This window comes from Niallia sp. FSL R7-0271, from assembly GCF_038005785.1.
GTDB lineage: Bacteria > Bacillota > Bacilli > Bacillales > Cytobacillaceae > Niallia.
The window spans coordinates 3816654-3874324 of the sequence record NZ_JBBOTZ010000001.1; the positions used below are offsets into that span (position 1 = coordinate 3816654).

Sequence of the window (57671 nt, forward strand, 5' to 3'; positions counted from 1 at the left end):
TGTTGATATTCTGACATATGTAACATGGAAAGAATCTGGTTTGCCTAAAGAGAGGGTAATCGGTTCTGGAACAACTTTAGATACAGCTAGATTCCGCTATATGCTTGGTGAATACTTTAATGTTGATACTAGAAACGTCCATGCTGCTATCATTGGGGAACATGGTGATACAGAACTGCCAGTCTGGAGCCGCACAACAATAGGATTGGAAGAAATCGAGACACTTATCGCTAAAAACAGCAAGTACAGCCAAAAGGACCTTGATGATATCTTCGTCAATGTCCGAGATGCGGCATACCATATTATTGAGAGAAAAGGCGCAACCTATTATGGAATCGGAATGTCTCTTGTTCGCATCACAAAAGCTATATTAGGAAATGAAAATTCTATCCTGCCTGTATCTGTTTACTTAGATGGACAATACGGTCATAAAGATGTTTATATCGGTGTTCCTGCTGTAATTAATGTGAATGGAATTCGTGAGGTGCTTGAAATTCCGTTAAACACAGAGGAACAAAAACAATTCGACCATTCTGTAAAAGTTTTGAAAGAAACAATGTCTACGGTAATCTAACAAACAGAGTCCCTGATGCTAATTTGCATCAGGGTTCTAGTTTTGTTTAATAGTTTTCCAAATATTTGACCATGCTAGTGCTATAGATAGATTCAAGCATCCTTTTTTGTGAAAAGTTGGAAAAATTATTGTTTGTTTCCAGTTAATCTGCTAATGTCTAGAAGAAAGCATTACTATAAAATGAAGACTAACACGGAGGTACAGCCAGTGATAAAATTTATTTTCATAAAAGCATTGGTCATGTTCCTCCTTCTTATAACCATCCTTTTTATCTGCAGGAGAATTCTCGCAAATAATATGCTTAAGAAGCATAGAATTCAATCACAAAATGGGATTGATCAGGAACTGACAATTAATATTGGCGGAATAGAACAATACTTATATATAAGAGGACAGCATACTGGCAATCCAGTTATTCTTTTTCTTCATGGTGGACCAGGCATTTCGATGACTCCTGTGCTGCATACGTATCAATATGAATGGGAGCAGGATTATACCATTGTAAATTGGGATCAGCGAAATACAGGCAGGACGTATTTTCTGAACAAAAAGAATGCAGCTGATGTCCTTGCTACATTATCCGCCGACCGGCTTGTTGAGGATATTCATGAAATCACCCTCTATTTGGCAAAGCGCTTTAACCAGCAAAGCATCATAATAATGGGACACTCATGGGGTACGATTATCGGCAGCATGTTTGTCCAACGCTACCCTGAACTGACAAAAGCTTATATCAGCATCTCTCAAATCGTTCATTTAAATGAAGGTGCTGCACTTATGGCAGCTGAAATACGAAAGAAAGCTCTTGTACAAGGGGAATCAAAGGATGCTGAGATTTTGGACCGTTTGCAAAAAGGATTGCATGACAGTCTTAAAGCAACCGAAGCTGCAGTTCTAAAAATGTATAAGGTTGCAAAGAAGTATATTTCTTACGTAGAGGATTCTTTTATTTTCATAAAGGCTGGAATAGTTTCGCCTTACTTTTCTCTTAGGCATTTAACCTATTTTCTCAAGATGGAAAAGCTTCAAGCTCCCTTATCGAAATATGCAATGAGATACGATTTGCGGAAGCTTCCTTCGAACTACCATGTACCTGTCATTTACATGGTTGGTGAATATGATCTTCATTTTAATTACTTATTGGAGAAATATTATCCTCTCATGGAGGCACCATACAAAAAACTCATCACCATTCCAAATGCAGGACATAATGTCATGATGGATAATCCCGACCACTTTAACAGCGCTTTTCAGCAATCTTTACAGGAACTAAAACAAAAAACTTCGCTGAGCCATTAACCCTTCGAACCCTAAAGGCGGTTTTGAAGGGTTTTTTAGATGCAGTAAAAGTGATTGTGACTGTTATTTCTGTCTGTCTTATTCATCAAAATAATCTCTTTCCCACTCCTCTAAAGGAATGTGCTGATATCGTTTCAATTCAAGCTTGTTCGCACTTATAAACTCTACACCCTCACTTTCCAAAAGCTGCTTTTGCATAGCACTTCCTTCCTCCTGTTTTATCACTATCTCACCTTTCGCGTTGACGACCCGGTGCCAAGGAAGATTGTGCTTTCTGCTAGAAGTGTGCAGAATTCTTACGACCTGTCTTGCACCTCTCGGGCTCCCTGCTGCTTTTGCTATTTGGCCATATGTCATGATCTTTCCATATGGAATAGCTTGAATGATTTCAATTACCTTCTCTGTAAATGGTGTCATAATTTTAGCCTTTACCTTTATTTTTTTACATTAACACTTCCATTCTAAGTAAAAACTCTGAAATCAGGAAATGCTATGCAGGAATTAACCTTTATATGATTAGATTAAATGAAGAGAGGGGAAAAACGCAATGAAACTGCAAGCTGGAAACTATTATTGGCCGACTACATTTCCAGAAGCACCTGTCTATCCTTCATTAGAGGAGGACATTAACTGTGATGTGCTGATTGTTGGCGGCGGTAGCTCTGGTGCCCAATGTGCCCACTACTTAAAGGATACAGGCTTGAATGTTGCTGTAGTGGACAAAAGGAGGATTGGAGAAGGCAGCACTTCAACAAACACGGCTCTGATTCAATACCTTGGCGATAAAATGCTGTTTGAGCTTGTAAACAGCTTTGGTGAGGAGCTGGCAATCAGACATTTAAAGCTATGTGAAGAAGCAATCAATGATATTGAAAAGGCAGCAGCCACACTTGATATTGCCTCTGATTTCAAGCGGCGAGACAGCCTTTATTATGCGAGCTACCCAGAGGATGTTGTCAAGCTTGATAAAGAGTATGCTTATCTTACAAAGCACGGTTTTCAGGCTGATTTGCTTTCAGAAGAGGAGATAAAAGAGAAATATGGATTCAGCAAGTACAAAGCCCTTTATACATATAACGACGGCGAGCTGAACCCTTTCAAGTTCAATCACGCCCTCTTAGACGGTGCTGCCAAAAAGAAAGTCTCTATTTACGAAAACACAAGAATAAATGGCAAGAAGCTAGAAAAGGACCAAGCCGTTCTGTATACAGATAAAGGTCACTCGATTACAGCTAAACATGTAATTTTTGCTGCAGGCTACGAAAACCTAGAATTTAAACAAGAAAAAAACAGTGTACTGTCAAGCTCCTATGCTGTCATTACTAATCCGGTTGAAGATTTCTCCAGCTGGCATAAACGCACATTGATATGGGAGACTGCCCGTCCTTACATTTATATGCGCACAACTTCAGATAACCGCATTATTATTGGCGGTTTGGATGAAAACACTGCTATTGCCGAAGAGCGGGATGCAAAAATTATCGGCCGAAAAGACAAGCTTATAAAGGAATGCAATAAATTATTCCCTGATCTAGCTCTTCAAGCAGATTACTATTTAGGTGCCTTTTATGGAGGGACACATGATGGCCTTCCGCTAATAGGGGAATACGAGGAATTTCCTAACTGCTACTTTTTAATGGCTTATGGAGATAACGGTCTTGTTTACAGCATGGCCTTAGCGAAAATTCTTCGTGAAGTTATCACTACAGGCAGTCATCCAGACCTTGCAATATACATGAGGTAAAAATGAATAAAAGGCACATTAAAGAATAAGTGACTCCCTTTAGTGCGCCTTTACCCCTGATTATGTTATGTTCCTTGCTTGCCTTTTAAAGGGCCCCACCATGATTCATTAGCAAAATACCAATCAACTGTTTCTTTAATGCCGGTCTCAAAAGAATACATTGGTTTCCAGCCTAATTCTTTCTCCAGCTTTTCCGGATTGACAGCATATCGATAATCATGACCAGGCCGATCCTTTACATATAGCAGCCTTTTTTCTGGCAGCTTTAATTCTTTCATGATTAACTGCGCTATTTCATTATTGGTCTTTTCTGTTCTTGCGCCGATATTATAAACTTCCCCTTTTTTTCCTTTGCGCAGAACAAGGTCAATTGCAGCACAATGGTCTTTAACATGAATCCAATCGCGGATATTTTTTCCATCCCCATAAACAGGAAGCCTCTCCCCATTCACACCATTTGTAATCAAAAGCGGAATGAGCTTTTCAGGAAACTGATATGGCCCATAATTATTAGAGCATCTTGTTATATTTACATCTAAACCATACGTTTTATAATAGGAGCGAACAAGCATATCGCTTGCTGCTTTACTTGCCGCATATGGACTGTTTGGAGCAATGGAGCTGCCTTCTGTAAAATAGCCAGATTCGCCAAGACTTCCATAAACCTCATCTGTAGAAATATGCACAAACCGGCCAACTCCCTTTATCTTTGCTGCCTCCAGCAAAACTAGCGTCCCTTGCACATTTGTTTCCACGAAAGCACCCGGATTAATAATGCTTCTGTCTACATGCGATTCTGCAGCAAAATGGACAATTCCATCAATACTATAAACATCAAGCAAATGATAAACAAGCTCTCGATTCGTAATGCTGCCATGAACAAACTTATGGCGAGGATTTCCCTTTAAATCCGCCAAGCTGTTTAAATTACCTGCATACGTCAGCAAGTCGAGATTAACAATAATCATATTTGGATATGTATCAAGCATATGACGGACAAAATTACTGCCAATAAAGCCGGCTCCGCCTGTTACAAGCAAATTCACAATGATTCCTCCCATCGGAAATTGTTATACTTCCATTGAGTCATCTATAGAAACTCTTATATTATTGAAATCAAGCATTCCCTAACAACTTTTAATTCTGAGGGTTCTCATTTATATAATACATGGTGATTGGCTGTTTTGATAAAAATTTAGTGATTTTTTAAGCCTGTATTATGCTGTACATTCTGGCTAGAAAATTACTGCCACATAAAAAAAGCCGCCTTACTAAAGGCAGCTTACCGAAACCATCAATGTCCGCCAAGATAGGCTTGCTTTAAATCATCACTTTCTAACAGCTCGGCGGCTGTCCCTGACAGCACAACCTTGCCTGTTTCGATGACATAGCCTCTGTTTGCAATGGACAGAGCCATATTGGCGTTTTGTTCGACTAATAATATGGTAGTTCCTGTTGCATTTATTTCCTGAATAACTTTAAATATTGTTTTTACAAACAGCGGCGCTAAGCCCATGGAAGGTTCATCAAGCAAAAGCAGCTTTGGCCTTGCCATGATAGCTCTTCCCATTGCTAGCATCTGCTGTTCTCCGCCGGAAAGTGTTCCTGACAGCTGTTTCTTCCGTTCCAGTAATCTCGGAAACACTTCATATACTTTTTCCAAATCTTTTTTTATCTCATTTTTATCATTGCGCAAGTAAGCACCTAATTCAAGATTTTCTTCCACTGTCATGTTGGAGAAAACTCTGCGTCCTTCTGGTACGTGGGAAATACCGGCTTTAACAATCGTTTGAGCTGCTTTTCCTGAAATAGACTTGCCTAAGTACTCAATGCTTCCTTTCTTTGGCTTAAGCAGCCCTGACAATGTTTTTAGGAGCGTGCTTTTTCCTGCACCATTCGCACCAATAAGTGTGACGATTTCTCCTTCATTCACCTCGAGGCTGACTCCCTTTAATGCTTGTATATTGCCATAATAGACATTAATGTCTTCTACTTTCAGCATTATTCTGCAACCTCCTCGCCTAAATATGCTTCAATTACCTTTGGATGATTGCGGATTACATCAGGAGTACCCTCTGCTATCAGCTGTCCATGATCCAAAACATAGATGCGCTCACAGATTCCCATGACTAGAGGCATATCATGCTCAATCAACAGAATCGTCAAATCGAATTGTTTTCTAATAAATGCAATCAACTCCATGAGCTCATGTGTTTCTTGCGGGTTCATCCCTGCTGCAGGCTCATCAAGCAATAGCAGCTTAGGACCTGCTGCAAGCGCTCTGGCAATTTCGAGCCGGCGCTGCTGGCCGTATGGCAGGTTTTTTGCTTTTTCGTCTTTATAGCGGTCAAGCTGAAAAATCTTTAAAAATTCAATCGATTTTTCTTCCATTTCCTTTTCACCTGCAAAGTGGGAAGGCAGGCGGAGTATGCTGCTCAACATCGAATGCTTAGCTAAAGAATGATAGGCTACCTTTACATTGTCCAGAACAGTTAATTCATTAAACAAACGGATATTCTGGAAGGTTCTGCTGATACCGCGCCGTGTTACCTGGTATGGCTTCAAGCCCTTCAGCTTTTTTCCGTCAAAGAAAATCTCTCCTTCTGTAGGTGCATAGACACCTGTCAGCATATTGAATGTTGTAGTTTTCCCTGCACCATTCGGACCGATAAGACCAATCAATTCACCGCGGTTAAGCTCTATATTAATTTCTGAAACGGCCTTTAATCCGCCGAATTGAATGCCTGCACCCTTCACTTGCAAAAGCACATCATTGTTTGCCATTCGAACCGCCTCCTTTCCGCTTAAATAAATCAGTGATCTCCAATGTGCCCATTAAACCTTTAGGACGATATAGCATAACAATAACGAGAACTAAGCTGTAGATAATCATCCGTGTTGATGGATAATCCTGCAGATAGGTGGAGATGATGGTCAAGAAAACAGCTGCAATCACAGAACCAGACAAGCTTCCCAATCCACCTAAAACAACATAAATTAAGATGTCAAAAGACTTCAAGAAACCGAAGTTAGTAGGGTTAATAATATAGAAATTATGTGCCTGCAGTGCGCCTGCAACCCCAGCAAACAAGGAGCCAATTGCAAATGCTGCGACTTTATAATAAGTTGTGTTGATTCCCATTGCGTCTGCAGCAATTTCATTTTCTCTAATAGAAATGGCTGCACGTCCATGCCGAGAGTTCGTAAAGTTAACAATAACTAACACTGTAATAAACAAGCAGATGAATGCAGATGTCCAAGTGGTCATATGGGAAACCTGCATCCCTGCAGCTCCGCCAACATAATCAATGTTCAAGAAAAAGATACGAATAATTTCTGCAAAGCCTAATGTAGCAATTGCTAAATAGTCTCCCCTTAGTCTTAATGTCGGGATTCCGACCAATAAGCCAGCCAGAGCTGCGACTACACCGCCTGCGATAATTGCGACAGGAAAAGGAAGCTGTAATTTCATCGTTACAATCGCAGATACATAAGCACCGACAGCAAGGAAACCTGCATGTCCAATTGAAAACTGGCCTGTTATCCCAATAACTAAATGCAAGCTGACTGCCAGCATAATATTGATCGCAATCAAGATAATCATGTTGCTGTATAAAGAATCAATTATTCCATAAGTTATTAAATATTGGATAACACTGTAGGCAATAATGGAAAGCACCAAAAACACCCAGAAACTTTTTGATTTTTTCATTGTCTTCACCTACACTTTCTCTTTCGTATTCTTACCTAAAATACCAGCTGGTCTAAAGATAAGTATCAGAATTAAGATGATGAATGCAGCAGCATCTCTCCAAAGTGAGAAGCCGAGTGCACTTACTATTGTCTCAACAAGACCTAAAATAAGTCCGCCCACCATTGCTCCAGGAATAATGCCAATACCCCCAAGTACGGCAGCAACAAAAGCCTTCAACCCTGGAATTACACCCATTAATGGCTCGATTTTTGTATAATAAGCACCGAAAATAACACCTGCAGCCCCAGCGAGAGCCGATCCGATAGCAAATGTAGCTGAGATTGTTCTATCTACATTAATCCCCATTAACCTCGCAGCATCCATGTCATGAGAAACTGCGCGCATTGCTTTTCCTGTTTTCGTCTTATGGACAATGAATTGCAGAATAAGCATCAACGTTACAGAAGTTCCTAGAATTAATAGCGACTTGCTGCTGATTTGCGCACCGAAAATTTCAAATGTTTTTGTTGGCAGTACATTCGGGTAGGCAACTAAGCCTGCTCCTCTAAAGTAAATAAATACATATTCAATTAATAACGAAACCCCGATAGCAGTAATAAGGGCCGCTATCCTAGTAGCATTTCGCAGTCTTTTATAAGCAATTCTTTCAATAATTACACCAAAAATAGCACATGCTACCATGGAAACAATCAATGCAGGGAAGAACCCCAATCCCCAGCCTGTAATGGAATAAAAGCCTATAAAGGCGCCGACCATAAAGACATCCCCGTGGGCAAAGTTGATAAGTTTAATAATTCCGTAAACCATTGTATAACCTAATGCGATAAGTGCGTAAATGCTGCCAAGGGAGATGCCGTTGACAAGCTGCTGTATCCATTCCATTTTTTCTCACTCCTTCTTCCAAAACTAACCTTTTTTTCTCCTAAAATATAAAATAGGGAGGATGCTCCCCCCCATTTTTTGAACTATTAAGGATTAACCTTTGAGTTAAAGACTTGTTTTCCATCCTTATATTCAAGCACTGTTGCAGATTTGATTGGGTTATGATTCTCATCAATGGAGACTACACCAGTGATTAAGGATAAATCTTTTGTTTCAGCTAATGCGTCTTTCACTTTCTCTGAATCTGTGCTTCCAGCCCTTTCAATTGCATCTTTCAACAAGTATACAGAGTCATAGCCAAGTGCATTGAACGCGTCAGGGCTCTTGCTGTATTTATCATTAAATGCTTGAACGAATTTTTGAATGTTTTCATCTGGATCTTCAGAAGAATAATGGTTTGTGATATACGTATTGTTCAAGTTTTCTGCACCAGCAAGTTCGATAAGCTTTGGTGAATCCCAGCCGTCTGCTCCCATAAATGGTACAGTGATACCCATTTCACGAGCTTGCTTGATGATAAGTCCAACTTCCTCGTAATAGCCTGGAATAAATACGAATTCTGGATTTTCTGACTTAATTCTTGTCAATGTAGAGCTAAAGTCAGTATCTTTTGCTACATAAGCTTCTTCAGACACAATCTTTCCACCATTTGCTTCAAATGTTTCTTTAAATGCTGCCGCTAAACCTTTCGCATAATCACTGGCACTGTCAGCAAAAATTGCTGCATTTTTAATATTCAGTTTTTCTGTTGCGAAGTTTGCCGCAACATTTCCTTGGAAAGGATCGATGAAGGATGTTCTAAAAGCATATTCGTTTACAGAGCCATCATCATTTACTGTAACGTTTGGTGCTGTTCCTGATGGAGTCAGCAATACCGTTTGTTTATCATTGGCAATCTGAACTTGTGCTACTGTATCACCGCTTGTTGCTGCACCGATGATTGCCGATACTTTATCTTGTTCAATTAATTTAAGGGCTCCGTTTGTTGCTTCTGTAAGATCTGATTTATTATCAACCTTTACAGGGACAATTTTTTTGCCGTCAATTCCGCCGTCTGCATTGATTTCTTCAATTGCTAAATCAATTCCACTTTCTAATGATTGTCCATATGATGCAACCTGACCTGATAATTCTAAATTGATTCCGAATTTTATTTCATCACTGCTTGCACCGCTGTCACCTTTTGGACTGCATCCAGCCAAGATTCCTGCCGCTAAAGCAGACGTTGCTAACAAATAACTAAGCTTCTTCTTCATGTTTGAATTCCCCTTTTGTTTAAGTATTCCGAAAATAATATCTCCAAAGCTATTTCTTTATCTCTTTGAAACATAATTGCTATTCTAGTACGCCGCTGTCTTTATTTTTAATATAATTATTAATTAGTTTAATAACTCTGAAAATTTAAGACAGTTTTGTTTAGAATTAGCGCTGCTTTCCTATTTATCGGCACTCTCTCGTTATTTATTAGAACCAAATTATTCATATTCACTAATAGTTTTTTGAAAAATGGAACTAATGTGATTATTATATTAACCTCAAATTATTGTAGAAAGCAATACCTTGATTTTGCCATTTTGATGTTATATCTTTTCACAAAACAAGTTATTTACAACCTAATTCCCTTCTACCAAAGTAGATATTTGCATATAGTTTTATTATTAAATTAAAATTTGTCACATAATCTAACACTTATATTTATTAGTATAATTACATTGATATTTAAAATAACTGCATATTTCCCTATTATTAAGCATTCAGTCTATTCTATTGCTTTTAACAGCTAAAAAAGACTATTCTTCGCAAACCTTAATTTGTCATTTAACATGACATATTTTATGAACAACGGTGTTCAAAATTTTCGTAAATTTTTAAAAAAAATTTTCAAAAAAACTCATTTTTAATGAAAGATAGGGAAAAGAAGAAGTAAGAATGCGGTAGAAAGGAGAATACCAATGAAAGTATTTCCCATTATGCTGACTGCCAGCTGCCTTTTACTCACAGGCTGCAGTACAAAGGAACAAGCAAATAGTACGGAGAATACGAAGGTTTCTGCTAGCAGCAATCAAGTGCAAGCAGAACAAACTGCTAACAACACAGATGCCGCCACGGAGCTTACTAATAGAGAAGTATTAACAGATATCAGAAACGAGTTGAAAATAAAAGATGCTTTGCTGCCAGAAAGCTTTCCTGTTGAGGATGGCAATTATCTTGGAGCACATATTGAGGAAAACACACAGGTTGGCTACAGCATCCGCTTTTACGAGTCTGTAGCCGAAGATTCAAATCAAGCTGGTGAGCCATTAGCAGAGTTCACAGCAACTACAGATGAGGATGCTCCTGCGTTCCCCGCTTTTGATGAAGAGAATATCCCTGAGGATATGTCTGTCGATTTAGGCTACGGCATCAACGGTATACTCGAAGGAGCAGCAGGAAGTACTTATCTTCAATGGAAGGAAGGCAGATGGGTTCTACAGATTAAAGCGGTGTCTGCTGATAATCGCGATTTACAGGTAGACGGCAAAAAGATGGTAAAATACTTAGAGGAACACGCTCTGCCTGCTCCTCATGATGAAGGCATGGTAGAGGTAAGCTATCCAAAAGGTGAAAATAATGCTGAGATTCGGATAATATGGGAGGATGACTCCACTTTATACACTCTTGCAACAACAGGGGATCCTGTTGATGCATTGAAGATGGCTGTTTCGGTTAAATAGCAAAAAAATCCGCTGCTAGTACAGCGGATTTTTTTATATCTTCACTTTCATTTGTGTGCAATCGTCACATTGCATCATATTTTTGACGATGTCTTTGTTTCGTTCTTTAAAGACTTCATTATGAGAAGAAACCATCGCACTAGTGTTGGCGTCTGGCTGAATGAACAGCTTTGCCTTATTTACCGCATTGGCTGCATCTTGAAAAGCACCTGCAATCAGGTGAACCTTTCCATCATGCTTCAGAATGTCTCCGGCAGCATACAATCCTTCAACAGATGTTTCACTGTTGGCATTGCCGGCAATATAAAAATCATCCAACATTTTGATTTCCAGATCACTGTTCTTTAATAATGAGGAATCCATTTCATAGCCATGGTTAATGACAACCTCGTCAACATCAAGCAAACCGACTTCGTCTGTCTGATTATTTGTGACTTCTACCGAATCAATCGTATCATGACCATCCTTTGCGATAAGCTTTGTAATCGATGTGTGGAAAAGACATTCTACCTTACTTTCCATAAGCTGTGTAGCTTTAGCTTCATGTCCTTTAAAGCTGTCTTTTCTGCAAGTTATATATACCTTTTTAGCGATTGGCTCTAATTCAAGGGCCCAATCTATTGCTGAATTGCCTCCGCCTGAAATAATGACTGTTTTATCTCTGAATTGCATGAGAGATTTAACTGTATAATTCAAGTTGGAAACCTCAAATCTTTCAGCACCTTCAATTTTTATTTTTTGTGGAGTAAGTATTCCGCTGCCGACAGCAACAATAACCGTTTTTGAATAATGCTGCTCACCATTAGCTGACTCTAATATAAAACATCCCTTAGCATTTTTGCTTATAGATGTAATTTTTGTATTTAATGCGACTTCCGGATTAAACGTAAGCCCTTGTTGTACTAGCTGTTCTCTTAGCTTTTCTCCTGGAAGCGGTGTAACGCCGCCTACATCCCAGATCATCTTTTCAGGATAAAGATGAAGCTTGCCTCCAAGATGGGGCAAAAATTCAATAATTTTTGTCTTCATTTCTCTTAAACCACTATAAAAAGCAGAGTAAAGTCCTGCTGGTCCACCACCAATAATCGTCACATCGAATATTTCCGTATTTTCCATATTACTTCACTCCTATGGTTTGGAATTAAATTGATTCTCATTCTCATTTAGTATCATAACCCGTTTTTAAAATTTTTACAATGGATTATTGACAGAAATATGAAACGATAATAAGATTTACTTGTTCAAAATGATTATCATTCTCATTTATTTAATAATAGAAAATCATAGGAGGATAATGATGGGGCGACTATATACCGAGGATATAAGCATCAGCTATGGCGAACGGCTAATAGTTAAAAACCTTGATGTTGTTATACCAGATGGAAAAATCACGACAATTATTGGATCTAATGGCTGTGGAAAATCAACATTATTAAAAGCAATGACGCGGATTATCCCGCACCAGTCTGGTTCTGTCCTGTTGGATGGCAAGCACATAAGCAAAATACATACGAAACAGCTTGCAAAGGAAATGGCTATACTTCCTCAAACACCGGAAAGTGTTGCAGGATTAACAGTAGGGGAGCTAGTGTCATACGGGCGTTTCCCTCATCAGAAAGGATTCGGAAAACTATCACAGCATGATATCGAGGCCATTGATTGGGCGTTAGAGTCGACCAATACAAAGGAATTCAAGGACAGATCTGTAGATGCCTTGTCAGGCGGTCAAAGACAGCGTGCATGGATTGCAATGGCACTTGCCCAAGAAACAGATATTATCTTTCTTGATGAACCGACAACTTATTTAGATATGGCACATCAATTAGAAGTGCTCGAATTGCTCCAGAAGCTTAATGAAGAACAAGGCAGAACAATCGTGATGGTTCTTCATGACTTAAACCAAGCCGCGAGATTTGCTGACTATATTATAGCAATGAAAGACGGTGAGGTAGTTAAAGCTGGCAGCCCGCAGGAAATCCTTACAAAAGATATTTTACGAAAAGTTTTTCAAATTGATGCGGAAATAGGGGAAGACCCTCGCACGAAAAAGCCGATATGCTTAACATACCACCTCATAAAAGGAGACAAGAAACATGAAGAAGTCGTTATTGCCAATGATTCTAATCTTATTGCTAGTTATTAGTGCCTGTGGAAATAAGGCATCAGAAACGAACGGCAATACAGAAGATACAGACAAAAAATCTGGAACTATTACTTACCAGTCTGAAAATGGACCTGTTGAAGTACCTGCAGATCCACAGCGCGTTGTCGTATTATCCACCTTCACTGGTAACGTTATGGCACTTGGAGTAAACGTAGTCGGTGTTGATTCCTGGTCAAAGCAAAACCCAAGATTTGATTCAGAGTTGAAAGACGTAGAAGAAGTAACAGATGAAAATCTCGAGAAAATAATTGAATTAAAGCCAGATTTAATCATCGGATTATCAACTATTAAAAATGTAGACAAGTTAAATGAAATCGCTCCAACTGTCACATTTACTTATGGCAAGGCAGACTATTTAACACAGCATCTTGAAATTGGAAAGCTTCTTAATAAAGAAAAAGAAGCACAAGTTTGGGTTGATGACTTTAAACAGCGTGCAGATGCAGCTGGTAAAGAAATCAAAGCAAAAATAGGGGAAGATGCAACAGTAACTGTCATCGAAAACTTTAATAAGCAAATGTATGTATTCGGCAACAACTGGGGTCGCGGAACTGAAATACTCTATCAAGCAATGAAGCTGAACATGCCCGAAAAGGTGAAAGAAATGGCACTTGCAGACGGATACTATGCATTATCTTCAGAAGTGCTGCCTGAGTATGTGGGAGATTACTTGATTATCAGTGAATATGCAGATCAAGATAACTCTTATCAAGAAACAGAAGCATACAAAAATATACCAGCAGTAAAAAATAACCATGTATTTAAAGCAAATGCAAATGAATTCTACTTTAATGATCCTGTGACGCTTGATTATCAACTGGAATTCTTTAAAGAGCATTTTCTAGGCAACTAACTACTAGGATTGCATGCTGTGCACGTTTGTGCGCAGCATGTTTTTATACAAATCTAAACAGAAAAGATGATATAAAATGACTAATTCTATTTCGTTTGTATGGAAATTATTAATAGGTATCTCTCTTTTGATTGCTGCATTTATCATCTCCATGATCTTCGGAGCTGCCGATACATCATTAAAGGACTTATGGCTCGCCATCACTTCTGAACACCAAAATCAAAACAGCAATATACTGCGGGAAATCCGTCTTCCTAGAGAGGTTGCTGCAATTGCAGTGGGATCTGCTTTAGCCGTTTCTGGTGCTATCATGCAAGGCATAACAAAAAACCCGCTTGCTGATCCTGGTTTGCTAGGATTGACTGCAGGTGCAAATTTCGCCTTAGCTTTATCTTTAGCACTTATCCCGTCATTAAACTATTTTAGTATAATGTTAATCTGTTTTGTTGGTGCCGCTATTGGCATGGTTTTAGTAGTTGGAATCGGGATGATGCGAAAAGTAGGAAACTCTCCGCTTAAGCTTGTGTTGGCAGGATCAGCTGTAACAGCATTCCTTACTGCCATCGCTGAAGGAATCAGCCTGTTTTTTCACATCAATAAAAATGTGTCGATGTGGACTTCTGGTGGTCTGATTGGCACATCATGGGGACAGCTTAAGATTATTCTTCCTGCCATCCTTATTGGCATCGCTGTTGCCTTCTTTTTATCCAGGCAGCTTACTATCTTAAGCTTAAGTGAAGATGTAGCAGTCGGGCTTGGGCAAAAGACAGCCTTGGTTAAGGGACTGCTTTTTATTGTTATTATTATTCTGGCAGGAGCCGCTGTCGCACTTGTTGGAAATATGGCGTTTATTGGGCTGATGGTTCCACATATGGTCCGCTGGGCTGCAGGAACAGATTATCGCTTTCTTCTCCCGATTACAGCCATTGCAGGTGGAATATTTATGCTGATGGCTGACACTGTTGCAAGGACAATGAATGCTCCATATGAAACACCTGTAGCAGCAATAATCAGTATTTTAGGTTTGCCTTTCTTTTTATTCATTGTTAAAAAAGGAGGAAGTAAATTCGCATGATATCCTCTGCATTGCTGAAAAAACAAAAACTAGTTATCACCGTGCTTGCAGCACTCATATTTTTGACTATTGGAATCTCCTTAAGTATCGGGTACGCCTCCTTCGGTCTGTCACGGCTTCTGCCGACACTGTTTGGAAATGGCACATTCTCAGAGGAATTTATTTTATATTCTGTTCGCTTGCCAAGAATTATTGTTACCTTGCTTGCAGGGGTTGCCCTCTCTCTTTCTGGAGCAATTCTGCAGGGCATCACAAGAAATGATTTAGCAGATCCAGGCATTATTGGCATTAACGCAGGCGCCGGTGTTGCTGTTGCAATCTTTTTCCTGTTTTTCCCGATTGACGCTGGATCATTTGTTTATATGATTCCAGTTTGTGCATTTGCCGGTGCTGTTGCGTCCGCCCTGCTTATCTATTTCTTTTCATACGATAAAGGCCTCGGTTTCCAGCCAACTCGCCTTGTACTAGTTGGGGTAGGCTTTTCTATGGCTTTATCAGGAATCATGGTTGTGCTGATTTCTTCTGCTGAAAGAGAAAAAGTAGAGTTCATTTCAAAATGGCTGGCAGGCAATGTTTGGGGAACAGACTGGCCGTATATTTTGGCTATGCTTCCTTGGCTGATTGTATTTATTCCTTTTACTTTATACAAAGCGAATAAGCTCGATGTTCTGACCTTCAGCGAGCCTGTTGCTGTCGGTATTGGCGCATCGGTTCAGAAGGAGAGAATAGTTCTGGCAATAGCTGCGGTCGCTCTGGCTGCTGCTGCTGTTTCCGCAACAGGAAGCATCTCCTTTATAGGATTAATGGGACCTCATATTGCGAAAGCATTAGTCGGCCCAAGGCATAAAATGTATTTACCTGTTGCACTGCTGATCGGGGGGCTTTTCCTTCTGGCTGCGGACACAATTGGCAAAAACATACTTGATCCTGACGGAGTCCCAGCTGGAATCATGGCTGCCATTATTGGCGCGCCTTACTTCATGTATTTGCTGTTCAAGAAAAAATAAGTATATCAATATAATAAAATATTTTCCTTGACTATTTAGATTTTTCCAATTAATCTAGTATACAGATATTTCAAAAACAAAAAAAATTTCATTTCTTATCGAGAGAGGTGGAGGGACTGGCCCTTTGATGCCTCAGCAACAGATTCTGCTTAGAATACTGTGCTAATTCCAGAAGCGCAACGCTTGAAGATAAGAAGAGCCAATGTGAATGTTCGCCTCTTCTTATTTACAAGAAGAGGCTTTTTGTGTGTTTTAGGCTTATCTTCTTTCATTCCAAATAAAATAACGAAAGCAGGAGTTAATCATGACAAAAATAGTAAACCAAGGTCCATTCAGAGCAGATCACGTTGGCAGCTTATTGCGGCCTGAAAGCTTGCATAAAGCTAGAAAAGAATTCAAAGAAGGCATTATTACAAAAGATGAGCTTCGTGCTGTGGAAACAGCAGAGATTAAGAGAATTGTTGATAAACAAATCGAGATTGGCTTAAAAGCCGTGACAGACGGAGAATTTAGACGCACATGGTGGCATCTTGACTTCCTTGAGCATTTGGATGGAATCGAAGGCTATGTGCCAGAAAGCGGTTATAAATTTGATGGCGTGGAAACAGAAAAATATAATATCCGCAATAACGGCAAGATTGCTTTCAATCCAAATCACCCATTCATTGAAGATTTCAAAGTGTTTAAAGACATCGTCGGAGATCGCGCTGTTGCGAAACAAACCATCCCTAGTCCGAACCAGCTTTTTTACAGCACTATTAGAAATGAAGCTATTTATCCAAACTTAGAAGACTTCACAAAAGACGTAATCCAAACTTACCGTGACGCTATTAAAGCTTTCTATGATGCTGGTGTGCGTTATTTACAATTAGACGATGTTTATATTGCAAGACTTTCTTCGCCAGAGCATACCTTTAATGACGGAGAGTACAGCAGGGAGCATTGGATTGAGTTAGCATTGTATGTCATTAACAGCATATTGGAAGATAAACCAGAGGATCTTGTTGTTACAACCCACTTGTGTAGAGGAAACTACCAATCAACTTGGGCTTTCGAAGGAAGCTATTCTTTAATTGCACCGACTTTGCTTGCAAAAGAGAAGGTTGATGGCTTCTTCCTTGAATATGATGATGAACGCTCAGGTGACTTCAAACCGCTTGAACATATTCCTCATGAAGGAGCAAAGGTTGTTTTAGGAGTTGTGACATCTAAGTTTGGCGAATTAGAAAAGAAAGAAACATTAAAAGCCCGCATTCTTGATGCGGCAAATCACCTGCCTTTAGAGCAGCTATGCTTAAGTCCACAGTGCGGCTTTGCGTCGACACACCACGGCAATAAACTGACAGAAGAGCAGCAGTGGGAAAAGCTGCGGTTAGTAGTCGAAGTTGCCGAGGAATTATGGGAAGCTAAAGAACCAGTAACTAAATAATAAAACGGGCACTTTATTTGTCTTCCTGCTTGTTTATATCAATATTCCCATAAAAAAGGAAAGGGCAATTTGCTGCCCTTTCCTTTTCTTACGGATTTTTTACAAGCGGGAACTGAATTTTAACTATCGTTCCTTCCCCTTTTTTGCTTTCAATGTTGATTTTTCCGTTATACTTTTCGACAATATTGAAGCATATCATCATTCCCAAACCGGTTCCTTTGCTTTTCAAGGAATAAAACGGTGTCCCTAATGATTGGACTTCCTCCTCTGACATACCGCAGCCATGGTCTGTCACTTTTATTTCCACCATATCCTTTTGCAGCTCTGTTTCAATAAAGATTGGCTCACCATACGGCGATGCCTCCATTGCGTTCTTCAACAGATTGATCATCAACTGTTTAAATTCAATGGTGTTCACTAAAATATAACAATCCTTCTGTACATCACGGAGAAATATATTATTATCCCTGAGAATTCCATATGATTTTACTAGATCAGTAACGCTTTGAAGCAAGTAGTCTACTTCAACCTTCTCCAGCTTAATATCATTATCGGGTTTTGCCAGCATCAGAAATTGAGAAAGAACATGCTCTGCTGTGTTCAGCTCATCAATCATCAGGCTATAGTTCCGTTTGGAGCCTTCATCCATTTTCTCCTCTTGCTGATAGAGCTGCAGGAAACCTTTTACTACTGTTAATGGGTTCCTGATTTCATGGGCTACAGCTGCTGCTAACTGACCTGTAGTTTTCAGCCGTTCTGATTGCTGAAGCTGTTTGTAATACAATTGCTGTTTTTTTATTCGTTCATATGTTAAAAGAAAAATACAATATAATAGCGCTTGGCTTCCTAGGAAGTTAATAACATTGCCTGGAACATTTATTCCTAGCAGCCCAAATGTCTCTGCCTTGTCCATAAACAGAATGTAACCATATCCAAGCAAGTAAAGGCATATATTCATTACCATTGAAAATATGAAAAGCTGTTTATCAAAAAATAAAATGGAGATTGCCGGGATGAAACATACAAAAATAAAGGAAGACCATGTATCTGGATATACATAAAATATCGTATAAAAATAGGCCGTTCCAACGATGATGATTAAAAAATTAAGCCACCAGCCAGAAATCTTCGGATACAGCAGCAACAGCACAGATAATATGACCACTTCTACTGCATTTAAGTAATTCCCAAAGCGCAGTCCCGCTGTCTCCATGAATAAACTTGCTACCATTCCTGTCACCATGAACAGGATGATAACAGCTATAACCCCGTAATAAACCTTTACATTAAAATCCTTATATGAATTCATGTTTTATGCACCTTTTATTTAATTTCCATACATCTTTAGTCTACCAAACTGGCAAGCGCTTGAATACGTTTTTCCAGTTATTTGTTATGGTTTTTATCTGCTTCCAACTACCTTTTTTAATACTTCATTACTTTTATACACACATGCGTTAAAGTATTAAAAATTTTTATTGACGCCCACCCATATATTGCATATAATTACCACAAAATACAAGGGAATGGAGATTATGGGGATGAAAGAGTTTTTCAACAAATTATTAACTGGAATCAGTATTGGCATTGTCGTCTCATTAATACCAAATGCACTTTTAGGGGAAATTTTAAAGCTTCTGATACCTTATATACCATCCCTTCAACATATTTATGACATCACCGTATTTGTGATGAGCCTGCTGCCTGTGCTTATTGGTGTAATGGTCGGAGTATCCTTTAAGCTCACCTCCATCCAAACAGCGAGTGTCGGCATTGCCGCGATGGTCGGGAGCGGTGTTATTCAAAAAACGGCTGATGGGCTATTTACCTTAAACGGAATTGGGGTCGTCATCAACACAGGATTAACTGCCGCTTTAACCGTATTATTTGTCCAATTAGTAGGAGACCGCCTGAAGGCATATTCTATTCTACTCTTGCCTACCTTGAGTATATTAGTGCCAGGCATGGCTGGATATCTTATCTTGCCTTACATAAAAAACACAACAGGAATTATTGGTGTAGGGGTTCAGCATGTTACTACCCTTCAACCAGTACTGATGGGAGCCATCATCTCTGTCATTTTCTGCATTATCATTTTGTCTCCCGTTTCAACCGTCGGCCTTGCGACTGTTATTTCATTATCCGGGATCGGGTCAGGTGCAGCGAACCTTGGAATTGTTGCAGCAGGCATCGGCTTGGCAATTGCAAGCTATAAAGCTAACGCACTCGGAACAGCGTTGGCACATGTGCTCGGCTCACCAAAGATTCAGATGAGGAACTTCTTTATGAAGCCTAAGATATTGTTTCCAATGCTGATAACCGCTGCTGTGCTAGGTGCATTAGCAGGATTCTTAAATATACAGGGCACTCCTTACAGTGCAGGCTTTGGGCTTTCAGGACTTGTAGGTCCGCTAAATTATATGCATTTGGCTGACGGAGGGTGGACATATAAGAATATTACCATTATGATTTCCGTATTCTTTATCGTTCCAGTCATACTCAACCTTGCCTTAATTTATATCTTTGCCAGAAAACTTAAAGTTATCAAAGCAGATGATTACAAGCTTCATTTCGACTAATAAAAAAAGCCGTTAAGGAATTTCCTTAACGGCTTTTTACTATTTTTTTGCTTATCGCGTTACAGCAATGATTCCTTGCTCGTCATCCAGCACTAATTTAATTCCGATATAAGGATCAATATTTAAATACTCATCCATCCATAGGCGCAATGCTTCAATGATATTTTGAGCAATCAGCACTTGCTTTCGGTCATGAACATAGGATTCAGCAGAAAAGCCGTAATCATCATCGTACATAAGCTCCACTTCTACTTCATCCGGACGGACTTGCTTCTTTCTTGAAATATAAACGCAAATTGCATTTATAATATCCTGCTCTGGAATGATTAGTTTCTCCAATTATTAGCTTCCTCTCTTTTTTTCTTTTTGAAATAAACAAAGATTTTTCTGATGACGCTAATTAGAATTACGATAGCCAAAACATTAATGATTAGACCTAAAATAGACCCAAGTACACCCATATTGGCAAAAAGGCCGCCAAACAGCAATCCTGCAAGTCCACCAATCATTAAGCCTCTCATCAAGCCGCCTGAAAAGAATCCTCTGTTGTTTGATTTAGAAGTTGTTGTTGTTGAATTATTGTTCTGCTTCTTTTGAAAGAAGGAGTTCGTATTTGTGTTTGTATTGCTGTTATTATTGTTAAAGCTTCGTTTTCCAGATTTATAAGATTTCGCTTCAACCGTTGTTGTCTGTTCATGGAACACTGCATTTCCGACAGGTGAAAAGATAAGTCCAAGTGTTAATACTGCTGTTAAGAGTTTCTTCATCATTATTTGTTTCCTCCACTTTTCTATTTTTTTTGTTATGACTCGCAATATATACAGTGATTATCTACCGCTTATATTACTATTCCCCCTTTTTTTAAAAACAAAAAACCTTTACCGGATTGGTAAAGGTTTGAAAATAGTCATATTTATCCCTTTACCGTTAATGGCAAAGGTCTCGCAAACAACATTCAAGTTGCCAGTTTGGCCGGTGGCATGTAAATTGCCACGTATTGACGACGTAACTGTTAGCTACTCCCCTTTGGAGTATTCAAATGTTCATGAGCTATTAGCTCTATGATGATTCTATTTTACTAAAAAGATAGGCTACAGTCAACACTTTCGGTAGTAAAGCGAAATAACTAAAAAAAGAGTGAAAATTTAGATATTTTATCCATACAATAAACATACAAAAATGATACCATTATTTCATAACGCAACTATGTAATAAAACCTAACATGAAATTATATTATTTACTATATTTATACATGAAAAAGTAAGGAAGGGATGAGGATACATGAGCTTAGAGGCACTAAATGAACGAGTAAAAACGGATTTATCTTATATAAATTTTGGCGGACCAGATTGGATGAAGCCCCGTTCTCATAAGAATGGTCATGTTTATGACACAGTCATCATCGGCGGTGGACAATCAGGATTAGGAATTGCATTTGGTCTGCTGCGGGAACGGATCAGTAATATTCTCGTCCTAGATGAAAACCCTGAAGGCTATGAAGGTCCTTGGGATACGTACGCAAGAATGATTACATTGCGCACACCGAAAAATTTAACATCCATTGACCTTGGCATCCCTTCCTTAACCTTCCGGGCATGGTGGGAGGCTCAGGCAGGAGTGGAGGGCTGGGAACAGCTTGATAAAATCCCTCGGGGAGATTGGATGGATTATTTACGCTGGTATCGCAGAATCTTAAATCTACCTGTTATTAATGACACAAAGCTCCAACTCATTGAACCGCTTGGTGAGGGATTGCATTGCCTCCATGTTTGCAAACAAGGGAATGTTCAGGAAAAGCTGCTGGCGCGAAAAGTCATCCTTGCAACTGGAATTCAAGGCGGCGGTGAGTGGCATGTACCTTCCTTCTTATCAGAATCTTTGCCAAAAAGTCTTTATGCCCATACTTCTGAGTCCATTGATTTTACTGAACTAAAAGGGAAAAAGCTGGCTGTATTAGGAGGAGGAGCATCTGCTTTTGATAATGCCAATTACGCGCTCCAGAAAGGTGCCAGCGAGGTACATGTATTTGTCCGCAGAAAAGAGCTGCCTCGCATTAATCCAATCCGGCAAATGGAAGTTTCAGGGATGATTGAGCGTTACCCTGCCTTTTCCGACGCAGAGAAATATGCAGGAATGGCACATTTCTTTAAGCTCAACCAGCCGCCTACAAATGACATCTTCGAGCGGGCTAGCAATTGGCCAGGATTTCATCTTCATTTAGGGTCCCCGTGGCTTGAAGTTAAAGAGGAGCAAGGTGCAGCTGTTGTAACTACACCTCAAAGTAAGGCGAAGTTTGATTTCCTTATTATCAGCACTGGCCTGATAACTGATCCAGCGCTTCGCCCTGAGCTTAAATTAGTGGAAAAGCATATTACACGCTGGAAAGATTATTACCAAGCACCTAAAGATATTGCTAACCCGACTATTGATGCCCATCCATATTTAAGTAATGGTTTCTCCTTCATAAGTAAGGATAAAGCTGGAGAAGCGCTCCTTTACGGTTTGTTTGCCTTTAATTATTCGGCGCTTATCAGCTGTGGTTTGTCTGCTTCTGCCCTGTCCGGCATGCGCTACGGAATCCCAAGAATCGTTTCGGCTGTAGCAGATGAGCTGTTTCTTGATGATCGAAAGCAAAAGCTACATGATTTTCTCTCCTATGATGTAGAGGAGTTTGCAGGGGTTTGGCCTAAAAAAGAATCAGCAGCATCTACATTAAATTAAAAAGGAAGCCAAAGGCAAATTTGCCTTTGGCTGTTTTTTATCTGATGAAAAAGCACTCATTGCATATTTTATGTTTAAACCGGTGCGGCAGTTCTTTCCCGCAAGTTTCACATACATTTCTGCGTATTTTAACGCCAGATTTTAATTGTTCATGAATCAAATCACTTATTTCTTCACGAACTCTTTCCCAATAATAGGCTTCTGTCGCTTTGCCTATCTTATATAAAAAGAGAAGATGCAGGCCAACAGATTTGTATGAAAGTTCAAGTTCTTCTAAGCTTGATTTATTTATAATAGGATCAGGCAAATCGTTGTTTTCCACTATGGAAATCATTTTGCTTTTCCACTGTGCCCGCAAAACAGGCTCATTCGCAGAGAATGGAAGACGCAAAAACCCGAATAGATCATCTAAGGACAGCCTCGCCTCAACCAATGTGTCCTTAATCATATCATATAAGAGCATTTCATCAGCTAATGTTGCTTTTCTTGTACCTTCTGGATTTTTGAAGTTCTCCCATAGATAAAAAAACAAGCTTAAGCTGTTAGAATATTTTTGGAACCTCTTCAAAACAGCAGAAGTCGGCGCAATTGTGAAGCCAGTGATATCCTCATCCTTTTTCTCAAGCAGCACCTTCATCATTCTCGGCTCACTTGCGAATGCTACTCTGCCCACTTCATACAAACCTCTGCGTCCTGCTCTCCCTGCAATTTGTTTTACCTCTTGGGATGTGAGTATCCTTCGTTTAGTTCCATCGAATTTATCATTTTCCAGGAAAACAATCCGTTTGATTGGTAAGTTCAACCCCATTCCAATCGCATCCGTACAAACAATAACAGATGTTTCTCCATCAATAAATCGGTGCATCTGTTTTTTTCTCGTTTCTGGCGGCATACTGCCGTATATCATGCTCGTCTGCCGTCCCATCTTTTGAATTTGTGAAGCAGTCTCTAAAACGCCTCTTCTTGAAAAGCAGACAAGTGCATCACCTTTTCTCGTGTCGCTCAGCTTAAATGGCGAGGACTCTACCTTCAATGGGGTATCTCTTTCATATTCCTTCACTTCCACATCTGAATCTCCAAGCAAATCCAAAATCATCGTTTTTGCATGAAAGCTGCAAATAATATGTACTTCCTTTGCATTTGCTTTCGTGATTGCCTTATACCATGAGAAACCTCTGTCTTTGTCAGCAATCATCTGGGCTTCATCAATGACAACTACTTCATAAAAGTCCTTTTCACGAAACATCTCGACGGTACAGGAAAGATGCTTTCCTTCCTTCGCAAGTTTTTCTTCCTCTCCAGTTATTAACGAACAAGGGACGCCATCGTCATTCAGCCTTTCATATATTTCCAATGCTAATAAGCGTAATGGCGCAAGATACAGACCGCTTGCTGCTTCCTTCATTTTTTGGATAGCACGAAAGGTTTTTCCCGTATTTGTCTCACCCACATGGAGTTTATACTGAATATCCCGGCCAGTCGGAGGACTATATTCCATTCCAAAAATATCTTCAAGCATCTTTTTTTCTTTTTCTTTGCGCTTTCTTTTTTCTTCGCGCTCTTCCCGTTCGCGCCGCTCTCTCCACTCCTTATCTTTTATATAAATATCCCTATGGATTTCTAAATCAAAAGGAATATCAATCAGCTTCGTTAAATCTGCCAGCCTTTCTTCAAGAAGATCAGCGAAGAAGTCTGAAGCAATATCCTCAAATAATTCACTGGCTATTTCCCTTAAATAGGAAAGCGGAACTGGTTTTTCCGAATACTTAAGATACTCGTCAAGCAGATGTTTAGGAAGATGCTGTTTCAGCCAATTTGGTCCAAAATCACCTAAATAAGCAATGATCATGTCCTCATAAGCCGCTGTTCTGTCCTCTACAAAATAAAACTGGTTATATGGCATGTCTAGTTCATTGTATAAATAATCTTCAAACATAATATCATCTGAAGACAGAATAATGCCATTCCCTTCTATTTCCACTTCTAAGTGACAGCCAATCAAGTAGCGAACATATAAATACAATTCCTCATAATGCTCTCCAAGCTCCTGTTCTATATAATAGGCAAATTTCCTGTTCAGCTTGCGGTTTTTTTCCTGTATTTCTTGCGTTGTTTTCCATTCAAGATATTTTTCCCGTACACTCGTATAAAGGGCTTCCCATTCCAGTTCCTTTCCTGCGTACAGCGTATCCAGCCATTCTTCAAACTTATAGGTTTTCGGTTCTCTTATTTCCTGTCTGAATAATTGCTTGATTACTTTCTTCGTTAAGCCCTCCGTCTCTATTCCCTTTCCCTCTAAATACTCTTTCTTTTCTCTGCCGGATGCCTCACTTCCAGTCATGTTAATCCACGTGTTAAGCCATATTTGGTGGATAAACTCTCCTCTTTCCCGCAAATATTGCTCATAGGAAGGCATTTTCTCTTTATCCTGCAGATATCTCTCTATATCCTCAATAATCAGCTTCTTTGTTTTCTCTACTGATTTGTCGTAATATCCTTCTAGTAGTTCACTCATTTAAACAACCTCTTCACATAAGTCTTTCCATTAGTCTCTTTCATTTAGGAAAATCAATTCAAAAAAGACCATTTTAATGGTCTTTCCCTTCCTCTTAGTTAATGACAAGCATATCCGATTCATCAAACTCCCAGTCTGACCCATATGCAACTTCCCAATAATAACCGTCCAAGTCCTTGAAATACCCGCTGTAGCCTCCCCAAGTTGTTGCTTGTGGCATTTTTGCTATTTCGGCACCAAGCTCAGCAAGCTTTGTGAAAATAGCATCTACTTCTTCAACAGATTTTGCATTATAAGCAAGCGTAAATCCAGGAAATCCTCCAGCCTCTACTATTGATGGCGGATTTTCTTCATTAATATCTTTAGCAAGCAGCTCAAGAGGATACAGCTCTAATTTAGAGCCTTGGTTTTTAAAAAAAACAATGACTGGTTCTTCATCTGAACCGACGACAGATGCTTGAAAGCCTATTGATTTATAGAATGCCAGTGAGTCTGCAATTTTTCTTACACCAAGAGCGATTAAATTGATTCTGTTCATATGTTTCCTCCTGTCATTTTTTCCTTGCTATATTATTTCGCTATGTCAGCAACATATCCCTTTGTTTACATCTCTTAAAAAAAGCACACTCCTGAAAAAGGAATGTGCCAATTTGGGTTATTTCGTTAAGCTTTCCACAACATCGTCAATGATTTGTGTGTTAGCAATAGAGCCCGAGTATAACCAGCTAGTATCAGGACTAAACTCGTAAACATTTCCGTTCTTCACTGCTGGGATATTAGACCATAGCGGATCTTTCAACGTTTCAGCAGCTTCGCCGTCACTGTTAATTAGGAATAAGTGATCAGCATCAAGCTCAGCAAGCTTTTCAAGTGAAACCGAAGACCAGTTGCCAGTTGCTGTTTTAGAAATTTCTTTAACTACTTCCGGTACTGCTAAACCTAAGTCACCGTACAATACTGCACCGCTTGATACATTTTCACCAACCATAAACAGCTGTCCGCCCACAAGCCAGATTGCTGCTGCTGATTCGCCTTTGGCAGCCTCTTGAATGCTTGCTTTTGCTTCTTCTGCTTTTTTATCATAATCAGCTAAAACCTTTTTAGCTTCGTCTTCTTTACCTAGCACTTCTCCAACTGTTTCCAGTCTTTTTCTCCAATCATTGTTGTTTTCTTCAGAAACAACATATGTTGGCGCAATGTTTGTATATTGCTCGTATTTAGCACCTTCTACAGTAGCAGCTGATGTCATCAGCAGCAAATCTGGATTGAAGCTAGCAACAGCTTCGTAAGGAAGCTCTGAGTCAACTGTCGGCACATCCTTCAAGGAGTCTTGCAGATAATCCTGTACGCCTGCTCCATCTTGGATAGACCATTGTGCTGCAGGTGTTACACCTAGTGCAACAAGCTCATCTTCTAAATAAGAGCCAATTACTGCTTTTGGTTCAGCCGGAACAGTCACTTCATGTCCCATAGCATCTGTTAATGTGCGGTCTGTTGCTTCTTCCGCAGTATCTGTTCCTGTATCTTTATCTGAATCGCTTTCATTACCGCATGCAGCTAATATAGTAAATACTAATAATAAACTAGCAAATAAAAGCGATTTAACCATTTTATTGGACATCTATGTACCCTCCTGAGTGTTTATACAATCATTATAAGTGATAACAATTATCATTTTCAATAGACTATGTATTTTTTTATCATTTTCTAGTAAAATTTATTAAAGAAAACGACAAATTTTTTAACAGTCAATTGAAGATTATTATTATTTTGCACTAATTACATATTTTTATAAAAAGGAATTATGAAATCTGGTCGGAAAGTTGGTCCTTTTATGCAAAAAAATAAAACGGGTGTACAAAAAGATATTTACAGACCAAAAACAGCAACAGCTGTCATCTTTTTCGGTCTCGCCCTCTTGCTGGCATCGATGGGCTTATCCATCATATATGGTGCAGCTGATATCAGTATATCAACAGTGTGGCAAAGTATTTTCCATTATGACCCTCAGTCTACTCAGCATCAAATTATTCATCGTCTCCGCTGGCCGAGGGCGGTTGCGGCTGCTTTAATCGGAGCAGCTTTGGCAGTTTCCGGAGCTATTATGCAAGGGATGACAAGAAATGCCCTTGCCTCCCCTTCCGTTATGGGAGTTACAGCTGGAGCAGGCTTTATGATTGCAATTAGTTTTGCCTTTCTGCCATCCGCTTCAAATCTAGTGCTTATGCTGCTTGCATTTTTAGGTGCAGGCTTAGGCACATTGTTAGTTTTTTCAATAGGCGCTTTATCCAAAAGAGGACTTACTCCAATTAAACTGGCGCTTGCTGGCTCAGCAGTAACAGCGCTTCTCAGTTCCATCTCAACAGGTATTGCCCTGTTCTTTGATATTGCCAAGGATATAAGCTTCTGGTATGCAGGCGGAGTTGCCGGTGTTCAGTGGATAAGCATTAAGCTGCTTCTTCCTGCTGTCATTGTCGGTCTGGTTATTGCCCTGTTTATCAGCAGGTCAATTACTGTTTTAAGCCTAGGCGAAGATGTTGCCGCAGGTCTCGGGCAGCGGACAGGTTTAGTCAAGTTTCTTGGCACTATCGCCGTATTAGTTTTAACTGGTGCTGCAGTTGCAGTCGGCGGAACAATCGGTTTTGTCGGTCTCGTGATACCGCATATTGTCCGCTTTATAGTTGGTCCTGATTACCGGTTAATCATTCCATGCTCGGCAGTAGTCGGCGCCCTTCTTTTAGTTATATCCGATGTTGGTGCGCGCGTCATAAACCCGCCGTTTGAAACGCCGTTAGGAGCCATCACCGTATTAATTGGGGTTCCATTCTTTCTTTATTTAGCTCGCCGTGAAGGGAGGGGGTTATAATGTCTCAGACAAAATGGACCACAAAGCGCTTTACTGTTACAGTTATAAGCTTAATTGCTGCGATTATTGTTGTTTTCCTTCTGAGCTTAAACTTGGGCATTATAAAAATATCGCCATCTGAGGTGCTGCAAGCCTTTTTAGGACAAGGCTCACCGCAAAGTGCGAACATTTTGTTCAACTTTAGACTGCCGCGAATGGTTATAGCCATTTTGATAGGTATAGGCATGGCTATTGCTGGATCTATCCTGCAAAGCGTCTCACGCAATGCCCTTGCAGACCCAGGTATCATTGGCATCAATGCCGGTGCTGGTTTTGCGGTTATTCTCTATATTTTCTTCTTCCAAGGATCTTTTGGCACTGCATCTGTTTTTATTATGCCTTTTTCTGCTTTGCTTGGGGCATTGCTTGCTGCTGGTCTTATCTATATGATTGCTTGGAAGGATGGCGTTTCGCCGGTAAGACTTGTGCTTGTTGGAATTGGTATTAATTCTGCATTTGGCGCGTTAATTATTATCTTCCAATTAATGATGGACCCTCGGGACTTCACACAAGCAACTATTTGGATTACAGGAAGCATCTGGAGCGCAAGCTGGGATTATGTCTTTGCAGTGCTTCCTTGGATTTGCCTGTTTGTACCTTTAGCTCTGTATAAGTCCCATAAGCTGAATTTATTACAGCTTGGTGAAAACACTGCTGCAGGGCTTGGAGTAGCAATTGAACGTGAAAGAGGCATCCTTCTCTTTATTTCAGTAGCTCTTGCAGGAGCTTGCGTATCTGTCGGCGGAGGAATCTCTTTTCTAGGCTTGATTGCCCCTCACTTGGCAAGACGAATAATCGGTCCTAGACATCAGACACTCCTCCCTGTTGCCGCATTAATAGGTGCCTTATTGCTTTTGACTGCTGACACAATTGGCAAAAACTTAATGGCACCGACTGAAATACCAGTAGGTCTTGTTGTCTCCTGCCTTGGCGCACCGTATTTTATTTACCTTCTTATAAAAGATTAAATCAAAAAAGGAAAAGGCATTCATTAAACTGGTACCTGTAGGTTAGGACTCTTGAAAAAGAGAGTGTTTTATCTACAGGTATTTTTTTTATATACTTAAATTTCAAGTTATGGGGATTAGGAGAGACAATATGAGTAAGATTACGTTTTCAGCTAAAGAAATCACAGTACTTCAACAGAATCCAAATGTTCAACGTGTTAGTGAACAGGCTATTACCTATACTGACTTCTTTAAAATAGATTTATGGATGAGTATCTAGCCGGTAAATTTCCGCGCCAAATTTTTAGGAGAACGGTTTCGATATAGAGGTTATAGGACAAAAGATAATGGAACAATCAGCTTATAGGTGAAAGAAGGCCTATGAAAAGAATGGGATAATTGGACTGACAGACACAAGGAAAACGAGTTATGGTAGACCATTAACTCGGGAGCTAACAACATCTGAAATTATCGTAAGGCAGGAAGCAAGAATTAAGCTTATCAAAGGGCAGGTAGAGCTATTAAAAAAGCTAGAATTTGACCGAAAGAGGGCTACTAAACACAAAAGAAAATTTAGAACCGAGTAAAGTATATCAGCTGATTGATGAAACCATTGAAAAGAATCATTTTAAAGGAATGACCAGGTATTTTTGTGATCAACTAGATGTATCCCATTCGGGATATTATAGGTACCTAAAGGCATTCACTAGCCGAGAAGCAAGAAAAAAAACGGACTTAGAAGCAAAAGAAGTTATATTAAAAACCTTTAATCGTCGTGGATATAAAAAAGATGACTCCTAATCAGTATAGGAATCATCTTCTAGTTGCTTAATCTCTTTTTTATAGTGTCATTGACAATGGGTACCAGTTTACACCGCATTGCCCTTTTTTATAACCTAAAAAAGCACCATCAAGCTTTCATCATTCGCTTAATTTTATTAATAACCCGCTGTTTTCTGGTTAAAGGCTTCGTTTTCTTTTTAGCTAAAACTTGTAGCTCGAATGACAAATTTCCATGCTTTGTATTGTAGGTTGTAACCTGAAATGCACAGTTCTTCTTTCTTGTCGAATTAAATTTACTTTTATGGTGATTAGGAATTTCACCTAAAATACGAGCAAATGCAGTGTAGTTCTCAATTCTGCTTACAAGATGCATATCCACTATTCCTTTTTCCGCTTCAAGCCACTCTAAAAGTTCTACTGGTATAACAACATGGAACATAGAAACAATCTCTGCTTCCATTATTTTAGAATTGACTGGTATTGGACTATCTGCACGGTATAACCCTTTATGAACTGCCAGAGATGTTGCACGTTCACTATCCCTGTCGCTAAGCCTGATAAACAGCTGTTCCGCTGATGCATCAACATGAGAATGATAATGATAACCTTCAAGAAGCAGCCCTTCTTGAACCTTGCGAATACGTGTTACAGCAGCTGTCAGCTTATTAGAGCGATGAAATGATAGTGATTCAGCTTTAGCCAATTCATATGCTTTTTCAGCTTTAGGATAAATAAGACCATGGAAAACCAACATATTTCCTGGATGACGTTCTGCATACCAAAAGTTAATCAAGTCCTCCAAATCACCTTGTTCTATAATCCGTAAAAGTAGCTTTTCCCTTGTGTTAAAATTAGCATAAATTTCAAGAAAATTATGCTTTTTAATTAATACTTTCAGAGATTCAAAAATGAACCTCTTGTCTTCCATCTGGAAGGATCGAACTATAGTAGTTCGAAGTTCAATGTTAAGAACACGCGTGAGATACTGATAGTATGTACGCAGTTTTTTCTCCTGTGGTAGGTTTAAACTTTCAATTGCAGCAAGTGTCTCTTCGAACTGATACATATAAACTCGGCCTGTGACTGGTTTTTTTGTTAGCTGCTCTCTTCCTACAGTAAGGTTGTTAGTCAAATAATAACATGGATAATCCTTAACAATGGATATGGAATTTGAATAGGCATAGGCCTGAATAATAAATGGCTGATCCTCACCCAATGAATAATGTTCCGGAAAACGAATATTATGCTCACGAAGCAACTTGACCCGGAACAATTTCTGTACACTAACTGTATAAAGTGCATTTGAACCATAAAAATTAAAATTGTCTTCGTTTTTAAATATAGCCTGAGGAACTCCTCTATTAACACCTACATATTTTCCGACTACTATATCGCTGTCATATTGAAGAATCCTTTTTTCCATCCGCTCTAAAGCCTCTGCTCCTAAGTAGTCATCTCCATCTACAAAAAATATATAATCACCTGTAGCAAGCTCGATGGCCTTATTGCGCGGACCACTTGGTGAACCGCTGTTTTCTTGGTGAATTATACGGATGAAGCTGTACATATCACTGTATTCCTTCAGTATCTCTGGACTCTGATCTGTTGAACCATCATTCACACAAATAATTTCTAATTTATCTTTGCTGATTGTTTGATTAATAATACTATCTAAACAAATTCTAATGGTATTTTCATCATTATATACAGGTATTGCTATAGTAAATTTCATCATTACCTCCGATATTTCATAGTACTTCTATATATTACAACTATTTTGCATAATATGTAATATTTTAATACACAAAATTACTATTACCAGAGGAATGAACCTTCTTTGTATTAATTTTACAAAGCGAGTAATTCTATAAAGGCATTTGTGTAACTATAGGTTATTCATGTTCAATAAATAGGATCTCATTTCTTATCCATAAAATTATGCTTATTTTTATCTGAAATATGATTGTCGTAAAATACTGCAAGCGTTGTGCTGATATATGGTGCAAGCCACAGAAAACCAATGCCAAGTGTTAGGATAGACAGCAATCCCCAGCCAATAAAACTTAAATATAGAAGGAAATACTTCCACTTAAAGCCGACCATTCGTTTACGGCTTTCTGTTATTGCTTCAAATACGGAATACTCAGGATGATCCTTTAGTAAATAGTATGTTTGCGAATAAGACAATGATTTGATAATACCAGGTATGAATAATAGCAAAAACCAAAGAAATAAGAATATGCTTTGCATAATGGATGTACCAATTATTTTCAAGCCTAACCCAAGGTCTTTATATGGAAGGAATATATCTGCTACTTTAGGCAGTTTCCCTCGCACTAAGTCCAAAAAGTACCAAAGTACGGCAATTGATAACGGAACGAGCAGCACCGAGATGAGAGTGCTCACAATAGTTGCTCCTAATGGCGTTGCATCCTGCAGCACCCAAGCCTCAAACCCGCCGCTTAATGGCACCTCAAAAACTAAAGGAACAAAAGCGCTAATAACAAAAACAATAAAAGTTACCAGTACTGCCGGTCCCCAATTCCCTCTTAGAGCATGTAAAGCTTCTTTTTTAATAGTTCCTATTTTCATGTATTTATCTCCTCCTAAAAGACAAAGTGCAGCAATATTTTACATTATTGTATATAAATTTCCCGGGAAATTTACACCCTTCGTCAATTTATGACAAAGGCAAACTACAATCATTTAGGTGTACCCCCATACATTGTATTCAAAAGAAACCAAGCTAGAACAAATTATCAGCTACATAATTATCAAAAAACTTTGACATACTGTTAAAAATGAGTTAAAGTACCATAGGGACGAACAATTTTAATTAAACATACTAAAATATTCGTATTTAGGAGTGTAAACTATGGATAACGTATTTGATTACGAAGATATACAGTTAATTCCCGCAAAATGTATCGTGGATAGCCGTTCAGAATGTGATACATCTGTAACATTGGGTGGACATACTTTTAGATTGCCAGTTGTTCCTGCAAATATGCAGACAATAATAGATGAAAAGGTTGCTGAATATTTAGCGGAAAATGGATATTTCTATATTATGCACCGCTTCCAGCCTGAAACTAGAAAGGCATTTATCCAGGATATGCAACAAAAAGGATATATTGCATCAATTAGTGTAGGAGTTAAAGAAGAGGAATATGGGTTTGTTGAAGAACTTGCTTCCGAGAACCTAGTTCCTGAATTTATAACAATAGATATTGCTCATGGTCATTCTAATGCTGTAATCAGAATGATTAAGCATATTAAACAGCATTTGCCTGCAAGCTTTGTTATTGCTGGTAATGTTGGTACACCAGAAGCTGTCAGAGAGCTGGAGAATGCAGGAGCTGATGCAACTAAGGTTGGTATCGGACCTGGTAAAGTATGTATTACAAAAATTAAAACAGGCTTTGGAACTGGCGGCTGGCAACTAGCAGCACTTCGCTGGTGTGCAAAGGCTGCGAGCAAACCAATTATCGCTGACGGCGGTATCCGCACACATGGGGATATTGCGAAATCCGTTCGATTTGGTGCTTCCATGGTCATGATTGGTTCCCTTTTTGCTGGTCATGAGGAATCTCCTGGAGAAACGTTTGAAAAAGACGGAAAGCTTTTCAAAGAGTATTTTGGATCTGCTTCTGAATTCCAAAAAGGCGAAAAGAAAAACGTTGAAGGCAAAAAAATGTATGTAGAGCATAAAGGTTCCCTGCAGGATACATTAATCGAAATGGAGCAAGACTTGCAGTCTTCTATTTCTTATGCTGGCGGAAAGAAACTGGATGCCATCCGCAATGTTGATTATGTTATTGTAAAAAACTCCATCTTTAACGGAGACAAAGTTTATTAATAAAGAGAGCAAGCTGTCGTTAAGACGCTTGCTCTTTTAATTTACAAAAGTTTCACATGAAACATTCCTCGCCGCTTTTCGACTGGCATTAGCATCCTTCTCCCCCTTGCACATCACAACACTTCCAATTATTACAATCACCTAAAATTTAGTATGCAACGCCAAGGAAATCTTATAAGATGAAGAAAGGAAAAGCTACTTATCAGTATTGCTTTCACAAGTTTATCAAGGAGTTACATTATGGAAAGACAAAATACAATTCCTTTATTAAGTTTTACTTTTACTCTGCTTATTACTGTTATCTATTATATCTGGTTGTATTTATTTCAGGAAAATCAATCTGTACTGACATGGGGAGCAAACATTCTCTGTGTGTTAGGCAGCTGTGCCGCATCCTTATGGCTTTTACATGCTGCCAAAAGAAGCGAACAGCCTGTAAAAACGTTTTGGTATTTGCTGTTCATCGGAAATATGAGCTATATGCTTTCAGAGGTTTCTTGGTTTTTCCAAGAAAACATTCTTAAGCAGGAAATTCCATTTCCAAGCTTTTTGGATGTTCTTTATTTTATACAGGTTCTTGCCTTCTTTGGCGCATTTTTATATCATCTATCACTAGTCAAAAGAAAATTGCAGGTTGCCCGGTTTTTATTTGATGTTGCTATTTTAATGACTGTTGCATTTACTTTCAGCTGGCATTTTATCATTAGCCCTATTATTAATTCAGCACAAATGTCACATTTTGCTTTAGCAATAACACTAGCATACCCGATCGGTGATTTAGCTGTTTTAGCTGGAGTCATTCTCGTACTGTTCGGTCCAAAGTCGTTTCTTTCCGGTCAGAGCATTTTTTTTATTTTGACAGGATTAATAATTTATATTTTGGCAGACAGCTGGTATTTCTATTTACAATATCATGATAGCTATCAATCTGGGGATTTTGTTGATCCATTATTCTTGTTAGGTACACTGCTTGTCGGATTTACTGGCAATTTATATAGAAATGCTCCGCAGAAAAAGATAGAAGTACGAAAAAGTAATTTCATGCAGCGGGATGTTCTTCGCACAGCCATGCCATATGTTAATGTCATCATCTTGTTTATTTTTATGATTACAAATTCAGAAGGCATGGACGCATTAACAATTGGGACAAGCGTTTCCATTCTGCTTGTTCTATTAAGACAAATCCTGATTATCACGGAAAACAGACGGCTTGTTAACAGCCTTTATGAACAAACAGAAAAGGCTGAATTAAATAAACAGCATTATCAATCTCTTTTTGATTACCATCCAGATGCTGCCTTTTCTATGGACTTAGATGGAAACTTTGTGAGCGTGAATAATGCTGGGACAAGAATGCTTGGAATGGCAAATGAAAATATTAAAGGCTTGGCTAGCACAACATTCTTAATGTCGAAGGAAGACGAAATTCTAAAACATTATGAAAAGGTGCGAAAAGGCATTCCTCAAGTTTATGAAGTTGCCATCAATAGCCAATATGGTCATGGTTATTACAGCATCACTAATATTCCCATTGTCGTAAAAAATAAGATTGTCGGTATCTTTGGCATCGGCAGAGATATTACTGCATTCAAAAAAAACGAGGCAAAAATTCAGTTTCTTGCTTTTCATGATCCATTGACAGGCTTGGCAAATAGAGCAAGATTTGAGTCCTATCTCCTTGAGGCAATCGAAAAAGCACAGGAAAGGAAGGAACAGCTTGCAGTCATATTTGTCGACTTAGATAAGTTCAAAAGCATCAATGATACTTTAGGGCATGATATTGGCGATAAACTCTTACTCTCTGTAGCAAGCAGAATTAAGAACAGTCTTCCCCTGGCAGATCTGGCAGCTAGACAAGGCGGCGATGAATTTACTATTGTCCTAAAAGAAACAACTAAAGAGAGTGCAGAGCAATACGTTAAGGAGCTGCTAAAATCATTAAAGCTCCCTCATGATATCAACGGCCACCAGCTCATAAGTACACCAAGCATTGGGGTCGCCCTCTACCCTGATCATGGCACGACTTCTGTTGAATTAATGAAAAAAGCAGACACAGCAATGTATCAAGTAAAAGAGAACGGCAAAGGCTGTTATTTATTTTATTCTGATGCAGCAAAAGCTTATACGAGAAAACTGTTATTAGAAAAGGATATGCCTTATGCTTTAGAGAACAAGGAGTTTTTCCTTCATTATCAACCATTAATGGATTTATCTGCAGGAAAAATTACTGGCACAGAGGCGCTCATCCGCTGGAAGCACCCACAGCTTGGTCTGTTGCTGCCAGGTGAATTTATCCCAATCGCTGAAGAGTCAGGCTTTATACACAAACTCGGTGCATGGGTGTTAATGGAGGCTTGCAAACAAGCAAAAAAATGGCATGATAAAGGCTACTATTTAAAAATGGGAGTTAACCTTTCTCCGAAACAATTTTATCAGGAAAATCTTTTGACCAATGTAGAACAAGCATTAGCTATCTCTAAATTAGATTCCTCCTTTTTAGATTTAGAGATCACAGAACAAACTGCTATTAATAATTTACAAGCAGTTCTGCCTAAACTACATGCATTAAAAGCATTAGGTGTAACTATCTCTATTGATGATTTTGGGACAGGCTATTCCTCCCTTTCCTATCTAGCTGAGTTTCCAATTAATACAGTGAAAATTGCAAAAGAGTTCATAAATAAGCTCGAGGAAAATAAATCTAAGGAAACCATTATCTCTTCCATTGTTGATCTTGCACAAAACTTAAACTTAGATGTACTTGCAGAAGGTGTAGAAGAAGTAAATCAAGCATTGCTTCTGAAATCAATTAATTGCCATGCTATGCAAGGCTATCTTTTCGGAAGACCTTGTGGAAGCAGTGAAATGGAAGATTTGCTAAACAGGCAGCCTGATTTATCTATAAGTGACTGATTCACCAGAGGGCTGGGAATTAAGTATGTAAAGCGAATGGCTGGAGCGCAATGAAACGAACTAATTTTAAAGCCATATTCTATTTAGTCACAAGCTTCATTTTTTAAATTTAGCTGTAATTTTATTATTCGTATTTCGATAGGCTATATTTTATTTTGTCTCAAGCCCTTTTTTGTTATAGTTCTATTTGTTTTATACTTAAAAGCAAAGTAACTAATTACTTGGAGGACGATGAAGATGAGGGTTGGAGTAATTGGATTAGGTGATATTGCTAAGAAGGCTTATCTGCCTGTTCTGACAGAACGAGAAAATATAGAATTAGTACTCTGTACTAGGAATGAAGCTGTACTCCAAAAGCTTGCTGAAAAATATCGAATTCAGGATAGAGTGCAAACAGTTGAGGAGCTGCTATTAAAAAACATAGAAGCTGCTTTTATCTCCACAATAACAGAGGCTCATTTCCAAACAGCCGAACTATTGCTTCAGCACGGAATCCATGTGTATATAGACAAACCAGTGTCTTTATATCTGCATGAAACAGAGAGAATAGTCGAGCTTGCACATAAATATGGACTAATTGCAATGGTCGGCTTTAATCGCCGATTTATTCCTATGGTGGCAAGCTTAAAGGAAAAAGGCAAAGCTAATTTAATATTAATGCAAAAAAACCGCTTTGCATTGCCCGATATCCCAAGAAAAGTGGTGGTAGAAGACTTCATCCATGTTGTTGATACCTTGCGCTTTTTAATGGATGAAGAAGTCATTGCAGTTAATGTCGAGAGCTCTAAGACTGATGAAACCCTCAACCAGCTCATCGTTCAGCTTATCGGCAAAAACTGCATTGCCATCGGAATCATGAATCGAAATGGTGGAGTAACAGAGGAAATAATCGAGTATCATACTGGTCTTCACAAATATGTTGTTAGCAGTCTTGTTGAAACCGTTCATTATCATCATAAACAAATGAATGTGACGAAATTTGGCGATTGGGAGCCTACATTATTTAAACGGGGTTTTCACCAAATTACCGATCATTTTCTTGACTGTGTAGCAAATGAACAGATACCTGATCCGTCGATAGAGGATTCTCTTATAACACATCTTATTTGCGAGCAAATTGTTCAACGCATTAATAATTAAAAGCAGACAGCTGCCAGCTGTCTGCTTTTAATTATTTTGTTTTTATTTTACTTGTTTGCGGCGGCTCTTCCATCCAGCCATATTTAATCATAAGCTTTGCACCTTCATGGGCATATTCAAATACATCCTTCATGACAATTGAAAACTTGACAGGCAGATCATTTCTTAAGCTAAAGGCAGTTCCAAGTGAATTCCCACCTAAGGAAAAACTGCAAAATAAGCTGATACAATACATCATAATTTTATCTGAAAAAGGCGCTACCGTAGATGTTGTCACATTCCCTCCTGAAAGCCCAGGAAGCTGGGTGTCATTCTTTAAGATAATATCTCCCAGGCTTGTGGCAATTTCCTTGGCAAGCTCCCCTCCTTTAGCAAAGTACTGACTAATCTCTTTTTCCTTCGCGCACTGGGAAAAACCGTTGATTACCTGCATTCCAATCAAGTTTGTTTCAACTGCATGGTACATATGGGAAATTTCCACTGTATTTAACGATCTTTTTTCATTAAACAAATTGCTTCCACTTAAATAACTCTTTTCATTTACAAATTCGACCCCTTCTTCGACAGCTACATATGGGGCGCGCGGAAGCAGACCTTTTTCAAGCAAGTAAGATGTGCACCGGTCATAGTACTTTTGTGTTATTATCGTCATCTCTCTAAACAGCTGCATGATGTCACTCCGATAAGCCATCGTCAGATTGAGTGTATGCATGCCCATGCTGATTTCTTTTATGAGTCTGATAAACATAATGTCGAACCCATTATCGAACAGCTTTGGGGCTTCAGGGTTCACATCTTCACTGTTAAACCCTACCGGTACAGGCAGCTTTTCTTTTTCGTAAATTTTTCTTATTTTTTCACAATACGGTTTTGTTTCCTTATATAAATCAGTCATTATATCTTTTGCCTTTGGATCCTCTGCTTTATTAATGAGATATTCCAGCATACTGATAATCATTGTTTTTTGTTGATATGTCATCCAAAGTACGCCAATTTCTGATGACGTAATCGAAGGGTTATTTTGCATTTCCATTCCTCCATTATTTAGTTTCCGCCTGCTGTACTCATTCTTAATTACTATCATTGTTTGCTGTTGAGCTAAAAAAATACATAAACTAGTTAATTTGGCTATTGAATCATTTTGATACTTTTTTATAAAATAGTCATAATAAAGCGTTTTCATCATTAAAATTGTGTATGTGGTTTTAAACAGCATTTCCGAGTAAGTCCAAGACTTGAGAGGAAGGATGATTTATCCTATGAAAATGGAAGCGTTTCCACCTGTTGAAGGCAATTATAATCTTGAAAACTATGATGTGATGTATGAACAATTTCAATGGCAACAAGCAGAAGAGCATTTTTCATGGCATACAACAGGAAAAGTCAACTTGGCTTATGAAGCGGTCGACCGACACGCAGAAGGTTCAAAAAAGGATAAACCAGCCCTTTGCTACCTCAGCAGCACACGAAATGAGACATACACATTTGGCGACTTAAAGCAGCTGACCAATAAGGCTGGCAATGTTTTAAGAGATAAAGCAAATGTAAAAAAGGGTGACCGTGTTTTCATCTTTATGCCCCGCTCACCAGAGCTTTATTTCGCCTTATTAGGAGCAATTAAAATCGGTGCAATTGTCGGCCCTTTATTTGAGGCATTCATGGAGGATGCGGTTAAAGATCGCCTATATGACAGCTCAGCGAGTGTTCTCGTCACAACACCGGAGTTAGTTAAGAGAGTGCCTGTCAAAGATCTTCCCGCCTTAAAAACCATCTTCCTTGTCGGGGAAAATATTGAGGAAAATAATCATTATCTTGACTACCAAAAGTATTTCCAGGAAGCATCTGATCAACTTGATATTGAATGGGTGGACCGCGAGGATGGCTTAATCCTTCACTATACTTCTGGTTCGACAGGCAAACCCAAAGGTATTTTACATGTCCATAATGCGATGATCCAGCATTATCAGACAGCTAAATGGGTGTTAGATTTGCAGGAAGATGATATTTATTGGTGCACAGCTGACCCAGGCTGGGTAACAGGAACGTCATATGGTATTTTTGGTCCTTGGCTAACTGGGACGACAAATATTGTGGTTGGCGGCCGCTTCAGTCCTGAAGGATGGTATAAGACCATTGAAACCTTTGGAGTAACTGTTTGGTACAGTGCACCAACATCTTTCCGAATGCTGATGGCTGCAGGTGAACCTAGCCATGATCTTTCCTCCTTAAGGCATGTCTTAAGCGTGGGAGAACCATTAAATCCAGAAGTAATTCGCTGGGGGGCAACAGCCTTCAAGCAAAGAATTCATGATACTTGGTGGATGACAGAAACTGGAGCACAGCTTATATGTAATTACCCATGCTTGGAAATGAAGCTAGGGTCAATGGGGAAGCCGCTTCCTGGCATAGAAGCAGCCATTCTTGATGATGATGGTAATATTCTGCCTCCTAATCAGATGGGGAATCTTGCAATAAAAAAAGGCTGGCCTTCCCTCATGCACACCGTTTGGAATAACCAAGAAAAGTATGACAGCTACTTCCCTGTCTCTGATTGGTATATCTCAGGTGACAGTGCTTATGTAGACGAGGATGGGTACTTCTGGTTCCAGGGACGTGTGGATGATGTCATTATGACAGCGGGAGAAAGGGTCGGGCCATTTGAAGTTGAAAGCAAACTGATTGAATATCCGGCTGTTGCTGAAGCGGGTGTCATTGGCAAACCCGATCCTATTAGAGGGGAAATTATTAAAGCCTTTGTAGCTCTTGCTGATGGGTATACAGAATCAGACCAACTAAAAGAGGAAATACGCCAGTTTGTGAAAACAGGTTTGGCGGCACATGCAGCACCAAGAGAGATTGAATTTTGCCAAAAGATTCCTAAAACAAGAAGCGGTAAAATAATGCGCCGCGTCTTGAAAGCTTGGGAGCTTGGTTTGCCTACTGGTGATTTATCAACATTGGATGATTAATAAAAAGCACCCCAATTGTCTGCAATTGGGGTGCGATTTTTGATTCTTAGGCTTCTTTTAATGTGCGCTTCAAGAATTCCTTTGTGCGCTCTTGAGTTGGGTTCAGGAAGATTTGCTCAGGAGTTCCCTGCTCTGCAATAACCCCTTTGTCCATAAATACGATACGGTCAGATACCTCTCTTGCAAACTCCATCTCATGTGTTACGATCAGCATTGTAAGTCCTGACTCAGCAAGCTCCTTCATTACTTTCAATACTTCTCCAACCATTTCTGGGTCAAGCGCTGAAGTAGGTTCATCAAAAAGCAGAACATCTGGCTCCATTGACAACGCTCTAGCAATAGCAACACGCTGTTTCTGTCCGCCTGACAGCTGTTTTGGTTTGGCATTTATATAGCGATCCATACCAACGACCTTCAAATACTTCATCGCTATCTTCTCTGCTTCCGCCTTTGAACGCTTCAACACCTTGATTTGACCTACCACACAATTGCTTAAAACATTATGGTTATTAAAGAGATTGAATTGCTGGAACACCATTCCTAATCTTCTTCGATAAGCAAATATATCATGTTTATCATCAAGGATATTCTCTCCATTAAAGATGATTTGACCACCGCTTGGCTTTTCTAAAATGTTGATACAGCGAAGAAGGGTCGATTTTCCGGAACCTGAAGAGCCAATAATGCTGACAACTTCTCCTTTATTTACTGAGAAGTCAATGTCCTTTAACACTTCATGGCTGCCAAAGGCTTTGCTTAAATGCTGAATATCTATGACTTTTTCCATTGTCTCTCCTCCTTCTTTATTGCTTCATTCCTGGCTGTGCATCCAATTCCTCGCCAAGCATTTTGTAGTTATCTGGTCCTTCTAATTTTCTTTCGAAGTAAAGCAATATTCTCGTAACAATAAATGTCATCACAAAGTAGATGATACATGCTACAAAGAATGATTCAAAATATCTAAAGTTATTGCCTGCAACAGATTTTGTCATGAAAAACAGTTCGGAAACGGAAATAACGTTTAGTACAGACGTATCTTTAATATTAATGACGAACTGGTTACCTGTTGCCGGCAGGATGTTGCGGACTACTTGCGGCAAGACAACATTCATCATTGTTTGGAAATGATTCATGCCGACTGCTTGAGCTGCCTCAAACTGTCCCTTCTCAACAGACACGATTCCACCGCGGACGATTTCTGCCATATATGCTCCCGTATTAATGGATACAACAATTACCGCTGCAAACATTACATTCATATCGATGTTGAAAGCTAATGCAGAACCATAGTAAATGACCATTGCTTGTACAATCATAGGCGTTCCGCGGAAAATCTCAATATATATAGAAAGTATGATATTAATAACTTTTAGAATAAATTTTTTAAAGCCGCGCTCCGGCACAGGTATTGTGCGGACAATTCCAGCGACTAAACCGATAACTGCCCCAATAATTGTACCTATTAATGCGATGTAAAGCGTCATGCCTGCACCGCGAAGAAACATCGGCCAGTTTTCGGAAATAATTTTTACTATCCATTCAAAACTCATCGTTTTCCTCCATTATTCATCATAAAACCGACTGCACAAAAAGACAGCCGGTCTTATGTTATCATTATTTTGCTGCAGGTTGGTTTACAATTGCATCATCCATGATTTTCGTACGGTCTTCTTCTGAGATGCCTTTTAATATTTCATTGATTTTATCTTTAAGATCACTGTCTTTTTTAAGCCCTACAGCAATGGCTGTATCATCTTCTGATGTTTCAAAGCCATCTTTAAATTCAACCATTGCAAAGTTATCATTTGCATTGGAAGCACTAACTGCCTCTGGACGCTCTGATACATATCCATCAATTACACCTGACTCAAGAGCAACACGCATTGACGGGAAGTTATCCATTGCCGTCTGTTTAGAAACACCTTTAATTTGGTCAATAACAGAGTAATGGAAAGTATTCAGCTGTGCTGTCACTTTGGCGCCTTTAAAGTCTTGGATAGATGTTGCGCCATCATATTTACCACCTTTTTTAACAACCATCACCAAGTTGGACTTGTAATAGTTATCTGTAAAGTCAATTGTTTGTTTACGCTCTTCGGTAGGAGACATACCTGCAATAATTGCATCAATTTTACCTGAAGTAAGTGCTGGAACAAGTCCATCCCACTCCGTTTTGACAATTACTAGTTTTTTGCCTAAACCATCAGCGATTTTTTTCGCAACTTCTACATCATAGCCGCCCGCATATTCTGAAGTGCCGTCTATTTTGACTGCTCCGTTGGAATCATCGTTTTGTGTCCAGTTGAATGGTGCATAGCCTGCTTCTAGTCCTACTTTAAATGTATCTGCATCATCCCCGGATCCGGACCCATTGCTTGTCCCGCACCCAGCTAAGAGAATAATAGCTGAAAGCAACAATAAAAATAAAAATGGTGCTTTTTTCTTCATTTGTTTTCCCTCCACATGGTCTGTTAGGCGCCTAAATAAAAAGCGACCTGAGATACACTCAGGTCGCAATATTATAGTTGCCCTAAAGTCCTCTCTTTGTTTCCAATTGAGATAGCACAACTCAATAAACTGGGAGTTTATTGAGACAGTCCTGCAGCTATTAACTGCAGACCCAGCAAGCAATACCTGAGATCTATTGCTCACTTCGGCGATATTTCCTTCTCTTTAGCATCATTGCATTCTCAAGCTCCGCTTAAAGACTGTTAAATATCGCGCCTCTACCTCACTGAAAAAAAGTGAGGTCTAATTCATTCAGTTATATCTTTTAGGCTACATGATGCTGCTAAATCTGTCAACCTCGTTTTCCCGTGAATATATTGGAAATTCTGTGACAGAACGCGTTTTCTGCCTTTTTTACTATATCCATTTCTGTTTGATTTATACATCTAAAGACCTACTTTATACACCAGAGCCAATCGAAGAAACAACAGAAAAGACAATTGCCCTTATAGCTGCAATCTTTCGCTTCTGCTGTTGTCTGGCCAACTACATAAATCTTATTATTTAGATAGCCGCTAAGCACAAGTTCTACATCCCCTGATTCCCAGTCAAAATCCTCTCGATCAAATTTGAACTGGCCTTTTTCTGCCTGCAATATTAGGCCTTTGCTGTCTAATTTAGGAGCAATTCCATTCAGTCTAATCGATGATACATCAAACTTTAAGGATTGATATTTTTTCGGCAAAGTTGCCTTCACCGTAAAGGTACCTTTATTCCCTTTAATCACTTTTGGCAACACTTCAAGTGATATAGGGACATAAACTTTAATTGTCTCTTCCTTTACAGTTGTCAGCCCAGCACCGTTTGTCAAACTTACACTTATCTTATATTCGCCAGGCTCGTTAAGTTGAACGGCATCACCTTTTTTATACGTTTTCCCATTAATAACAGCAATTTCAGTCGTTATTCCTGATAGATCATCACTGGCATCATAATCCAGTACAAATTTTGTGCCAAGTTCATAAAGAGATTGTTTATGGATTGTAAGGTCTGGTGCTGACTTGTCTATCTTGACTTCTGCTGTTTGCACTTCTTCATTATTGCCAGCAGCATCGACAGAGTAATAGGAGATTTCATTTGTTCCTTCTTTCTCCACTGTAAAGGCTGTTCCCTCCGCATACTCTGAGCCGTTGATAGAGTAGTATGTTTTTACAACTCCACTCATTTCATCTTTTGCAGTTAATGTGACTGCTACCTCTTTATTTGCCCAACCGTCTTTAATATTGGCTTCAGTGGCTGGAGCTGACTTGTCTATCTTTACTTGTGCTGTTTTTACTTCCTCTTTATTGCCTGCAGTGTCGACAGAATAATAGGAGATTTCATTTGTTCCTTCTTTCTCCACTGTAAAGTCTGTTCCCTCCGCATACTCTGAGCCATTGATAGAGTAGTATGTTTTTACAACTCCACTCATCTCATCTTTTGCAGTTAATGTGACTGCCACCTCTTTATTTGCCCAACCGTCTTTAATATTGGCTTCAGTAGCTGGTGCTGACTTGTCTATCTTTACTTGTGCTGTTTTTACTTCCTCTTTATTGCCTGCAGTGTCGACAGAATAATAGGAGATTTCATTTGTTCCTTCTTTCTCCACTGTAAAGTCTGTTCCCTCCGCATACTCTGAGCCGTTGATAGAGTAGTATGTTTTTACAACTCCACTCATCTCATCTTTTGCAGTTAATGTGACTGCCACCTCTTTATTTGCCCAACCGTCTTTTATATTGGCTTCAGTAGCTGGTGCTGACTTATCTATTTTTACTTGTGCTGTTTTTACTTCTTCTTTATTGCCTGCAGCGTCGACAGAATAATAGAAGATTTCATTTGTTCCTTCTTTCTCTACCGAAAAGCTTGTTCCCTCAACATAATCAGAGCCATTGATTGAATAGTATGTTTTATCAACACCGCTCAATGAGTCTGAGCTTGTCAGCTGCACATCTACTATTTGTGCATATGCAGGCATTTCACTAATTGTAGTTACAGGTGACGTCTTATCCAGTTTAATATAGACAGTTTTCACTTCTTCCATATTTCCTGCTTTATCCAATGAATTAAAGCTAAGCTTATTAACGCCTTCTTGGTCGATATAGACTGATGTACCTGCCTGAATAATGCCCTCATTTAAGGAGTAATAAGTATTCGCTACTCCGCTTTCATCATCTTCAGCTTCTAAAAGGACAGAAAAATTTTCATTAATCCAATGAGCAGGTGCATTGCTCTTTGTCTCAGGTGCCTGTGTATCTACAATAAGCTTTGCGATAACCGTCTCTGAAGGTTTAGACTCTCCAAAGGAATTGCTGTATGAAGTGACATAATATTCATGATTAGCAAGAGTCAGGTTTTTCAGTTCGTACGATAAATTATTCAAGTTCTCAACAAGCAAAACTGGCTTGCCATTTATAATTTCGTAAATATTATAGCCATTAGCATATGTGACAAAGTCCCAAGTAATTCTCGCACTTGTCTCACTCAGCAATGTTAGTGATGCCTTTGGTGCTTCCATTACTGGATAGACAATTGTCTGAACGAACGATTCAGACGGTAAAGACTCACCGAAACGATTGCTGTATGCTGTCACTTCAAAAGTGTGCGTATCTTCTGAGAGATTATAAACTTTATAAGTAAGCGCCGTTCCGCTGTATAAAAGCTTTCTTTCCCCCTCTATCACTTCATATACTTTATAGCTATTAGCCCAATCCGCTGCTTTCCATGAGAGAGTGATATTGTTTGCATTAAAGACACTGCCGCTGACCACTGGTACTTGCACAGTCGGCCATGTTAAATTGAACGTAAGCGTACTCTCCTCTGGTGAATCTCCAAAACGGTCGCTGTACGATTGCACAATAAATGTATAGTCATCTTCAGCCATATCTTTATATGTTACTGATGTTCCTGTTACTGTGCTTTGCAACACTTTCTCACCATCAATAACTTGGTAGATTTTATAATTTTTTGCATAGGCAGATGCATTCCATTTCAGAACAATGTCATTGCCGTTTGCGATTGTTTTCGTTAAATTTTCTGGAGCCTGCATAATCGGCCACACTACATTAAATGTAAGTGTGCTTCCTTCTGGTGATTCCCCGAAGCGGTCACTGTATGAATATACAACATACTCATAATCGCCCTCTGGCATGTCTGTGAAGGACGCAGATGTACCTGTTGTCTTTTTGACTAAGGTTTTCTCCCCTTCAGCTATTTGGTAAATCCGGTATTCTTTTGCATACGTAACACTATTCCATCTTAAAGTAATATCATTTCCATTGCTGATCGTTTTTGTTAGATTCCCTGGTGCCTGCATAATCGGCCAAGTTAGGTTAAATTCCGCTGTACTTCCTTCTGCTGACTCTCCAAAACGATCGCTGAAGGAATGAATAATATATAGATACTCCCCTTCAGGCATATTGGAAAATACAGCACTTGTGCCTGTTACTGTGCGTACAAGCTCTTTCTCGCCATCTTTGTATTGATAAATATTATAGCCCTTTGCATAAGTAACAGCATTCCACTTCAATGTAATATCATTTCCGTTAGTAACAGTTTTCGTCACGTTTTGGGGCTGTGCCATTTCTGGATAGTTGAGTGTATCCTTTGCTTCTCCGCCAACAGGTGACTCTCCAAACAGGTTGGAGTAGGCTTTTATAACATAATGGAAATCCCCTTCTGATACATTAGTGAGGGTTACACTTGTGCCTGTTACTGTGCGTTCTAATGTCTCTTCTCCGTCCAATAATTTATAAATCTTATATCCATTTGCATATTGAACCGATTTCCATTTCAGAGTAAGATCATTTCCATTTGCAATAGTATAAGTGACATCCTCAGGAGCTGCGAGTACCTGTCCGCTAAGCGTCACCTCAAGTACTTTTCCTTCTTCTGATTCACCAAAACGAGATGAATAGGAATAAACTTCATACTTATATGTTCCTGGCTGAATATTAGAATAGGTTACACTTGTTCCGTTCACATTGCTCTTCAATACTTTCTCGCCATTTATGAGCTGATAGACTCGATAGCTAGAGGCATATTCTGCTTGATTCCAGCTGAGTGTGAAGGCAGAAGGATTTAATATTGTCTGCGCTAATTCTGATGGTGGCGCAAGCTTCGGATAAATAACTGGAATGCTGAGCACTGCTGCTTTTTCTGACTCACCAAAGCGGCTGTTGTAAGCATATACCTCAAACGAATTATCTCCTTCAGGCAAATTCGTAATTGTTGCTGTTGTGTTGGAAACCGTTGCTTTTAATGTTCTCTTCCCATCAATGACCTGATAGACTTTATAGCTGGCTGCATTTTCAACCTGCTTCCAAGTCAGCACAGCGTCATTTCCATTTTTCAGTTCATAAGAAAGCTCCTCAGGTGCCGCAAGCTTCACTTCATCTAGCTGTATCGACACTAATGTTCCGTTTTCTGATTCACCAAATCTTGTACTGTTTGTATGGACCTCAAACTGATAGCTTCCCGCTGCTAGATTCGTATAGGTAACAGCTGTTCCTGTCACAGTGCTTTTTACTATTTTTTCTCCGTCTATGATTTGATAAATTTTATAATTAGTTGCATTCTCTGCTGCAGACCAATTTAAAACAATATCGTTCCCATTTTGGACTTTATAAGTTAGTCCTTCCGGAGGATTCACCGCTACTGTTTCTATGCTGAATGATAGTTTTGAGGCTGTTTCAGACTCACCAAATCTATCACTGTATGAATATATTTCGTATTCGTGACTGCCACCGGCAAGCTTTGATAATGTTGCTGTTGTGCCCTTTACCGTTGTCTTTAATATTTTTTCACCATCTACTATTTCATAGATTTTATAAGCATTAGCATATGGAACTGTATTCCAGCTAAAGACAACATCATTTGTATTTTGTATTTTATAGGCAGCATTTTCAGGACCTGTCATAACGATAGAACTCACTTCTACCTCTGCTTGACTGCCCTCAATCGATTCCCCAAATCGGTCACTGAATGCAAAAACTTTATAAATATAATTTCCCGCTGGCAAATTTGTAAAAGAAGCACTTGTACCAGCAACAGTCTTCAGCAGTTCAAGCTGACCGTCCTTTACTTCATAAATTTTATAACTTGTTGCATAATCTGATGCTTGCCATTTTAGGTTAACATCTGTTCCATTTGTGATAGTAAATGTCAGATTTTCTGGTTCCTTTAACACAGGATGAACCAACTCAACACTAACCGGCTCACTTTCTGGAGATTCTCCATAAAGGGAATTATAAGCTGACACAGAGTAAGAGTATGCTCCTTCTTCTGCCTTTTCAATTGTATATGACCTTGCTGTCGTTGATGTCAGCAAAGATTTCTGTCCAGATTTTGTTATATAAATATTATACTTTTCTGCATAAGTTGCTGCTTGCCAAGAAAGCACAATATCATTCCCATTTTTCACTGTTGACACAATGTTTGTCGGAGTCTGCATATCTGGATATATTATTTCTGTACTCACTGGTGCAGAAGGCCCTGACTCGCCATCATTCGTTACTGTGGCAACAACGTACCTGTATGCTCCCTCAGGAAGATCGTTTACGCTGTAATTTACTGCTGAAGTCGTGCCAAGCAATGTTAACTGACCGTCCTTAATTTCATAAACTTTATATCCAGTTGCACCGTATACTGCACTCCATGTCAATTTCCCATCATCTGGTGAAGATGATTGATAAGCAAGATTGCTCGGAGGCAAGATGGTTTCATTTGCGGCTGCCTTTATTGCTCCAACTGGAAAAGCCAACTGGTATACAAGGAGCGTTAACAATAAAAAAGACTTTAAAAATATAGATTTTCCCCTCATCCGATATTCCTACCCTTCTTGTAAAAAAGGACAATAAAAAAAGACCCGCAGAAGGTCCATAGAAAAATGCCAACTATGACTTCTTGTGGTAACCGGCTGCCATCATATCACTTTTGAACAAATGATATGTATTAGGCCCATAGCTTTGCGTCTCACAGTTTCCCATGATTTGCCCTTTTCACTTTTAATTTTTTATTACTAAAATGTTAAAAAAGTTTGTTAACCAGTACTTTTTTACCACCTCTTCACCTAAATAGTATAATAGGACTATTAAATAATACAAGAAAATTTTTCAGCAGATTAAAAGAAATAAAAAGCCTGGAACTATAAAGTCCCAAGCCAGCGGTTATTGCATAATAAATTCTTCCATATATTTCTTCAGTTTATTAGATGTAGCCGTCAAATTCTCGATTTCTGACATAAATTCTGTAACAAGAGCTGCTTCCTCATGAGAGGATTTCGCTATATCAGTAAAGTCATCCTGCATTTGCTCAATTGATTCTTTGATCTTGTTTAATGTCTCTTCAATGTTGACAGTTGCATTTTTTGAATCGATAGCAAGACGTCTCACTTCTGTTGCTACAACACCAAACCCTGCACCAGCGCTGCCTACTCTTGCAGCCTCAATTGCTGCATTAAGTCCAAGCAGATTTGTCTGTTCACTGATTCCTTTAATCATTCCAGTAACACCAGTAATTTGTGTGGACTGCTCTACTGTTTCCTTTGTATTCTCGGAGATTTGTTCAGCTGTTGCTGATAATTCTTCTGAATGAGCAGCAATCTGCTGAACTTTCCCTAATAAGGAATCAGCAATAGTATCCATGTCCGTGACTATTTGCTTAAACATTTCTTGCTTCTTCGTGCTGATTGCGGCATTTACCGCTGCGACAACTGTACCATTATCATCTTTAATTGGAAAAGAAATGCTGTCAAAAGGAATACCAAACTCAGCTTCTGGTACTTTCACTATTGTAGTACCTGACTTGTTCACCATTGCATAATTTAAATATGACGGTGGCAAGGAATCCCCTGGTTTGTGATGAAAGTTTAAATCAGAACTCGGAGAGTAGTATAAGTATTTTTCATGATCAAAAACAGTAATCATTACTTCTTCTTTCATAATAATTTTCCAGTATGGTATAGAAGCTATAAATGCCTGTACGTTATCCAATTATATAAAACCCCTTTATTTAAACAAATTCTATGTATTATATCGGTAAATTTACCCAATAATAAAGCAGATTTGTTTATTTATAAAAAGTTTTTATGCATAATTATCTATGAAAGGGGATTTTTACATATGACAAATTACACAGATAAAGCAGTAATAATTACAGGCGGAGGCAGCGGCATCGGCCGTGAAACAGCACTTCTACTTGCTGCAAAAGGAGCTCGTATCGCCGTAGTCGACATCTCAGAGCAAGGCGGTAACGAGACTGTAGACCTTGTTAAAAATTTAGGTGCAGAAGCAATCTTCATTAAAGCAAATGTTGGAGCACGTGAGGATGTAAAAAACTATGTTGATAAAACAGTAGAGGCATTCGGCACAATTGATATGTTCTTTAACAATGCTGGAATTGAAGGAACTGTTACACCTTTAGCAGATTATCCAGAGGATATGTTTGAGCGAGTTGTGGACATAAACTTAAAAGGTGCTTTTTACGGCATGAAATACGTTCTGCAAGTCATGCTTAAAAATGGCGGCGGTTCTATCGTTAATACTGCATCAAATGCAGGCCTAGTTGGCTCTCCAGGTGTTAGTCCATATGCAGCAACTAAGCATGGCGTTATCGGATTAACTAAAACAGCAACTGGCGAATATGCAGCACAAGGCATTCGTGTCAACGCAATTGCTCCTGGTCCAACAGCAACTGGCATGATGGAGCGCTTTACACAAGGATCTGAGGAAGCAAAAGCAGCTGTTGAATCCGGAATTCCTGCTGGAAGATACGGAACTGCTAAGGAAGTTGCTGCCCTAGTTGTATTCTTGCTAGGCGATGAAGCAAACATTATCAATGGGGCTGTTTATCCAATCGACGGCGGTTTAACTGCACTATAATGAATGAAAGGAAGGGTAGCTCCTTCCTTTTTTGGTGTGTAAAATATTTTTAAATTTATTCTGAAAATTCAGTTGACAAATACCCCTTTTCCATTTAAATTAATATACAAGATTAGCAAACAGTTAATCTATTTAAAGTGAATAGCAAAACATCTTATCTAGAGAGGTGGAGGGACTGGCCCTTTGAAGCCTCAGCAACAGGTTACTTTAACACTGTGCTAATTCCAGAAAGCAATGCTTGAAGATAAGGAGAGACATGAGTTCATTCAAACCCTCTTCTTATGATAAGAAGAGGGTTTTTTACTAGCTAATTTTTATTATGCAGTTTCCTTATCTGATAGAGTTCAACCGTTATAAAAAATACGAATCATAAAAGAAAGAGGGTAATTATATGTCAAATAAAACAATCCCATTCCGTGCAGATCATGTTGGTAGCTTACTTCGTCCGGAAACACTTCTTCAAGCAAGAGCAGATTTCCAGGATGGCAAAATTACAGCTGAAGCATTGTATGAAATTGAAACAAACGAAATTAAACGAATTGTTGATAAGCAAATTGAAGCTGGACTAGACGTTGTTACAGATGGTGAATTCCGACGCAGGTTCTGGCATACAGACTTCCTAGAGCAGCTTAATGGAGTTGAGGGCTTTATTCCTGATAAAGGATATCCTTTCAGCAGAGGGGAAACGGAGCGTTATACTATTCGTAACAAAGGGAAAATCTCCTTCAATCCAGATCATACTCAAATTAAGGATTTCGTTCTTTTCAATGAGATTGTTGGCGGACGTGCGGTGGCAAAACAAACTATTCCTAGTCCGAACCAGCTTTTTAACATTGGTATCCGCGATCAGGAAACTTATCCTACTATTGAGGAATTTGCAAAGGATGTTATTCAGACATATAAAGATGCCATTCAAGCCTTCTATAATGCAGGTGTCCGCTATCTTCAGCTTGATGATGTCTACATAGCAGGACTTTCTTCCCCAGATATTCCTTTCAATGATGGTGAATATTCACGGGAAACGCTTATTGAACTTGCTCTTCATGTTATCAATGAGGTATTAGAAGGAAAACCTGAGGATTTAGCTGTAACTACTCATTTATGCCGCGGAAACTATCGCTCTGACCATGCTTTTGCGGGCAGCTATGATATTATTGCCCCAACCTTGCTTGCTAAGGAAAAGGTTGACGGCTTCTTCTTGGAGTATGATGATGAGCGTTCTGGAACATTCCAGCCTTTAAGCCATATCCCTAAAGAAGGCCCGAAAGTCGTGCTGGGGCTTGTTACTTCAAAAACAGGAGAGCTAGAGGACAAAGAGGCCATTAAAGCCCGCATTAAAGAAGCATCGCAATATATCCCGCATGATCAGCTGTGCTTGAGCCCGCAATGTGGATTTGCATCAACTCATCACGGTAATGAGCTGACAGAAGAACAGCAATGGGAAAAGCTGAAGTTTATCGCTCAAATCGCTAAGGAAGTTTGGGAAGATAAAGAAGAGAATTTAACTGCTGCTGCAAATGCAGACAGAGCATAAAAATATATATAATAAAAAACAGGTCTCTGTTTTAGAGACCTGTTTTTATCTAACTTATGCTGTTTTTTTGAAAGTAGCATAATACTTATCTTTTTGTTTTGAATCAAAACGACCTTCCCATTTGGACATGACAACCGCTGCTAAAGAGTTACCTACTACGTTTACAACAGTGCGGGCCATATCAAGAAGTCTGTCAATACCTGCAATAAATGCTAAACCTTCTAATGGAATGCCGACAGTCCCTAACGTTGCCAGCAAGACAACAAAGGAAACGCCTGGTACACCAGCAATACCTTTTGATGTGACCATCAAAACGAGCACTAATGTAATTTGCTCTGTTATGCTCAATTCAATCCCGTACATTTGGGCAATGAACAAGGCAGCCAATGCTTGGTATAAAGTAGATCCATCCAGATTAAAGGAATAGCCTGTCGGTACTACAAATGATACAATATCTTTTGGACATCCGAATTTTTCCATCTTCTCAATAACCTTTGGCAAAACACTTTCTGAGCTTGATGTTGAATAAGCCAGAAGCATTTCATCCTTTAATACTTTCATAAGATGGAAAATGTTAATACCAACTAATTTTGCGATTCCGCCCAGTACAACGATGATGAAGAATATCATTGTCGCATATACTAAAATCATTAATTTTCCAAGCGGGAGCAGTGATTCAACACCGAACTTGGATACAGTAACACCAATTAATGCAAATACTCCAAATGGAGCAAATTTCATGATAAAGTTTGTTACCCAGAACATCGCATCTGCTACACCTTCGAAGAAGGCAAGCACAGGTTTACCTTTATCTCCGATTGCAGCAACACCTAAGCCGAATACAACGGAGAAGAAAATAACCGCAAGCATATCAGCTTCTGCCATCGCTTGGAAAATATTACTTGGAACAATGCTGACAAGGATATCCAGCATACCATGGCTTTGCACTTCCTCCGTCGTCTCCACATACTGGTCGATATTTCCTTTTGAAAGGGAAGACATATCAATACCATCACCTGGTTGGAAGATATTTGCAGCAAGTAAACCTACGATAATAGCAATTGTTGTAACAACCTCAAAGTAAATTAAGGATTTTCCGCCAAGCTTACCTAGTTTTTTGAGATCACCAGTGCCGGCAACTCCTATTACTAATGTAGAGATAATGATAGGTACAACAATCATTTTGATCATGTTAAGGAAGACAGTTCCGATTGGCTGTAAATATTTCTCTACACCAGGATTTCCGTAAAAAACTGCCCCAACAATGATCCCCAGCACCAGACCAACAAGAATCTGGTAGGCTAAAGTAAATTTAAACTTTTTCTTCATTAATTTTCACCTCTTTTGTGTTAACCTTAACGAAAACAGTCAGGATACACACATTATAAAGGCTACTTATAAAATCCGACAAAATCCTAAATTAATCGTAAATTTAATCTATCTAAATTTTTAAAATTATTAAATATTCTAGTGAGTTTTATTATATTTTTCCAAAGTTTCTAAGTACAGTACTTGAAGGAATTTCTTTATGTTAACCTTCACTTTTGCTGAATCGCCTTTTCCTTCTTGAATATGAATCATATGATTTCGTATTTCCTGAAAATCAAAATAGCGGGGAGCATAATACTCAAACTCTGGATTCGTATAATCAATGGCGCCAAGTGATGCCAAATTATTAATAGCCGTTAAAATGGTTCTGCGGATACGCTGCTCAATCGCCTTTGTTTCTTTCTTAACCTCAATGCCGGCTGCATTTCTTGCAGCAATCTTTTCATATAATTCCTTTAAAGGCGGCAGCTGCGGTGAATGTCCTCTTTCATTTACCAAATATTCAATGATAGAAACGATATCATCACTGCCTGCTTCTCCAATAATGCCCATATAGTTCAAAATAGATAAAACGATTTGGTTAACGCTTTGCGGCTTTTGCAAGGATGTGTTCGCAAGGCCAATATTCGCTAAAGACTCCTGTATTGTTAGCAGAGATTCCTTTAGCTTGCACTGCTCAACTAATTTCTTCAATATACTTTGCACTTCAATTTTGTTGATTGGCTTATGTATGAAAAACTCTACTCCCTTTTTGTATGCCTCACCAACCATTTCTTTGTTTACAACTTGGGATATCATGACAAACTGTCCTTCAAAACCTTCTCTTTTAAGTTGATCTATTGTTTCTATTCCGTCCATTTCCGGCATCAGCAAGTCTATTAAAACAACATCTGGATGCATGGTCATAATAGCAGTCAAGCATTCCTTTCCATTATCAGCCTCACCGATTGCCACACCGAGATCTTCCTCTTCAATAATATTCTTTAGCATGGTTCTGCTCGCCTTGTCATCGTCAACAATATAATAACGCAGAAATATCAGCTCACTTTCTTAAACATTGCGTTGGAATAGAAACCCGAAAAACCGCGCCATTTTCCGGTGCTTCTACTTGTATTTGTCCATTCAGTTTTTGGACTATTTCTTTAACATGGGATAAACCGATTCCTGTAGCAGCTACTCCCTTTTCATTGAATTTTGTTGTATAACCTGGTTCAAAAAGAATAGGGATATCCTCTTTTTTTATGCCTATTCCTGTATCCTCAATAACGAAGCAGGTTTGTCCTTCTGCTTCATATAAGTGAATTTTAATAACACCTTTGCCTTCAATTGATTCAACGGCATTTGCTGCAAGATTATTTAAAAGCGCAAGCAAAGGGATATGCTTATCTGTTTCATAGTCTGAAGACAGCTTAAGCTGAAAGCTTATTGCTTTCTTTAAAAATTCCCCGTATTTTTCATTTGCCAAAATAACTAGCCGCAATAACTCGGAAAGGGTAAGACTTGTTTCCTTTTTCTGAGAAGTAACTTTCGAGATTCCTGCCAATACTCGCTGGGAGTCTTTTTTGACCTCATGGATTTCCTGGGCAATTTTCAATGCTTGAATACTTAATGACAGCTCTTCCTTCTTCTTTAATTTCTGGTAAAGTTCATAGCTTGATGCGGTTATCTTTTCAATATGATTCATTGATTTCTGCAAGTATAATGCTTCTGCATATAACTCTGAACCGACACCCAGCATTTCCTCTACTCGCTTTTTTTGTTCAGAAACAGTGATGGACGCAATTAACCCCGCAACAAAATAACTTCTGAATAAAGCTACTCCACTCATGAGTGCCCAGCTCCAAAAATCGACATTGATATTTGTTTCCATCTCATGACGAAGAAGCTGTTCAGCGCCATTACCTAGAAATTCAAAAAGAAAGGCCCATGCCCCCAAATGGAAGGGCATTGTTTTATATCTTTCCACTTTTATAAGATGAAAGCCAAAAGCATAGGTAAAATAAAAAAGAAAAGCAGGAATATGGCTAATTATGCTGTGGAAAAATAGCTCATCTCGAAAAACAACATCTTCCAATGTCCTAATAATTACAACTGTTAATCCTGTAATTGCCCCCGCCTTCAAAATGTTTTTAGGCAACCATATTAAAATAAGCATAAAAAAAGTAATACTGCCTAAACCGAAACGAAATGCTTCTCCTTGGAAAGGGACAACTTTTACTTCACTTGCTATTGTAGTTAAAATCGCGATAAGTGCCACTACTGCCCAATTAGATGGGGGTTTGCTGAAAAGTTTAGTTCCAAACATGGATATCTCCTAAAATATATCTAATTTATCTTTGAAAATGTTAATTATAGCATTCTCCAATATCTTTGCTGTTATTGCTATTATGGAATTTTTTTACGTCTCTGATTATGAAGGAGACATCCGTGTAACACTAAGAATATGAACCATAAGGAAGTGTAATTAATGGATTTTTACCAAGGGAAAGAAACACTAACTGCTATTGAATGGATACTCCGCGCCATTATTGCATTTATATTCTTAGTGATAATTGGAAGAATCTTAGGGCAGCGTACTATATCCCAATTACGACTGATGGATTTTGTCATTGCATTGATGATTGGTAATATAGTTGCCCATCCTCTTTCAGATGAAAAACTAGGACTTAAAGGTTCCATGCTGACAACGCTCGTTCTTGCTGTCCTTTATCTCGGCGGAACAAAATTAATGCTGAAATGGCAATGGTTTCAAAAAATAATCAACAAAGAGCCCATTGTAATTGTTCAAAATGGAGAAATCGTCTATAAAGGGTTGAAAAAAGCAAGAATCTCCATTGATGTCCTTCTTGAAGAACTGCGTGGAAAGCAAGTGGAAAACATAAAAAAAGTAGCATTAGCAGTCTGGGAGCCTAACGGAAATATGTCCGTGTTTCTTGAACCGTTATACGTACCTCTTACCCAAGCTTCTCTCCAAATGACAACAGCTTCTTTTGACCTGCCTAAAACGATTATACGGGATGGTCACATTTGCGAAAAGGAACTGAAAATACATGGAAAGAACGAAGACTGGCTGACAGACAATTTAAAAAGCTTATATCAAGCAGAGGTGAAAGACATCCTGCTTGCTACCATTGATAATAAGGATAACTTAACCATCTTCTACTATAGATAAAGGCCAGCTTATACTGCCTTTATCTATCTTTATTTGCTCGCCTTATCCCTTCGGTACAGGTCACGGCTTTTAAATCCTGCACCTAATATGACCTTCATCTCTTCCCGTCTCTTCTCCTTTGTTGTCTCCTGCTTTGCACTATAAACATAGCGGGCCCAATCCTTTTTGTATCCAGGTGTAAGAGATTGATAAAACGCAAGCAGATTTGGATCATCCTTTAAGTCTTTTTCAATTTGTGCCATATCCTCTATATAATCATCCACACATTGACTCGCCTTTGTTGATGGTTTATTTTTTATTTTAGAGTCTTCCTTAAGGCCAACGACAGTAAATGTTTCATCCATGCCAACCATCCGACTGAATTTAATATTGCTGCTGCCGATAAATCCATCCGCATCCGCTCCAAGTCCGCCCAATATTTCATCACGATGAATATAGGTTGAGTAAAGCTTATTGCCCTTTTTTGGATAGGCAAAGAACAAGT

48 protein-coding genes and 4 riboswitches (2 of these 52 cut by a window edge) are annotated in these 57671 nt (G+C 39.0%); of the genes, 22 read left to right on the top strand and 26 right to left on the bottom strand.

Annotated elements, in window-relative coordinates; all coding sequences use genetic code 11:
• Both MKX82_RS19455 and MKX82_RS19460 read left to right on the top strand, forming a co-directional pair.
• Positions 1-574, top strand: the 3' portion of a protein-coding gene (locus MKX82_RS19455; RefSeq protein WP_237942110.1) for an L-lactate dehydrogenase. It extends 374 nt beyond the left edge of the window; only the last 574 of its 948 coding nucleotides appear in the window; the start codon falls outside the window, past its left edge; its stop codon occupies positions 572-574.
• 207 nt (positions 575-781) lie between these two features.
• The gene (locus MKX82_RS19460; RefSeq protein ID WP_233316041.1) at positions 782-1873 is read left to right on the top strand and encodes an alpha/beta fold hydrolase; all 1092 of its coding nucleotides are present in this window, start codon (positions 782-784) and stop codon (positions 1871-1873) included.
• Positions 1874-1951: 78 nt separating this feature from the next.
• On the opposite strand, the gene MKX82_RS19465 is transcribed toward MKX82_RS19460, so the two are convergent.
• Complete coding sequence (locus MKX82_RS19465) at positions 1952-2290, bottom strand: MGMT family protein (RefSeq protein WP_233316042.1); 339 nt, start codon at positions 2288-2290, stop codon at positions 1952-1954.
• Positions 2291-2420: 130 nt separating this feature from the next.
• Between MKX82_RS19465 and MKX82_RS19470 the strand changes: the two genes are divergently transcribed.
• Positions 2421-3617, top strand: coding sequence for an NAD(P)/FAD-dependent oxidoreductase (locus MKX82_RS19470; RefSeq protein WP_341079223.1), 1197 nt, complete (start codon positions 2421-2423; stop codon positions 3615-3617).
• A 65-nt stretch (positions 3618-3682) separates the two neighbouring features.
• Here the strand turns inward: MKX82_RS19470 and rfbB are convergent, their stop codons facing one another.
• The 6 genes from rfbB to MKX82_RS19500 form a co-directional block, all read right to left on the bottom strand.
• Positions 3683-4663, bottom strand: coding sequence for a dTDP-glucose 4,6-dehydratase (gene rfbB / locus MKX82_RS19475; protein ID WP_341079225.1), 981 nt, complete (start codon positions 4661-4663; stop codon positions 3683-3685).
• 248 nt (positions 4664-4911) lie between these two features.
• Entirely contained in the window at positions 4912-5619 is a 708-nt protein-coding gene (locus tag MKX82_RS19480; RefSeq protein WP_233316047.1) for an ABC transporter ATP-binding protein, read from the bottom strand.
• Complete coding sequence (locus MKX82_RS19485; RefSeq protein ID WP_233316048.1) at positions 5619-6401, bottom strand: ABC transporter ATP-binding protein; 783 nt, start codon at positions 6399-6401, stop codon at positions 5619-5621. Before MKX82_RS19485 ends, MKX82_RS19480 begins: the two co-directional genes overlap by 1 nt.
• A complete protein-coding gene (locus MKX82_RS19490) occupies positions 6388-7329 on the bottom strand; it encodes a branched-chain amino acid ABC transporter permease (protein ID WP_233316049.1) in 942 nt (313 codons plus the stop codon). Before MKX82_RS19490 ends, MKX82_RS19485 begins: the two co-directional genes overlap by 14 nt.
• Positions 7330-7338: 9 nt before the next feature.
• Entirely contained in the window at positions 7339-8214 is an 876-nt protein-coding gene (locus MKX82_RS19495; RefSeq protein WP_233316050.1) for a branched-chain amino acid ABC transporter permease, read from the bottom strand.
• An 86-nt stretch (positions 8215-8300) separates the two neighbouring features.
• Complete coding sequence (locus tag MKX82_RS19500; RefSeq protein ID WP_233316051.1) at positions 8301-9470, bottom strand: ABC transporter substrate-binding protein; 1170 nt, start codon at positions 9468-9470, stop codon at positions 8301-8303.
• A gap of 696 nt (positions 9471-10166) precedes the next feature.
• On the opposite strand from MKX82_RS19500, the gene MKX82_RS19505 reads away from it, so the two are divergent.
• Positions 10167-10928: a hypothetical protein gene (locus MKX82_RS19505; protein ID WP_341079228.1), complete on the top strand. Its 762-nt coding sequence runs from the start codon at positions 10167-10169 to the stop codon at positions 10926-10928.
• A gap of 33 nt (positions 10929-10961) precedes the next feature.
• Here MKX82_RS19505 and MKX82_RS19510 read toward each other — a convergent pair whose 3' ends face one another.
• On the bottom strand, positions 10962-12044 hold the full coding sequence (locus tag MKX82_RS19510) for an NAD(P)/FAD-dependent oxidoreductase (protein WP_341079230.1): 1083 nt from the start codon (positions 12042-12044) through the stop codon (positions 10962-10964).
• A 181-nt stretch (positions 12045-12225) separates the two neighbouring features.
• Between MKX82_RS19510 and MKX82_RS19515 the strand changes: the two genes are divergently transcribed.
• The 5 genes from MKX82_RS19515 to MKX82_RS19535 all read left to right on the top strand — a co-directional run bounded on the left by MKX82_RS19515 (position 12226) and on the right by MKX82_RS19535 (position 17456).
• On the top strand, positions 12226-13071 hold the full coding sequence (locus MKX82_RS19515; RefSeq protein WP_233316160.1) for an ABC transporter ATP-binding protein: 846 nt from the start codon (positions 12226-12228) through the stop codon (positions 13069-13071).
• Complete coding sequence (locus tag MKX82_RS19520; RefSeq protein WP_233316054.1) at positions 13022-13945, top strand: iron-hydroxamate ABC transporter substrate-binding protein; 924 nt, start codon at positions 13022-13024, stop codon at positions 13943-13945. The genes MKX82_RS19515 and MKX82_RS19520 overlap by 50 nt, the downstream gene beginning before the upstream one ends.
• Before the next feature lie 76 nt (positions 13946-14021).
• On the top strand, positions 14022-15020 hold the full coding sequence (locus tag MKX82_RS19525) for a FecCD family ABC transporter permease (protein WP_341079232.1): 999 nt from the start codon (positions 14022-14024) through the stop codon (positions 15018-15020).
• The gene (locus MKX82_RS19530) at positions 15017-16027 is read left to right on the top strand and encodes a FecCD family ABC transporter permease (protein ID WP_233316056.1); all 1011 of its coding nucleotides are present in this window, start codon (positions 15017-15019) and stop codon (positions 16025-16027) included. The genes MKX82_RS19525 and MKX82_RS19530 overlap by 4 nt, the downstream gene beginning before the upstream one ends.
• Positions 16028-16119: 92 nt before the next feature.
• A riboswitch (SAM riboswitch) is annotated at positions 16120-16223 on the top strand.
• A gap of 108 nt (positions 16224-16331) precedes the next feature.
• The gene (locus tag MKX82_RS19535; protein WP_233316057.1) at positions 16332-17456 is read left to right on the top strand and encodes a 5-methyltetrahydropteroyltriglutamate--homocysteine S-methyltransferase; all 1125 of its coding nucleotides are present in this window, start codon (positions 16332-16334) and stop codon (positions 17454-17456) included.
• A gap of 88 nt (positions 17457-17544) precedes the next feature.
• Here MKX82_RS19535 and MKX82_RS19540 read toward each other — a convergent pair whose 3' ends face one another.
• The gene (locus tag MKX82_RS19540) at positions 17545-18765 is read right to left on the bottom strand and encodes a sensor histidine kinase (protein ID WP_237942118.1); all 1221 of its coding nucleotides are present in this window, start codon (positions 18763-18765) and stop codon (positions 17545-17547) included.
• Positions 18766-18997: 232 nt separating this feature from the next.
• Between MKX82_RS19540 and MKX82_RS19545 the strand changes: the two genes are divergently transcribed.
• Positions 18998-20035 carry a PTS transporter subunit IIC gene (locus tag MKX82_RS19545; protein WP_341079235.1) on the top strand — a complete coding sequence of 346 codons (1038 nt, stop codon included), beginning with the start codon at positions 18998-19000 and terminating at the stop codon, positions 20033-20035.
• A 51-nt stretch (positions 20036-20086) separates the two neighbouring features.
• Here MKX82_RS19545 and MKX82_RS19550 read toward each other — a convergent pair whose 3' ends face one another.
• Complete coding sequence (locus MKX82_RS19550; protein WP_233316060.1) at positions 20087-20374, bottom strand: YxcD family protein; 288 nt, start codon at positions 20372-20374, stop codon at positions 20087-20089.
• Complete coding sequence (locus tag MKX82_RS19555; RefSeq protein WP_233316162.1) at positions 20362-20802, bottom strand: hypothetical protein; 441 nt, start codon at positions 20800-20802, stop codon at positions 20362-20364. The genes MKX82_RS19550 and MKX82_RS19555 overlap by 13 nt, the downstream gene beginning before the upstream one ends.
• 515 nt (positions 20803-21317) lie before the next feature.
• Here MKX82_RS19555 and MKX82_RS19560 point away from each other — a divergent pair.
• Positions 21318-22757 carry an NAD(P)-binding domain-containing protein gene (locus MKX82_RS19560; RefSeq protein WP_233316061.1) on the top strand — a complete coding sequence of 480 codons (1440 nt, stop codon included), beginning with the start codon at positions 21318-21320 and terminating at the stop codon, positions 22755-22757.
• 37 nt (positions 22758-22794) lie between these two features.
• Here the strand turns inward: MKX82_RS19560 and MKX82_RS19565 are convergent, their stop codons facing one another.
• The 3 genes from MKX82_RS19565 to MKX82_RS19575 all read right to left on the bottom strand — a co-directional run bounded on the left by MKX82_RS19565 (position 22795) and on the right by MKX82_RS19575 (position 26893).
• Positions 22795-25272 carry a DEAD/DEAH box helicase gene (locus MKX82_RS19565; protein WP_341079238.1) on the bottom strand — a complete coding sequence of 826 codons (2478 nt, stop codon included), beginning with the start codon at positions 25270-25272 and terminating at the stop codon, positions 22795-22797.
• Between the two features lie 94 nt (positions 25273-25366).
• Positions 25367-25810 carry a VOC family protein gene (locus MKX82_RS19570; protein ID WP_237942122.1) on the bottom strand — a complete coding sequence of 148 codons (444 nt, stop codon included), beginning with the start codon at positions 25808-25810 and terminating at the stop codon, positions 25367-25369.
• 117 nt (positions 25811-25927) lie between these two features.
• Positions 25928-26893: an iron-hydroxamate ABC transporter substrate-binding protein gene (locus MKX82_RS19575; protein WP_341079241.1), complete on the bottom strand. Its 966-nt coding sequence runs from the start codon at positions 26891-26893 to the stop codon at positions 25928-25930.
• A 213-nt stretch (positions 26894-27106) separates the two neighbouring features.
• Here MKX82_RS19575 and MKX82_RS19580 point away from each other — a divergent pair, with 213 nt between their 5' ends.
• The 4 genes from MKX82_RS19580 (at position 27107) to MKX82_RS19595 (ending at position 29925) form a co-directional block, all read left to right on the top strand.
• On the top strand, positions 27107-28138 hold the full coding sequence (locus tag MKX82_RS19580) for a FecCD family ABC transporter permease (RefSeq protein ID WP_233316065.1): 1032 nt from the start codon (positions 27107-27109) through the stop codon (positions 28136-28138).
• Positions 28138-29145, top strand: a complete 1008-nt coding sequence (locus MKX82_RS19585; protein ID WP_233316066.1) for a FecCD family ABC transporter permease — start codon at positions 28138-28140, stop codon at positions 29143-29145. Before MKX82_RS19580 ends, MKX82_RS19585 begins: the two co-directional genes overlap by 1 nt.
• Positions 29146-29275: 130 nt before the next feature.
• Complete coding sequence (locus MKX82_RS19590) at positions 29276-29404, top strand: hypothetical protein (RefSeq protein WP_341079243.1); 129 nt, start codon at positions 29276-29278, stop codon at positions 29402-29404.
• A gap of 257 nt (positions 29405-29661) precedes the next feature.
• The gene (locus MKX82_RS19595; protein WP_251647645.1) at positions 29662-29925 is read left to right on the top strand and encodes a hypothetical protein; all 264 of its coding nucleotides are present in this window, start codon (positions 29662-29664) and stop codon (positions 29923-29925) included.
• Between the two features lie 109 nt (positions 29926-30034).
• Here MKX82_RS19595 and MKX82_RS19600 read toward each other — a convergent pair whose 3' ends face one another.
• Positions 30035-31642, bottom strand: coding sequence for a glycosyltransferase family 2 protein (locus MKX82_RS19600; RefSeq protein WP_251647646.1), 1608 nt, complete (start codon positions 31640-31642; stop codon positions 30035-30037).
• Between the two features lie 182 nt (positions 31643-31824).
• Positions 31825-32499: a DUF975 family protein gene (locus tag MKX82_RS19605; RefSeq protein WP_341079248.1), complete on the bottom strand. Its 675-nt coding sequence runs from the start codon at positions 32497-32499 to the stop codon at positions 31825-31827.
• Between the two features lie 283 nt (positions 32500-32782).
• Between MKX82_RS19605 and guaC the strand changes: the two genes are divergently transcribed.
• From guaC to MKX82_RS19620, 3 genes are all read left to right on the top strand, one after another.
• Entirely contained in the window at positions 32783-33766 is a 984-nt protein-coding gene (gene guaC, locus MKX82_RS19610; RefSeq protein ID WP_237942125.1) for a GMP reductase, read from the top strand.
• Positions 33767-34006: 240 nt separating this feature from the next.
• The gene (locus MKX82_RS19615; protein ID WP_233316069.1) at positions 34007-36679 is read left to right on the top strand and encodes a DUF4084 domain-containing protein; all 2673 of its coding nucleotides are present in this window, start codon (positions 34007-34009) and stop codon (positions 36677-36679) included.
• A 237-nt stretch (positions 36680-36916) separates the two neighbouring features.
• The gene (locus MKX82_RS19620) at positions 36917-37819 is read left to right on the top strand and encodes a Gfo/Idh/MocA family protein (protein ID WP_341079252.1); all 903 of its coding nucleotides are present in this window, start codon (positions 36917-36919) and stop codon (positions 37817-37819) included.
• 31 nt (positions 37820-37850) lie between these two features.
• On the opposite strand, the gene MKX82_RS19625 is transcribed toward MKX82_RS19620, so the two are convergent.
• The gene (locus MKX82_RS19625) at positions 37851-38846 is read right to left on the bottom strand and encodes a DUF3231 family protein (RefSeq protein WP_341079255.1); all 996 of its coding nucleotides are present in this window, start codon (positions 38844-38846) and stop codon (positions 37851-37853) included.
• Positions 38847-39078: 232 nt separating this feature from the next.
• Here MKX82_RS19625 and acsA point away from each other — a divergent pair, with 232 nt between their 5' ends.
• Positions 39079-40788, top strand: a complete 1710-nt coding sequence (gene acsA, locus MKX82_RS19630; protein WP_341079257.1) for an acetate--CoA ligase — start codon at positions 39079-39081, stop codon at positions 40786-40788.
• Positions 40789-40834: 46 nt separating this feature from the next.
• On the opposite strand, the gene MKX82_RS19635 is transcribed toward acsA, so the two are convergent.
• The 5 genes from MKX82_RS19635 to MKX82_RS19655 form a co-directional block, all read right to left on the bottom strand.
• Complete coding sequence (locus MKX82_RS19635; RefSeq protein WP_233316073.1) at positions 40835-41575, bottom strand: amino acid ABC transporter ATP-binding protein; 741 nt, start codon at positions 41573-41575, stop codon at positions 40835-40837.
• A gap of 16 nt (positions 41576-41591) precedes the next feature.
• On the bottom strand, positions 41592-42338 hold the full coding sequence (locus MKX82_RS19640) for an amino acid ABC transporter permease (protein WP_233316074.1): 747 nt from the start codon (positions 42336-42338) through the stop codon (positions 41592-41594).
• Positions 42339-42402: 64 nt separating this feature from the next.
• On the bottom strand, positions 42403-43236 hold the full coding sequence (locus MKX82_RS19645) for a transporter substrate-binding domain-containing protein (protein WP_233316075.1): 834 nt from the start codon (positions 43234-43236) through the stop codon (positions 42403-42405).
• Between the two features lie 104 nt (positions 43237-43340).
• Positions 43341-43525, bottom strand: a riboswitch (Lysine riboswitch).
• Positions 43526-43690: 165 nt separating this feature from the next.
• On the bottom strand, positions 43691-49093 hold the full coding sequence (locus MKX82_RS19650; protein WP_341079261.1) for an OmpL47-type beta-barrel domain-containing protein: 5403 nt from the start codon (positions 49091-49093) through the stop codon (positions 43691-43693).
• Positions 49094-49177: 84 nt separating this feature from the next.
• Positions 49178-49277, bottom strand: a riboswitch (cyclic di-GMP riboswitch).
• A 162-nt stretch (positions 49278-49439) separates the two neighbouring features.
• A complete protein-coding gene (locus MKX82_RS19655) occupies positions 49440-50264 on the bottom strand; it encodes a methyl-accepting chemotaxis protein (protein WP_282581410.1) in 825 nt (274 codons plus the stop codon).
• A gap of 129 nt (positions 50265-50393) precedes the next feature.
• On the opposite strand from MKX82_RS19655, the gene MKX82_RS19660 reads away from it, so the two are divergent.
• Positions 50394-51152, top strand: coding sequence for an SDR family NAD(P)-dependent oxidoreductase (locus MKX82_RS19660; RefSeq protein ID WP_233316077.1), 759 nt, complete (start codon positions 50394-50396; stop codon positions 51150-51152).
• Positions 51153-51303: 151 nt separating this feature from the next.
• Positions 51304-51403, top strand: a riboswitch (SAM riboswitch).
• A 140-nt stretch (positions 51404-51543) separates the two neighbouring features.
• Complete coding sequence (locus MKX82_RS19665; protein WP_233316079.1) at positions 51544-52686, top strand: 5-methyltetrahydropteroyltriglutamate--homocysteine S-methyltransferase; 1143 nt, start codon at positions 51544-51546, stop codon at positions 52684-52686.
• A gap of 54 nt (positions 52687-52740) precedes the next feature.
• Here the strand turns inward: MKX82_RS19665 and MKX82_RS19670 are convergent, their stop codons facing one another.
• The 3 genes from MKX82_RS19670 to MKX82_RS19680 all read right to left on the bottom strand — a co-directional run bounded on the left by MKX82_RS19670 (position 52741) and on the right by MKX82_RS19680 (position 56320).
• The gene (locus MKX82_RS19670; RefSeq protein ID WP_251647655.1) at positions 52741-54015 is read right to left on the bottom strand and encodes a cation:dicarboxylate symporter family transporter; all 1275 of its coding nucleotides are present in this window, start codon (positions 54013-54015) and stop codon (positions 52741-52743) included.
• A 138-nt stretch (positions 54016-54153) separates the two neighbouring features.
• A complete protein-coding gene (locus MKX82_RS19675; protein ID WP_233316163.1) occupies positions 54154-55047 on the bottom strand; it encodes a response regulator in 894 nt (297 codons plus the stop codon).
• 10 nt (positions 55048-55057) lie between these two features.
• Complete coding sequence (locus tag MKX82_RS19680) at positions 55058-56320, bottom strand: ATP-binding protein (RefSeq protein WP_341079265.1); 1263 nt, start codon at positions 56318-56320, stop codon at positions 55058-55060.
• A gap of 162 nt (positions 56321-56482) precedes the next feature.
• On the opposite strand from MKX82_RS19680, the gene MKX82_RS19685 reads away from it, so the two are divergent.
• On the top strand, positions 56483-57187 hold the full coding sequence (locus tag MKX82_RS19685; protein WP_341079267.1) for a DUF421 domain-containing protein: 705 nt from the start codon (positions 56483-56485) through the stop codon (positions 57185-57187).
• A gap of 29 nt (positions 57188-57216) precedes the next feature.
• On the opposite strand, the gene MKX82_RS19690 is transcribed toward MKX82_RS19685, so the two are convergent.
• Positions 57217-57671: the 3' portion of a YdeI/OmpD-associated family protein gene (locus MKX82_RS19690; protein WP_251647657.1), read on the bottom strand. The gene runs 226 nt beyond the window's last position; the window shows 455 of its 681 coding nt (coding positions 227-681); its start codon lies beyond the right edge, outside the window; the stop codon is at positions 57217-57219.

What these genes read in the sequence shown, in the direction of transcription:
- MKX82_RS19650 (WP_341079261.1), bottom strand. Translation starts at nt 49,093, where the DNA reads ATGAGGGGAAAATCTATATTTTTAAAGTCTTTTTTATTGTTAACGCTC.
- MKX82_RS19665 (WP_233316079.1), top strand. Translation starts at nt 51,544, where the DNA reads ATGTCAAATAAAACAATCCCATTCCGTGCAGATCATGTTGGTAGCTTA.
- MKX82_RS19555 (WP_233316162.1), bottom strand. Translation starts at nt 20,802, where the DNA reads ATGAAGAAACTCTTAACAGCAGTATTAACACTTGGACTTATCTTTTCA.
- MKX82_RS19620 (WP_341079252.1), top strand. Translation starts at nt 36,917, where the DNA reads ATGAGGGTTGGAGTAATTGGATTAGGTGATATTGCTAAGAAGGCTTAT.
- acsA (WP_341079257.1), top strand. Translation starts at nt 39,079, where the DNA reads ATGAAAATGGAAGCGTTTCCACCTGTTGAAGGCAATTATAATCTTGAA.
- MKX82_RS19545 (WP_341079235.1), top strand. Translation starts at nt 18,998, where the DNA reads ATGAAAGAGTTTTTCAACAAATTATTAACTGGAATCAGTATTGGCATT.
- MKX82_RS19535 (WP_233316057.1), top strand. Translation starts at nt 16,332, where the DNA reads ATGACAAAAATAGTAAACCAAGGTCCATTCAGAGCAGATCACGTTGGC.
- MKX82_RS19680 (WP_341079265.1), bottom strand. Translation starts at nt 56,320, where the DNA reads ATGTTTGGAACTAAACTTTTCAGCAAACCCCCATCTAATTGGGCAGTA.
- MKX82_RS19465 (WP_233316042.1), bottom strand. Translation starts at nt 2,290, where the DNA reads ATGACACCATTTACAGAGAAGGTAATTGAAATCATTCAAGCTATTCCA.
- MKX82_RS19570 (WP_237942122.1), bottom strand. Translation starts at nt 25,810, where the DNA reads ATGAACAGAATCAATTTAATCGCTCTTGGTGTAAGAAAAATTGCAGAC.
- MKX82_RS19530 (WP_233316056.1), top strand. Translation starts at nt 15,017, where the DNA reads ATGATATCCTCTGCATTGCTGAAAAAACAAAAACTAGTTATCACCGTG.
- MKX82_RS19590 (WP_341079243.1), top strand. Translation starts at nt 29,276, where the DNA reads ATGAGTAAGATTACGTTTTCAGCTAAAGAAATCACAGTACTTCAACAG.
- MKX82_RS19520 (WP_233316054.1), top strand. Translation starts at nt 13,022, where the DNA reads ATGAAGAAGTCGTTATTGCCAATGATTCTAATCTTATTGCTAGTTATT.
- MKX82_RS19560 (WP_233316061.1), top strand. Translation starts at nt 21,318, where the DNA reads ATGAGCTTAGAGGCACTAAATGAACGAGTAAAAACGGATTTATCTTAT.
- guaC (WP_237942125.1), top strand. Translation starts at nt 32,783, where the DNA reads ATGGATAACGTATTTGATTACGAAGATATACAGTTAATTCCCGCAAAA.
- MKX82_RS19525 (WP_341079232.1), top strand. Translation starts at nt 14,022, where the DNA reads ATGACTAATTCTATTTCGTTTGTATGGAAATTATTAATAGGTATCTCT.
- MKX82_RS19500 (WP_233316051.1), bottom strand. Translation starts at nt 9,470, where the DNA reads ATGAAGAAGAAGCTTAGTTATTTGTTAGCAACGTCTGCTTTAGCGGCA.
- MKX82_RS19495 (WP_233316050.1), bottom strand. Translation starts at nt 8,214, where the DNA reads ATGGAATGGATACAGCAGCTTGTCAACGGCATCTCCCTTGGCAGCATT.
- MKX82_RS19480 (WP_233316047.1), bottom strand. Translation starts at nt 5,619, where the DNA reads ATGCTGAAAGTAGAAGACATTAATGTCTATTATGGCAATATACAAGCA.
- MKX82_RS19565 (WP_341079238.1), bottom strand. Translation starts at nt 25,272, where the DNA reads ATGAGTGAACTACTAGAAGGATATTACGACAAATCAGTAGAGAAAACA.
- MKX82_RS19605 (WP_341079248.1), bottom strand. Translation starts at nt 32,499, where the DNA reads ATGAAAATAGGAACTATTAAAAAAGAAGCTTTACATGCTCTAAGAGGG.
- MKX82_RS19600 (WP_251647646.1), bottom strand. Translation starts at nt 31,642, where the DNA reads ATGATGAAATTTACTATAGCAATACCTGTATATAATGATGAAAATACC.
- MKX82_RS19640 (WP_233316074.1), bottom strand. Translation starts at nt 42,338, where the DNA reads ATGAGTTTTGAATGGATAGTAAAAATTATTTCCGAAAACTGGCCGATG.
- MKX82_RS19635 (WP_233316073.1), bottom strand. Translation starts at nt 41,575, where the DNA reads ATGGAAAAAGTCATAGATATTCAGCATTTAAGCAAAGCCTTTGGCAGC.
- MKX82_RS19670 (WP_251647655.1), bottom strand. Translation starts at nt 54,015, where the DNA reads ATGAAGAAAAAGTTTAAATTTACTTTAGCCTACCAGATTCTTGTTGGT.
- MKX82_RS19505 (WP_341079228.1), top strand. Translation starts at nt 10,167, where the DNA reads ATGAAAGTATTTCCCATTATGCTGACTGCCAGCTGCCTTTTACTCACA.
- MKX82_RS19615 (WP_233316069.1), top strand. Translation starts at nt 34,007, where the DNA reads ATGGAAAGACAAAATACAATTCCTTTATTAAGTTTTACTTTTACTCTG.
- MKX82_RS19645 (WP_233316075.1), bottom strand. Translation starts at nt 43,236, where the DNA reads ATGAAGAAAAAAGCACCATTTTTATTTTTATTGTTGCTTTCAGCTATT.
- MKX82_RS19490 (WP_233316049.1), bottom strand. Translation starts at nt 7,329, where the DNA reads ATGAAAAAATCAAAAAGTTTCTGGGTGTTTTTGGTGCTTTCCATTATT.
- MKX82_RS19470 (WP_341079223.1), top strand. Translation starts at nt 2,421, where the DNA reads ATGAAACTGCAAGCTGGAAACTATTATTGGCCGACTACATTTCCAGAA.
- MKX82_RS19585 (WP_233316066.1), top strand. Translation starts at nt 28,138, where the DNA reads ATGTCTCAGACAAAATGGACCACAAAGCGCTTTACTGTTACAGTTATA.
- MKX82_RS19580 (WP_233316065.1), top strand. Translation starts at nt 27,107, where the DNA reads ATGCAAAAAAATAAAACGGGTGTACAAAAAGATATTTACAGACCAAAA.
- MKX82_RS19685 (WP_341079267.1), top strand. Translation starts at nt 56,483, where the DNA reads ATGGATTTTTACCAAGGGAAAGAAACACTAACTGCTATTGAATGGATA.
- MKX82_RS19485 (WP_233316048.1), bottom strand. Translation starts at nt 6,401, where the DNA reads ATGGCAAACAATGATGTGCTTTTGCAAGTGAAGGGTGCAGGCATTCAA.
- MKX82_RS19515 (WP_233316160.1), top strand. Translation starts at nt 12,226, where the DNA reads ATGGGGCGACTATATACCGAGGATATAAGCATCAGCTATGGCGAACGG.
- MKX82_RS19625 (WP_341079255.1), bottom strand. Translation starts at nt 38,846, where the DNA reads ATGCAAAATAACCCTTCGATTACGTCATCAGAAATTGGCGTACTTTGG.
- MKX82_RS19510 (WP_341079230.1), bottom strand. Translation starts at nt 12,044, where the DNA reads ATGGAAAATACGGAAATATTCGATGTGACGATTATTGGTGGTGGACCA.
- MKX82_RS19540 (WP_237942118.1), bottom strand. Translation starts at nt 18,765, where the DNA reads ATGAATTCATATAAGGATTTTAATGTAAAGGTTTATTACGGGGTTATA.
- MKX82_RS19660 (WP_233316077.1), top strand. Translation starts at nt 50,394, where the DNA reads ATGACAAATTACACAGATAAAGCAGTAATAATTACAGGCGGAGGCAGC.
- MKX82_RS19575 (WP_341079241.1), bottom strand. Translation starts at nt 26,893, where the DNA reads ATGTCCAATAAAATGGTTAAATCGCTTTTATTTGCTAGTTTATTATTA.